Below are 57,671 nucleotides of genomic sequence, written 5' to 3' on the forward strand. Positions count from 1 at the left end.
AGGGTAAGGATGTACTGACACAAAACCCCGGTTACTAAGCTTTTTATATTGATAATGCAAAGAGGCCACTCGTGATCGAGTGGCCTCTTTGCATTATCAATATAAAAAGCCGCACAGGTAATTTCTTTAGAACAAAACATAAAAATGCTAAAGCTAATCATGAAACACATATCTGTCGGGTACTAATGAGATACCATCAACAGACACTCACAATAGTGTCTAACGGCCAACGTAGAGCAACCGAGACAGCAAGCAGTGCCTAGAATCTGGAGATAAACCAATCTGAGCTTAGCAAATAAAAGAAAGAGTAACGGTTAGTCAGGTCACAATGGTAGCTATACGCGCTGCTGAATAATGCTACAACAATCATTCGGCCTTCCCCTTGAACCCACTTATATTCTCTTCTGTTATCTCTATAGTATAGGTTATACACGAAAACTTATAGCACTTTACTACTGAACAAACTGATTAAATGCTTTACCCAAATACCTTAGAGGTTAAACTAGGTTTTGATTCTATCCGTGAACGACTTAAAGAAGCCTGTGTGAGCCCATTAGGGCAGGACTATGTCGAAAAAATCCGATTCACGGATAATGCCCAACTAATTGATAAGCTACTCCGCCAGACGACTGAATTCAAGCAGATTGTTCAGTACGAACCTGATTTCCCGAATAGTAATTACATCGACGTTCGCGCACACCTGAGTCGTGCCCGTGTAGAAGGCCTCGCCCTAACCGAAGGCGAATTCTTCGATCTTAAATTGGCTCTTCGAACGGTTCAGGACTGTTTGCGCTTTTTAACCCGACATGGTGATGCTCATCAAGGCGATACGAAGCGTGACGAAATCGGCAACTTCCCGTTTTTACGAGAATTAGCTGGCCCCGTTAGCCTTGACAAAAAACTGACCGATTCCCTCGAGCGGGTTATCGATGACCGAGGTAATGTTCGGGATTCAGCTTCGCCAGAACTAGCCAGTATCCGTCGACGAATTATTGGCGAGCAAGCCAATCTTCGTAAACGACTCGACAGTATTCTACGGCAAGCCAGACAAAATGGCTGGATACCCGACGACCTTTCCCTAACCGTACGTGGTGGACGACTGGTCATTCCGATTGCTGCTGAACACAAACGTAAGATTAAAGGGTTTGTTCATGATGAATCGCAGACGGGTCAAACGGTCTTTCTGGAGCCTGCCGAAGTTTTCGATGCCAACAACGAAATCCGTGAGCTTGAGTACGAGGAACGGCGTGAGATTTACCGGATATTATTGGCCCTGACTGATCAAATCCGCCCACATCTGGATGACCTACGCAAAGCGGTTAATTTCCTGGCTCAAATTGATTTCATTCGGGCAAAAGCCAAATTAGCCGTTCAGTTGGATGCTTCCATGCCCAAATTACTGGAACGTCCCCTTGTGAACTGGACCAATGCCCGGCACCCCCTACTCTACCTATCGTTCATGAAACAGGGAAAACCAGTGGTTCCCTTGCAGGTTCGACTGGACGAAAAGGCCCGAATCCTCATTATTTCCGGGCCAAATGCCGGGGGTAAGTCGGTCGCTCTCAAAACGATTGGCCTGCTGCAATACATGCTTCAGTGTGGGCTGTTGGTTCCTATGGATGATTACTCAGAAATGGGCGTTTTTCAGAATTTATTCATCGATATTGGCGATGAACAATCACTGGAAAACGACCTGAGTACGTATTCATCACACCTGACCTCCATGAAGCAGTTTCTGATTGGAGCCAATAAACGTACCTTGTTTCTGATCGATGAATTTGGTACGGGTACAGAACCTGGTCTGGGTGGGGCTATTGCCGAATCCATTCTGGAAGATCTGGCCAAATCAGGGGCCTACGGCGTCATCAATACGCACTATACTAATCTGAAAGTCATGGCCGATAAAACGCCGGGGCTGGTCAATGGAGCTATGCGATTTGATGGTGAACACCTCGAACCGCTGTACCAATTAGAAATTGGCCGTCCGGGCTCATCATTCGCGTTTGAGATTGCCCAGAAAATCGGATTACCGAAAGGTGTAATTGACCGGGCGAAGGAGAAACTGGGGACGCAGCAGGTTAACTTTGAGAAACTACTGAAAGAGCTGGATATTGAAAAACGGGTTTTCTCCGAAAAAAATCTGGAAATCAGCATTAACCAGCGCAAACTTGCTCAGCAACTTGCCGAATATACAGCCCTGAAAACTCGTCTGGACAACGAACAGAAGAAGATTGTTAATGAGGCTAAGCAAAAAGCGAAAACCCTCGTCCAGGAAGCGAATCAGCGCATCGAAAACACCATTCGGGAGATCAAAGAGAACAAGGCTGAGCGAACAGCTACCAAACAGGTGCGACAAGAATTAGAGCGCTTTGAGCAAAAAGAACTCAAGCCAGAGCCCATCCTGGTTGAACTCCCAAAACCCCTCGAAGATGAGTTCGAGAAGGATAACGGTGCCATCGCCGTAGGAAGTTACGTTCGGATTAGTGGGCAAAATGCAATCGGGGAAGTCATATCGCTTCGGGGAAAAGATGCTGAAATTCGCATTGGTGACCTGAAATCGACCGTAAAACTCAACCGTCTTGAAAAAGTCAGTCGAAAAACGTTTAAAGACGCGACCGAAGTCCGTGATGACAGGCCTCGAAGCCAGGGCGTCGATATGAACGAAAAAATGCAGAACTTTAGCTTTAACCTCGACATTCGGGGCAAACGTGGCGAAGAAGCGTTGGGAGAGGTCGATCGTTTTTTCGACGACGCGCTCATGCTCGGCTACCCCGAATTACGCATAGTACATGGTAAAGGCGACGGTATCCTGCGAACCCTCGTTCGAAATCATCTGCGTGGCTATAAACAAGTAGCCCGAATGGAAGATGAACACGCCGACAGAGGTGGCGCAGGTGTGACGATTGTAAAAATGAAATAATTAACCCGTTTACGGTCTTTGGAATAGGGTTTACCCTCTACATTCTGTTTTGTCAGCCCACAATAAACCGTATACTAAAGACCGTATAACCTTAAGTCGAAGCGATGAAAGCCGTAATTTTTGACATGGATGGCGTGCTGGTCGATACCAATCCACACCACCGAATTGCCTGGCGCGAATACTATCAGCGAAATGGTAAAAGCCTGAGTGATGACGACTTTGTTCAGTATGTTTCTGGTAAACACAACAAAGATATAGTCGCTCATTTGTTTGCCAATCAACCACTTACTCATGAAGAAATCATTCGGCTGAGTAACGAGAAGGAAGCCCTGTTTCGGGAGCTATATAGCCCAGTGATTACACCCGTCGCCGGTTTAATACCATTCTTACAAGCCCTTCAATCCGCTGGTATTCGAATGGCAGTGGCGACTTCAGCTCCCGTTGAAAACCTTGATTTTGTTGTCGACACATTGAATATTCGGCATTATTTCGATGCTTTACTCAACGAAAGCATGGTCAGCCATCCTAAACCCGATCCGGAGATTTACCAGAAAGCCATGGCAATGCTCGGTGTAGAACCCACCGAAAGTGTCATTTTTGAGGATTCGATGACGGGTATTCAGGCCGCAAAAGCATCGGGAGCAACCGTAGTTGGCATGGCTACCACCCAAACGCCCGACGAGTTACGCTTATTCGTAGACGACACGGCCCATGATTTTACCGAATTAAGTCTTGACCGTATTCAGCGGCTAGTTAAAGTTTTTTAACAGCATTGAACAGGAGGAATCAGTATTTTTGCTGATTCCCACATCAGAAAATGGGTTGTCATTTGGGGTCATACTTAGTCGTAACCCGAAATACAGACCATTAAACCTTACTTGATTAGCCTAGTCAAACCAAACACGTATTATTCGGTTCGCGATGCTCAAACAACTCCTTTTTTGTCTTTGTCTGGTTGTATTGATCAATAAATCAGACACCGTATGGGCTCAGGGGAAATACGTAATTGGAACGGTCATTGATCAAACCACCCAAAAAACAGTCGACAAGGTTTTTGTCGTCAATCAACGTACGCGCCAGCGAGCTCGTACCAACGCATCAGGGCGATTCTTTCTGACGGTCCAACCCGGTGATTCATTGATTCTCACCAGCCAGCTTTACAACAGAGTCGGTATTCGATATGATGGTTCCGATAACCCAACTATCGTTGCCAAAGCCTTACCGCCTATGCCCTACCGAGTAGTCGATCTAGACGAAGTAACGGTGACCGGGAAACGCTACGAAGAAGTAAAGCGGGAAATCAAAGAATTACTTGATGAGCCTGTGGCGACTAAAAAAGTAAGTGGTGAGCAGGCATTCGACCGAATTGCCGATGGTGCCGGGGTGACCTTACTCTACGAAGTGTTCGGAAAACGTCCTAAGTCGGACCGGAAGGCGTATTATATCATGCAGCAGGACCGCCGTCATGAGCTAGCTCTCGAACGGTTCCGGCTGCTGGTCGAACAATCGACCAACCTCAAAGCCGATGAGATCGACCGATTCTTCGATTTCTGCGACCTCGACGAAGACTTCCTTCTTAAATCCGAAGACTACGATTTGATTAATACCATTCAACAACTCCGGAGTCGTTATCGCCAGGGTATGACACGCCCCAGCCGACTGGCTCCCGATCCTAATCAGTCGGCGCCAAAGCCTCGTCCGTAATCAAAACCGTTACAGCATCGCCTATCTGGATGCTTCCGCCTTTCAGCACGCGGGCGGTTAGTCCACCATGACCACGCATGGCATTATAACCGCCGGGGCCCAGAGCCGTTTCCATTTTCGAACACGGATGGCATTGCCCGGTAATCTCCAGAACAACATCACCAATCTGAATCTGATGATCTTTAAGGGCCGACAGATTCAGTCCCGAAACAACCAGATTTCGACGCAGAAGTGCCGGATCAACCTGATCATGCCCCGTTAGTGAGGCTACAACGGGCAAGTACTCTGCCTGAATAAGTGTCACATGCCGATTTCCGCTGCGACCGCTGTAATGATCGCCTAACAGGCCTTTCTTTTCTGACACCTCGACGGAATCAACCACATTCATGAACGCATCCCGTTCAGGTCGTAGGCCAATCCATTCTAACCGACCCGAACGGGGAAAAGTCTTGAGTAAGTCTTTGATAGTCTGCACCGGGATTTAGCTGATTTAAGGATTAAAGGGATTTTGTAAAGAGCTAATCAGAAAACAGCTCAGAAACATAATCTGTTTTATTAATTGCCATTTCTCAAGGCTTAAATTGCTTAGAAGCAAAATCCTGAACATCCAGAAATCAGTTAAATCCTGGTTCGGATTACCCGCCAAACTTCAACGTCGTTCCAATCCGGAAACCCAACCCCTGGTATTTGGCATCCTGCCATTGAGAGATAACCTCTACCCGGAAAAACGGAAACACCTGTGGAATCAGTCCGTCCAGACCATAACCTACTTCAGTATAATTCTTCGATGCGGGGGTATAGAGGTAATGCACAAACAGGTTCTCTTTCAGGCCAATGAGTCGTACCAGCGTCAACTGCGTAATGAAGAATTTACGAAACTCAGCCAGCACATGGGCTTCGGCAAACCGTTTGCCGGTGCTATATTGATAGTAAGGCAGCAGCCGATACGTCGAAACAGCATCGCCCTGCTGAAAGAAAAACTCATTACCGGCAAAGTGCTTGAAGTCCGGGAAATACACCTGCCGATCGTTGACAAAGGCTCCCGCACTTAATTGATAATTCAGTCGGCTCCGAATTCCCGTTTCGAACGAGTGGCTAATGGTGGCCTGTAGGAAGTCATAGTCAGCGTCGGCCATGCCTTTCCGGTAATTCAGCGTTAATACAGGGGCATCGTTGGCGCGACGGGCAATGCGTCGGCCATTCCTGATGATGTATTCCGTTGATCCTAAACGAGCCGAAGCCGACAAATTAAGTACCAATGCGTTGTGTGTTGGGAAAGCGGTGCTGGTCACTTCGGCATTGTCGGGCCGATTCGGTGTAAACGTACGGTTACGCCAGTCGATCCACGGTTTGAGGTCTTCCCGATAGTTGGCCAGTTCGGTACGTTGGGCATATTCCAGACTTCCCGTTACCTTCAGTCGGTCGTGAAAGGGCGAGGCATTGACCGTCAGATTCAGATAATCTTTCTGATACAGCTTGATAAAATTCTGCTCGAACAGCAGCGTTGTCAACGAGTTTAGAAAGGGGCTGATCGGATTATCGGGATTGAACTGATTCAGATACCTACCGCCTGAAATCCCTAGTTTCGTGTTTCTATACTGATACCCCAGTTGGCCGTACCCAACGAACTGTTTTCGGCCAAACTGGTAACGCCCTGTGCCCCCAACCGTCCATTCACCGAGGGGAATCTTCATAAACCGATGTACGGAATCCACTTTAGGGGTATACCGCAGATTCAGCGCTCCTTCGAGTGTATACCCCTCCACCGTATTGTATTCAATCCGTTCAATAGGACTGGTATAGGCCAACGACGTTCGTTTCGCCAAACGCCAGGTATGCCCAAACAGCAGACGATCGACACCAAACGTTTTCTTTTTCTTGTTCTTGTTAAGGCTGTCCTGTCGGGTGCTGTCGGCTTTTAACTCTACTTTGGTTTTTATCTGGCGAATCAGGCCCAGGCTATCCGCTTTGTTGTAGCTTTTAATTTCAGCCGTCGTTAGTGGAACCGATCGAAGCGAATCCCAGAATGTATTGGAACGTTTACGGGCCATTGAATCCACCACCATCGAATCATTCCGCACAACGGCCACATCTTCTTTCCGCTTTTTCCGGGCTTCTTTTTCCTGTTTCTCGTACTCTTTGACCATCTGGCGCAGGTTTTTGGTCGAAAACTCCTTTTGCTTCTTCACCAGTTCGTCCAGTTGTGCGCCTTTGATCTCCCCCTTCGACAACGTTTGCGTAGGTGGTGCTTTCTTTTCGTCGGCCACTTCAATATCCTCTACAAAGGCCGGATTGACCACGAACTCGCTGAAGGTCAGGTTTCGGATGTAGTACCCTTCAGCCTTTACGCCCAGATAGGAACCTTTACCACTATACCGTTGATTAACAGGCATCCAGACTCCCTGAACAGGGCTGCATAGGTGCCGGATTATAAATGAAATCCCAATATTGTTAACGGTTTCCAATTGCAGGCTATGGATGGCCCAGGTGTTTTCCAGAATGTAGATAGTCCCCCGAAATACGCCCTCGCCATACTGACGGGGAATAACCTGAATTTTGCTTACTTCAACCGGCGTGCCGCCGGGGCCCGTCTCCCGAAATGTTCCTTTGTATTCGAACTTGTAATAGGCAAACGCTTTAGGCGATAAAGGGGATACCGTTCCGGCAATGACCGGATCGTAAAAGCTGGCGTTAAAAAACTGGCTTGGGTTCAGGAAATCCCCCTGCGAATTCCGGTTGGCAATTATCCGCTGCCGATAGGTATTGGGCTGGCTGAAGCTTACTTCCGAAATCGTTTCGTTCAGCATCGGGACACCCACTTTAAAATTGGCTTCACGCTCAGCTTCTTTCAATTGCTTTTTGAACGCCATCTCAGCCAGATTCGGTAAATCGGTTACTGTGATTGACGACTTGGTGTACACTCGGGCCTTGAATCGCTGCACCTGAAGCTGGTGAAACCGACTTTTGGCAATAGCCCGACGCATAATGGTATACGCAGGATCTTCGTTGCCCGCTTTGGTCTGTACCTCTGCCAATCGAAGCGCCTGTTCTTCGAGTGTGGCATCCAGTGTAGTAAACCCTGCGGTCACCTCCACCGATTTCTGAATAGTCTGAAAGCCAAGGTACTGAAACACAATCTCATAGTTGCCTGGTGCCAGCCCGATTTCATAGCGCCCTTCGGCATTTGTGATGGTTCCATTTGGCGTTCCTTTCACAATCACGGCGGCAAACGGCAACACTTCACCCTGCTTGTTTTTGACGGTACCCCGCAGTCCGGTACTACCACTTTGTGCCAATACGGCTAGCGAACAGATGAGAAGAAATAAACTTAGTATGATTGATTTCATGCAATAAGGTGTATTCTGTAACGAATATAGGCAAAGGGGCTTCCTTCTTATAGGGAAGATGCGGATATAAATCGATCGGTTGCCTGAGCTGGCTGTTAAAAAACTTTAACGTCTTTGCGTATCTTGGCCGTAAACTACTATCAACCTGAATACTATGCTAAAACTGGTACGCTCACTCGTCAACTTTCTTACACTTTCTCTAACACTCATCACCTCCATTGCTATTGCTCAGCCTTCCGTTGTGCTGCCCGAACGCGAACGGGCGCGGGTTGTCGACGAAATCCTGGAAGATCGCTTCGCCAATCTGCTTCCTCAACTGATGCGTCGTGAAGGGATCGATATGTGGATCATTATCTCCCGCGAATACAACGAAGACCCGGTATTACGCACCATGCTACCCAGCACCTGGCTCTCGGCCCGTCGGCGAACAATTATGGTTTTCTTCGACAATGGGAAGGAACGTCCCGCCGATGCGATTGAAAAACTCGCCATTGCCCGCTACGACGTGGGAAACCTGCTCAAAGGTGCCTGGGACATCGACGTTCGACCCAACCAGTGGGAAGCGCTGGTCAAGGTGATTGAAGAACGGAAGCCCAAAAAGATCGGCCTGAACATGTCGCCCAACTACGCTCATGCCGATGGTCTTTCCTTTACCGAACATGACGAATTTCTGAAAAAGCTTCCTGCCGATTACCAGAAACGAGTTGTATCGGCCGAGAAACTGGCCGTTGGCTGGCTCGAAACCCGTACCGAAAAAGAAATGGCGATCTATCCGCTCATTTGCCGGTTATCGCACCAGATTATTCAGGAAGGATTTTCGGAACAGGTAATTCAGCCGGGAGTGACGACTACCGAAGATGTGGTCTGGTGGTTTCGGCAGCGCATTACCAACCTCGGACTGGATACGTGGTTCCACCCAACGGTCGATATTCAACGCGCCGATGCTGAGGACTTTAACCACCTTCGCACCTTCTCAAAACGCCCTGACAAGCAGGTGATTATGCCCGGAGACCTGCTCCACGTTGATTTTGGCATCACCTATCTGCGTCTGAACACCGACCAGCAACAGCATGCGTACATATTGCGCCCCGGCGAAACCGACGTTCCCGAATCGATCAAAGCCGCTTTCCGGCAGGGCAACCGACTACAGGATATTCTGACCGAGCAGTTCAAACTGGGCAAAACCGGCAACCAGATATTGCTGGCAGCTCTGGACCAGTCGAAGAAAGAAGGCATCAATGGCACCATCTATACGCATCCGATTGGCGTTCATGGGCACGCTGCCGGGCCCACCATTGGCCTGTGGGACCAACAGAAAGGCGTTCCCGGCCCCGGTGATTATCCCTTATTGGCCAATACGGCCTACTCCATCGAACTGAATGCGGCCGTCGAAATTCCCGAGTGGAAAAAAGTAGTACGCATCATGCTCGAAGAAGACGGCTTTTTCGACGGAAAAACCTTCCGCTACATCGACGGCCGCCAAACCGAAATCTATACCATCCCCAGAAAATTAGGCTATGTGAAGTGAAACATCGGCTGTTATCTATAAATATGCAACCAATATATAGGTAAATGCTCGGCTCTATACGATATTAATAATCTTATTAAATATTTACATAGTACAAATAAATCCAAAAAGTACTGCAAAAATTTCGTATATCTAGAAGTTATGCGTCAACTTAAAAGCCGACAACGTGAAAATGAGAAATTACATATTGACAATTTTAACCTTGGCCTTTTTCGCTTGCTCGACAGACAACAAAACGACAACAGAAAATTCAAATATTATGCTTAAACTTTATAAACTAATTGACAACCAACTCTATTATTGGGAGACTTGGGACAAAGACGAAAAAACTGCAATTGTCCATTGGGGAATTGTTGGACAACGTGGACAAGACAAAGAAGTTAAGGGCGGACTTTTTTCAAATTTTCGTAAAACTGTTCAAACAGAAATTGACGAGAAGCTAAAAGAAGGCTACGCAGAATTCAATGAAGACAATATTGCTTTTTTAGAAGTCGAATATAAAATTGACGGCTTTGGAACAGACCAAGACCTTGACAAGCGACATAAACTTGAAGAACACTTAAATGAACTATTGGGTTGGACAGGACTTGGACACGTTGATGGTGGAAGTATTGGAAGTGGTACAATGGAAGCAGGTTGTATGGTTGTGAACTTCGAGATTGCTAAAAAATTAATTGAAGACAACTTGAAAGGAACTGAATTTGGTGGCTATTCAAGAATTTATCAAATGGACAAAGAATAAAAGCCGACCCGCATAACAAGGTATTGCCAAAAGCGGGGCTGAACGACTTCGATTGGACATTTGTGCAAGGTATTCAACAGCAGTACTTCTATTCAACTTTTGTGCTAAAAATCCGCCACATCGCCAAGCCGAAAACCGTTAGGCGAAACGCAGAAAATAGTTACTGCAAAATTTTCGTAAATGCACTTCACCTAACAGGTATTGCCGCAATAAATTGCTAGGCAAACTACTGCGGCAATACTATCATTAGCCGTCATTTTAAAGCGACACCAAAATGAATATAGAAGAATTTAAAAATAGACTTGACACAAACGGACTTGGTAAATATTTTGACAAGTTGCAACCACTTTTGCGTAACACGATTAGACTTTACCAAAAAGCAACAGACGAAAACAATATTTCTATTGGACAGACAAAAATTGGTGGCAGACCAGACTTGCCAAAAGAAATTTCTTGGGTAACTGAAAATAACATTGTAGAAACGACAGAAAAAAAGTTCTTAATTTTCAACAGTAAGAAAGAAGAGGCAAAAACAAAACCACTTTCTTTTATTGCTCAAATTAATTTATCTGAAACTTCACTATTTGACAAAGACAACTTATTACCAAGCACTGGACTTCTATACTTTTTTTATTCAGCAGAACAAGAAGTTTGGGGCTTTGACTATATTGACAAAAACAAGTTCAAAGTAATTTATTGGAACGGAGATATAAAGCAACTTTCAAGAGTTGATTTCCCATCAGACTTGCCTGAATATTCTTGCTATAAACCTTGTTCGGTTGACATTGCATCAGAAATAAGTTTACCTTCATATGGACACGAAGTTTATGAAGATTTTGCAGACGGAGAAGATGATATATTTTGGGAGGACGTTTATAATGACAGAAATCTAAATAAACTTTTAGGCTACTCAGACAACATACAAAATGAAATGGAATTAGAGTGTGAACTTGTAACTAATGGACTTTATCGTGGAGACCCATCAGGCTACAACGACCTAAAAGTAAAAGCACTTGAACCAAATGCAAAAAATTGGCGACTGCTTTTGCAAATAGACAGTAATGAAGAAAATGAAATGATGTGGGGTGACTGTGGGCGACTTTACTTTTGGATAAAGAAAGACGACCTTTTAAACAAACAATTTGACAAATCTTGGTTCAGTTTACAATGCTGTTAGACAAAAAACGAACGGCTAACATCGGTTTGGCAATAGTGGGGCAGACAGTTGTAAATTCAGCATTAGTAACTCTATTTAGCTTTTGTGCAAAAAGTGGGCAGACGTTTTTCAAAAGCCCCGCCATCGCCAAGCCGTAAACCGTTGATGGCAAGTGTAACAGAAGGCAATAACCTATAAAACAATGCAGGACACATTATTTGACTTTATTTCAAAATACATTACTATAACGGAAGAGGAGAAGAATGCAATCCTTTCTTTAGACCTATTTCACTCGGTAAAGAAAGGGACGATTTTACTCAAAGAAGGACAAAAATCGAAAGATAGCTACTTTGTCCTGAAAGGTTGTATTCGAACCTATTATGTACTGGATGGCGACGAAAAAACGACTGCTTTCTACACAGAAATGGAGGCTTTAACACCGCCTTGTGTCATTAGCAAAACTCCGTCCGACTATTATATAAGTTGTGTAGAAGACAGCATACTTCTGATTTCAAATACGGATATGGAAGCAGAGGTGAACAGCAAATTTCCAAAGTTTGATACCATGTGTAGAATCCTATCAGAAGAACTGTTAGCCAAACAACGAATTGACTTTGACGAGTTTAAAACGTCTTCCCCCGAACAACGCTACCTGAACTTACTACAAAACAGACCAGACCTTATCCAGCGTATTCCACAGCATCAATTAGCAAGCTACTTAGGTATTAAACCCCAATCGTTGAGCAGGCTGAGAGCCAGAATTGTAGAGAAAAGTAAGGGATAGGGTTCATTTCTTAACTTAAGTGAACGACTGATGGTACCTCACCAATCTTCCTTTGCATTATCGTTTAACAACAAATTGATATGCAAAAGAAAATTTTATCGTTCACGTTGACCTTATTGATAGCAGGCTGTTTACACGTTAAAGCGCAAAATACCCGACAAGACAGTACGTACAAACGGTGGTTCGTTGGGAGTACGCTCCTGATGTTTGGTAATTTGGATAAAGTAAACAGCCCTGAGTTTATACAAGTAAATGTTGGTTATCGGATAACCCCTCGCGATGTTGTTTCCTTTGAATTTAAACGATCCATTTATGCCTGGCCACTAGGTATCCCCTGGGGCCCTTCATTTGATGCACCAGGGCTAAACTATCCCGGCCATGCCCGCATACTTGCCCCTACAGTAGCCTACCAGCGTTTTTGGTGGAAAGGAGCCTATACATCTCTCCATGCATTGAATGCTTTTGAAAAATATCTGGATGAGACTAATAAAAAGATCGGAAATGGATACACCCTATATCTGACCTTTCGTTTGGGCTACCAGATTAAACTATTTAAAAACCGTTTCTTTTTTGAGCCATCTATTGGATTAAGTTATTGGCCCATAAGAACCAATGTACCCCAATCGTTTAAAGCCGTAGAAAATAAATGGCCTAACTACTTCCCCTGGGAGCCTGGGCTTCATATTGGGTATAATTTTTAGTCATAAAAGCGTCTAACGAAAGCCGTTGATTGCACGAATTACGGGCTTCCTAAACTAGTATACGCTCAGGAATTTTCTAAGATAACCCCGAAAGGCAATCCGATTCCTTTCTTAACTTAAGTGAACGATTTCAGGTCTAGTGCCAATCTACTTTTGCATGAACGTTTAAGATCAATTAAAACAGACATGCAAAAGTATATTTTATGGATTGGCTTAGCCTTAGTGTTGGCAAGTAGTTTACGGGTGAATGCACAATATGCCAGACAAGACAGTACGTACAAACGGTGGTTCGTTGGGAGCACGCTGTTTTTATTGGGCAATCTGGCTACTACAAACACTCCCGACTTCGCGCAACTCAATGTAGGATACCGGATTACAGGAAAGGATGTACTTTCTGTTGAACTAATAACCTGGAAATATGCCTGGCCACTTGGCATTAACCCATTTTTCAACCAATCATATGGAAAGCCAGAAGAGAAATTCCCAGGGTATATAAGAGACTATGGTATTGGCCTTGCTTATCAACGTTTTTTCTGGAAAGGTCTTTACGCAGCAGTCCACATAATGCCTATGTGGCAAACCTTTGTGAATAACAACGGTGCTAAGGTGGATAATGGTTTTCATATTTTCAACTCGTATCGAGTTGGTTATCACATAAAACTCTTTAAGGATCGATTGTTTATACAACCATCACTTGGTATTGCTGGCCGCCCTTATCACACTAAAATGCCTGATGGTTTTACTGTAAAAGATGACAAGTGGCCAAAATACACCCCTGAACCAGGGCTACATTTCGGCTATAACTTTTAGTTGATGGCCTCGATAAGGACCTAACTGTAATGCTCCTCCATCGTCAATACTTAAACCGTTAGCGGCTTCTTACTGGGCAAAGCATTCCAACAGTAATTCTTCTTGTATACTGGCTTTTTTAGTGGCATAATCTCTTTATCGCCCGCCTTTATGCAAACTAAGGAAGCCGCTCAGAATGAGGCCGTCAGCAGCCCGTACCGGAACTATGTTCTGGTAATGCTGACCCTGGTCTATGTCTTTAACTTTGTGGACCGGCAACTCCTTGTGATTCTCCAGGAATCCATCAAACGGGACCTGCACCTGTCCGATACGCAGCTTGGGCTACTCTCCGGGTTTACGTTTGCGCTGTTCTATGTTACGCTGGGTATTCCTATCGCCCGTTTTGCCGATAAAACGAATCGTCGGAACACGGTAGCCGCGTCGCTGGCGATATGGAGCGTCATGACGGCCTGCTCGGGCCTGGTGCGGAACTTCACTCAATTACTGCTGGCCCGTATTGGCGTAGGAATTGGCGAGGCTGGGGGGAGTCCTCCAGCCCATGCCATGATTTCCGATTACTTCCCTCCCGAAAAACGCTCCACAGCGCTCTCGATTTACTCAACTGGCATCTATTTCGGCATACTGGTCGGGTTTTTAATGGGTGGCTATCTCAACCAGCATCTTGGCTGGCGCACCGCATTTTATGCGGTGGGGATACCGGGGGTTATCTTCTCATTGCTGTTTTATGCGACCGTGAAAGAGCCTCGGCGCGGGGCTACGGATTTAGGCACAACTTCACCCCACGAATCGCCCTCGTTACGCGAGGTATTAAAGCGGTTATATGCTACCAAAACCTTCGTTTACCTGGCGTTGGCCACAGGCTTGCACGTCTTTTGCATCTATGGCCTGACGAATTGGGCACCGTCGTTCCTGGCGCGGCTTCACGGCATGAAAAACGCAGAAATAGGTGCCCTACTGGGTCCCATCTTTGGTCTTGGCGGAGCATTTGGTTCGTTCGCGGGAGGGCTTCTAACAGATCGGTTTGGCAAGACCGATAAACGGCGGTACCTGAACATTCCGGCCTATGCCATTATGCTCTCGATTCCCTGTGCGGCTGGTGCTATTTTTTTTCAGAATACAACGTTTTCGATTGTTTGCCTGGGCCTGACCGCATCGCTTCACAGTACCTATCTGGGTCCTTCGGTGGCAATTTCGCATAGCCTTGTTCCGGCGTCGATGCGGTCGCTTACCTCCGCCATTCTGTTTTTTGCCCTCAACTTCATCGGCCTGGGGTTTGGTCCGCTGGTTGTCGGAATGATCAGCGATGGGCTGGCTCCGTCGCTGGGAGCCGAATCGCTGCGCTGGGCGATGTCGATTACGATCCTGATCAGTTTTGGCTCAGTAGCGCTCTTTTTGATTGCAGCCAAAAAGCTGACCACTGATTTATCCTGATACGCTGACTGAACATCCCTCCCTAACCAACTGACTATGAATCGCTACGTTTCCATTGCATGGCTGCTATCCTGCCTTCTTTCGTATACCTACACGGCGAAGGGCCAGCCCAAAGCTACCGTTTTGACCGAAGCTGCTCCTGCGGTAGGTGGCTTTTCTGCCGATCGACTGGCCCGTCTGGATGCGGGCATGGACGATTGGGTAAAACAGAAATGGGTGAACGGTTCGGTGGTGCTGATCGCCCGTCACGGCAAAATCGTGTTCTACAAAGCACACGGATATAATGACCTGACCAAAAAAGTACCGCTCGACAAAAATGGCATTTTCCGAGTTGCCTCTCAGACTAAAGCGCTTACCTGCGTGTCGGTGATGATGCTCTGGGAAGAAGGCAAATTTTCGCTGGCTGATCCGGTTTCCAAATTCATTCCATCCTTCGCCAATGCCAAGGTGCTGGCGACATTCAATCCAAAAGATACTACCTACACCACTGTACCAGCTAAACGGCCTGTTACCATTCGCGATTTGCTAACGCATACATCGGGTTTGGGCTACCCAGCCATCGGTACACCGGCCGAAAATGCTATTTATGCCAAAAGTAACATGACGGGTGGCGTGGGCGTAAAAGGCCAGAAACTTTCCGACGCCATGACTCGCCTGGGGACTTTGCCGCTCTTTTTTCAGCCTGGCGAACAATGGCGATACGGCCTGAACATGGATGTATTAGGCTATCTGGTCGAGTTGTGGTCGGGTATGTCGCTGGAAGCGTTTTTTCAGAAGCGAATCTGCCAGCCACTGGGTATGAAAGATACCTATTTCAATTTACCGTCCGAAAAAGGCCCGCGACTGGTCAACTTTTTCCTCGGCGACTCCACCGGAACGATCCAGAAGCAGGCATCGGTCTTTGGCGGAGCACTCGACATGAATTATCCGTTACAAAAAACGGATTACTTTTCGGGTGGTGGCGGTTTGTCGTCTACCGTTTACGATTATGCCATTTTCCTGCAAATGCTGCTGAATGGTGGCGAGTATAATGGGGTGCGACTGCTGGCCCGAAATACGGTTCGCCTGATGACCATGAATCAAATCGGTGACCTAAACCCCAACATCGGCGATCATGCCCGCGACAATACATTCGGCTTCGGTTTTCTGGTCATTTCCGAAAATGGGAGCAAGTTTACCCCCAGTCAGGTAGGTACGTATTCCTGGGGTGGTGTGTTTTCAACGTCGTACTGGGTCGATCCCAAAGAAGATATGCTGGTGCTGATTTACCGACAAATGTGGGGACCATACGTGTCCAACACCGACAAAGCCTTCAAACCGTTGGTCTATCAGGCAATTAATGATTGATCGAAGCTAAGTAAATCATTGAAAATAGATTAGGTTGATTTTTGTCATCCCGGGGCAGAAGGGATCTCAAGTGTCGGAAAATTCGAGATCCTTCCTACGTCGGTATGACAAAAAATCGAATCCAGATAATCTAAACTACTCTAGATTGAACACTTGTACTACTTCACATTCACTGGTGCGCCATCGCGAATCTCCTCGCTGGCGGTCGAAACGAGTTGATCGCCTTCGTTCAGATCACCGAAGATTTCAATTTTATTGTCGGCCTCAAGTCCTTTCTTAACCGAAACCCACTCCGATTTTCCATCCTTTACCCGAATCACAAAGACACCCGTTGTGGAGTTGACCAGCGCGGCTTTCGGAACGATAAACGTATTGCTCTGCGTAGGCAGGGGGAGCGTCACTTCGGCAACCATACCAGGCAAGAGCTTTTTGTCGCTGTTGATCACATCGACCTCTACCCGCTCCGAGCGCAGCCGCTTGTCCAACGCGCCCGATAGCCGTTTGATTTTCCCCGTAAATGTGCGGTTCGGAAACGTTTTGACCGTAAAGCTCACCTCGCTTCCTTCATGTACATAGCCCGTATAAGCTTCAGGCACAGCCACGACCAGACGAAGGCGTTTCTGCTCGGTCAGCACAAACAGCGGAAACTCCGACCCTTTACCGGCAGGGCCAATGTAAGCCCCTGTACTGGCATTACGTGCGCTGATAATCCCATCGAACGGAGCCCGGATAGCCAGGTAGTTTTTGAGAGTCGCCACTTCCCGATAGGCAGATTTAGCGGCCTCCAGTTGAGCCAGGTCGGCATTCCGTTTGGCCAGTGCCTGATCGACATCATTTTTCGATACGGCTCCAGAAAACTTGCTGGCTTCCAGTACCCGTTCGTAATTGGCTTTGCTGGCAATCGAAAGAGCTTCCTGAGCTTTGAGCTTCGAGTCGGCAGAGGCCAGTTGTGCACTCAGTTCAGGCGCTTCGGCCTGTGCCAGCAACTGCCCTTCGCGCACTTCAGAACCCACATCGGCATTGAGCGTTTTAATAAACCCGCTCACTTTAGCATAAATATCCACATCCCGGTACGCGATCAGTTCACCGGGAATGTTTAGCGACGAAGCCAGTTTACCTTTGGTTAAGGCGAATACTTCGGTGGGCGCTGGTGCCGCAACCGAATCGCTTTCCTCTTCTTCTTTTTCGGCTTTACTTTCAGACGAATGGCATTGGGCAAACAAACTGGCCAGCAACAAGCCCCCAGCTAGGACAAACAAATTACGGACTGAGATTCGACGGTGCATGTCAATTAATTGTTACAAAACGGGAAACCGTTTCGATAGAATGAACGAATGGGTTTAATTCAGCAAATCCACATTCGTATAGTACTTACTCTCTTTATCTTCGGGATCGAGCGATACCGACTCGGTAGATGTTTTCTCCTGTACCCAGGCAAAGGCCAGCGGCAGAATAAACAGGGCGGCAAAGGTCGAGGCAATCAGTCCACCGATCACCGCACGACCCAGCGGAGCGGCTTGTGAACCACCCTCCCCTAAGCCGGACGCCATCGGAATCATACCGACCACCATCGCCACGCTGGTCATCAGAATGGGCCGAATCCGAATCGAAGCCGCTTCCCGCGCCGAGAGCAGGGCATTGCCGTTCCGCATCCGAAGTTCTTCGGCATTGGTTACCATCAGAACGGCGTTGGAGATGGATACCCCTACCGACATGATCATGCCCATATACGACTGTAGGTTGAGCGTTGAGCCGGTCAGCATCAGTAAAATCAGCGACCCGAGCAGTACGGCGGGCACCGTACACAACACCACCAGCGAGACCTTGAACGATTGGAAGTTGGCCGCCAGCATCAGGAAGATAACGACAATCGCCGTCAGCAGGCCCGTTTGCAGACTGTCGAGCGTATCGATCAGCACCTGCGTCAGCCCCTGCATTTTTATGGTTAAGCCACGTGGTAATTCGCCCAGCGAATCGATGGCTTTCTGCACGTCGCGAGCGGCTGTCCCCAGATCGATATCGTTCAGATTGGCTGTGACCGACAGTACCGGAATCGCGCCAATATTGTCGTTTTCGCCGTACGAAGTGCCTTTCTGTAAGGTAGCTACATCGCTCAGTACCGGCCGGTTGGCATTGGGTAATACCGGAATTTCGCCCAGATCATTGACACTCGTCATTCGGTTTTCGGGCACCTGAACCTGTACGGTATACGTCTGGCTGGATTTGGGGTCGATCCAGACACTTTTCTCAGTATACCGCGACGACGATGTAGCGGCAATCAACGAGCGCGAAATGGCCGAAATATCGGTGCCTAGCTGAGCGGCCCGCGTCCGGTCGATATTTACGTTGATGGTTGGGTATTTGGTGGCCTGCCCAATCTGAACATCCCGCAGGTAGCGGATTTTATTCAGCTTCGCAATGACCTTGTTGGCATACTCCTCGTTCTGTTTCTTGTTTTTGCCCGACAGTTTGACCTCAATGGGCGTAGGCGACCCCTGGCTCAGAATCTTATCCGTCAACTCGATTGGCTCGAACGACAGTTTGACATCGGGCAAAGCCTGCTTCATGCTGGCCCGGAACTTATCCTTCAGCTCGTCCAGATCCACATCATAGTCTTCGTTCAGGCTCACCTGTAGCACCCCTTCCTGCGGCCCCGCCATAAACAGGTAAATCGGGCTGGTCGAGAACTGAGCGCCGTGCATACCAACCATCGCCGAGGTGATTTCAATATTGTCTTTGCCAACCATCTTCTTCAACACATCGATGGTTTTCAGCATGGTTGCTTCGGTTTTTTCGAGTCGCGTACCATCTGGATTCCGCAGGCGAACCTGAAACTGATGCCCGGCTACTTTGGGCAATACATCCCGCCCGATATTCGTGATGAGCAGCACCACAATGGCCATCGAACCCAGCACATACGTGGTTACAATCACTTTCCGATAGGGCAGAATCCGGCGGATGAATCGGGTGAATCGGCTGCGTAATCGTTCAAAGTAGCTGATTTTACCATCGTTATTCAAATCGTCCCGCTCGGCCAGTGCCTCTTTCGACCGCAACAGGGCTTCTTTTTCGTAGTGACCATTTCCGTTGGTCGATACAACCCCATGTTTGAATTTGAGTAATTTCCGGCCTTTTCGTTTCGGAGCCTTGCCATTGCTGACATGCGTATGCTCTTTCATCATCCAGTTGGCCAGAACGGGTACCAGCGTTTGCGCCATCAGGTACGATGTGATCATCGAAAAACCGATAGCCAAGGCCAGCGGCAGGAACAACGCACCGGGTATGCCCGTCATGGTAAAGGCCGGAGCAAATACGGCCAGAATACAGAACAGAATCAGGAGTTTCGAGAAGGCAATTTCTTTACAGGCATCCCAGATCGCCAGGGCTTTCGGTTTGCCCATGTCCATATGCTGGTGAATATTCTCGATGGTCACCGTACTCTCATCGACCAGAATCCCGATGGCCAGCGACAGACCGCTTAGGGTCATGATGTTGATCGTTTGCCCAAATAGCGACAGGAACAATACCCCCGAAATGATACAGGTCGGAATGGTGATGATAACGATCAACGCCCCTCGTACATCGCCCAGGAACAGGAGTACCATCAGACCCGTCAGAATAGCCCCAATGGCTCCTTCAGTCATGAGACTCTCGACCGCGTTGATGACGTAAACCGATTGATCGAACGTATAGGTCAGCTTTACGTCTTCAGGTAGCAAGGCCTGGAAACGGGGCAGGGCGGCTTTCAGATTCTGAACGACTTCCCAGGTTGAGGCATCGGCCGATTTAGTGATAGGCAGATAAACCGACCGCTTGCCATTGACCAGCACATAGCCCTGTGTGATATCGGCCCCGTCTTCAATCGTGGCTACGTCTTTCAGGTACAGGTTTTGTACGGTGCCTGTATAGAGCGGAATATTGCCAAAATCCTCGATGTTCCGAACCGTAGTGTTGGCCGGTGTGAAGTAGTTATAATCGCCAATCCGAACGTTTCCGGCCGGAGTAGCTGTGTTGTTGATGCGTAAGGCGGCTACCAACTGATCGGGAGTAAGGTTATGCGCCCGCAGCAGCTCGGGATCGGCTTTAATGACAATCGAGCGGGCATTTCCGCCGAACGGCGCAGGCGATACCAGCCCCGGCACCGACGTAAACCCCGACCGGATGTACACGTTGGCCAAATCCTGGAGTTCGTTGTTGGTTCGTTTGGGACTACTTAACACCAACTGCCCTACAGGTAGCGTAGAAGCATCGAACCGGAGAATAAAAGGCGGCTGTGAACCGGGCGGAAAACTGGACTGAGCCCGGTTCGAATAGGCCGATACCTCGGCTGCCGCCTGGGCCATGTTGGTCCCTTCGTAGAAGGACAGTTTCAGGAGCGTAATCCCCTGAATATTCTTGGTTTCAATACTTTTTACTCCCGATACATAGAGCAACAGGTTGACGTACTGTTTCCCGAAAAACGACTCCATCTGGTCGGGTGTATAGCCGCCAAAGGGTTGGGAAATGTATATAACGGGCAGGTTCAGATTGGGAAAAATATCAATCTTGATCGTACGTACGGCCCCAATACCAAAGTAAAACAGACTGGCAACAATCACCAGAATGGAGATCGGTTTTCGTAACGCAGCGCGAATTAAATCCATAGTCTATTAAAATATTCTTAAATACAGACACTATCGCGTTTCATCCACCATTCTGGACTTTTCCAACGAACCGATTACTGCCTGATTTGACTAAAAGTCAATTTTTTCCACGATCTATCCCATACAAAGAATAGTACTCTTAAAGGTAGTGAATTTGGGGTTGAAATTTAGTCATCAGATAAGGCTCTATTTTCAGCCAATTCCAAAACAACACCAAATACAACAAGCTGGATTACAGCATCTACATAAGTAAAAACACCTACGATTCCTTGCTTATTTTGAGTTCGGCAAAGGGGGTAAAAACCTGTCTAACTGTTTGCAAATTTCTTCTGCAATACGTGTGTTTTACCCTTCCGAAGAATAAGGGATCTCGAATTTCCTGAGACTTGAGATTCCCCCTGCATCGGGAAGGAAAAAACGCCATTGCCATAAAAATCAAAACAGGTTCTTCTAAAAAGCCAGTTGCTTCCCGGTTAATTACCAATCTAGTTTGGACGACAAGATAAACTCTGGCAAATAGACATAAGTCCTGAATTTATATTCTACACAAGAAATCTATAAACAAATAATATTTTTATATTTGAGTAAATCACGTAATATAATTTTAAGCAACAGTGATTTTATTGGACTTCTACAAGACGCTTCTTTTACTCGCATCCTTCTCGACTTATTCTGGTCTGCACCTTCCTATACACTTGCGCTAACCGTTTTTACCAACAACTAACTCGCTCACTGTAATGACGTTTCCTAATGAGAACTTTTTACTAAACCGTATGTCGACAGGTGATGAAAAAGCATTCCGTAAACTGTACGATTTTTACCGGCCCGATCTGTATCGCTTCGTGTTTAAGTTCATCAAATCCAATGAGCTGTCGAACGACATATGCCAGGAAGTATTCATGAAAATCTGGGAAGACCGCTGGGCCATACAGGAAGTCAGTTCATTTAAATCGTACCTATTTACTATTACAAAAAATCACACCTTCAACATGCTGAAACGTGCGGCTGTTGAAGATCGGATCAAGGGGGAAGTTTTACGGAATTACACCGTCTCCAAAAACGATACGGAAGAAAGTCTGCAAGCCAGGGAATATCAGCAGTTTTTGCAGCGGGTGCTGGACACTTTACCCCCGCAGAGTCGGGAAGTTTTCAAACTATGTCGGCAGCAGGAAAAGAGCTATGACGAAGCTGCACAGATTTTAGGCATATCGAGTAGTGCGATCAAAAAGCACATGGTTCGGTCGATGAAAGTGCTCAAGTTTGCGGTCGAAAAAGATATGGGGATCGCCTTCAGTGTTTTTATGCAACTGCTGGCGCAATCGGGCGATTGGCTGCCTGTGTTTGAAGCCTGACCGATTGTCCCATACCGGCGAAACAGGTAACATCCCCATGGCTATAGAGGCATTACTTCCCCAGAACAGCTTCTGGCCAATAGCCTGTTCATAGCGAAGTGTGGTATATCAGGAAACGATTCCTATATCCTTACTTAGCTGTGTCTCCGCATGGGAAACAAATCTATTTCTTTTGCTATGCTCGTGGTGGGTCTGTCGCTCGGAACCGCCTGGGCCATTCGCGGGCAGTTTGGGCACGAATACGGTGCCGCCTGGGCGGGCGCTATTGGTTCTCTGAGTGTTCTGCTGGTGGCGAAACGGACTGATTGGTACGCCCGTTTTTTTGCGGTCACGCTGGCGGGCGCTATTGGCTGGGGGATTGGTGGGCTGGCGAGCTATGGCATTGTGGTAGGTTATGGCCGCGATACCGAATTCATTAATGTGTTCTACGGGCTAACCATGCTGTTTGTGATTGGGGGGTTGTATGGGTTTATAGGCGGTGGACTGTTTGGCCTCGCCCTGACCGACTCGCCCACCAAGCCCGTAAAATGGCACGAGGTGATTGTTGAGATGGTGGTTGGCGGGGCGTTGTTCTACTTCTTCCTGATTGAAGAATTCGACTGGCGAATGACACCCCCTCGTTCCGAAATGTGGGCCGTTTGCTTTGGAGCCGCTGTAGCCTTAACCTGGTACCTGGTCCGTCAACGATACGACTCGGCTTTACGGGTTGCTGTATTCGCGGGTTTAGGCGGGGGATTCGGTTTTGCTTTCGGTAACTTTCTTCAGGTACTCGGCAATCTGACCGACATCAAATTTAATTTCTGGAATGTCATGGAGTATTCGCTGGGCTTCTTCGGTGGCCTGGGAATGGCCTATGGTACCCTGACTTCTGAATGGGAGCCGAACGAACCGACTCAACCTAAACGCCAGATCTGGTTCCCGTTGTTGATGGTCATGCTGGTGATTCCGTACATTGTATGGCAGCAATCGTTTGAACTAGAGCGCCTTCAGGACATTTTCAGCAAGATCGACGTATCGCCCGACAGTCCGGTTATTAACGCAGTTCAACTGGTTTCGCTGGGTATGGTTCTTGGTATGACCGGCTGGTACTGGGCTCGATTTTACCAGAACAAAGCCAACCCGGCCTCGTACTCAGAAAATGAAGTTTTTGCCCTCTTTCTAAGCTTATTGGGCCTGTATATTCTGTTTAGTCTGTTCATTACGGGGGCCTTTATGAGCGGCTATCGCATTGAGCAGTACTTATACATCGTCAATTGGCTGGTCGTCGCCTTCCTGATCAGAAAAGCCCATCCCGTTTTCACGCATAGTCGTTTGGCACCTAAACAATGGGCGATCAATTTTGGAGTTGTCCTTGTATTTTTCGCGTTGCTTACGACTGTGCTTATTCATTCGCACGGCGAATTGAAAGGTTCACACAAGCGCTTTGGTGCCCCTCCACCTGTTGAAGAGTCACAATAGTAAGCGTTTTTTGTCATTGCAACGAAGGAGCAATCTTCGGAGAAGGCGTTTCTGTTGTCCCCAAAGATTGCTCCTTCGTCGCAATGACAAAATTACCGCACGGCTCAACGATACTATTTGCCCGATTTTGGAAAATAGCTCGCTTCGATCAGTTCTTTTACGTCCTTGAATTTTTTGTTAGGCTTCAGATACTGGGCCAGAAAATCATAGATTTTCATTCGGCTTTCCTTCGCCCCATATGAATCGATCCGGTTGAAAGTATGGCCGCCGGGAGCCTCTTTGTAGATTTCGTACTCGAACTTCTTGCCTTCGGCTTTAAGTGATTTAATCAAATGCTCCACCTCCAGCACGTTTACATCCTCGTCGTTGGTGTTGGTATGAATCAGAAGTGGAGTCTGTAGCTTGTGGGCCTGCCAGGCTGGAGAGCGTTTCCGGTATTCTTCAACATTCTGGTCGGCGGTTTTGCCCAGGTGATAATCAGCCGAATAGGCATCCCGGTAGCTCTGGCTTTTGTAGCCCATCCGGGCAATCAGATCGCTTACAGGCACTCCTGCATACCCGACTGCATAATCGGAAGGATGGTTGAACAGGTTGAGCAACGTAATCATGCCGCCATGACTCCAACCCAGAATACCGACCCGTTTTTTGTCGATGAAGTCGTAGTTTTCGAGCATGTAATCCCGGCAGGCTTTGGTGTCTTCTACTTCCAGGCCGCCGTAATCGATGAGCTGGTAAAAGCCCTGGCCATAGCCCGTACTCCCCCGATAATCAGGCGCTATGACAACGTATTCCTGCGCGGTTAGCTCTTTGATAATGTGGGCGTAAGCCGTATTAAAATTGCTATGCACACCCCCATGCGGCAACACCAGTAACGGGTATTTTTTCGACGGATCAATTTTGGTAGGGATAAACACATAGGCCGAAAAACGAACGGGATTTTTTGCACCCTGACCCGTTGGGTTTTTGATAACAGCCGGAGGAGGCCCCGTAATTATGATCTTATCGACCAGTACGGCATCGCCCAGCCGCTGCGACCAGGTCAGGTCGTCGATGGTTTTATCCAGGGCATCAAACTGGTGTTGCATACTGGCTAACTGCCGTTGCAGCGCGGCCACCTGGTTCTGATTACCTTCTGAATTTTGAGCCTTCGTCGGGCCATACAGCAGTGTTCCCACAAAAAGAGAGAGAACGAGTCCGGTAACGTTTTTCATTGGTTGTAAAAAAGAGGAAGATGTAAAAGTGAGTTATACGGCATCCGAAAGGCTGCTGAACGTAAAATCACGAATGCGTAAGGGTGGCACCATGCAGCCCCGCGTGCGTTCAGGAATACCGATGGCTTCGAGGTTGTTGAGCATGATAACCGGACTTTCGTTGAAGCGGAAATTTTTAATCGGGTGCTTGATCTGCCCGTTATCGATGTAGAATGTCCCATCGCGGGTAAGGCCCGTGTAGAGCAGGGTTTGTGGGTCCAGCCAGCGCGTGTACCAGAACCGGGTGACCAGAATCCCTTTCTCAGTGCCTTTGATCATATCGGCCAGCGACTGTGTTCCGCCTTCCATGACAAAGCCAGATGGTTCGGGCAAGGGTTTAACGCCTTTCTGCTTCGCCCAATAGGGTGAGTACGACATATTTTTAACCACCCCTTTGTCGAACCAGACCACCTTTTCGTACGGATAACCATCGCCCGAAAACGGCGAACTCGGCACCTGCGAATCGGTGGGGTCGGAGTAGATCGTCACCCGTTCGTCCAGTAGCTTTTCGCCCAGGCGTGTTCCTCCCCCTTTCTTGCTCAGGAAACTTCGGCCTTCGTCGGCAGTACGGGCATCCATCGCCCGCATCATAAACTGAATCAGTTCGCCAGCCGCCAGCGGCTCCAGAATAACCGTGTATTTACCGGGTTCCAGGGCAACGGCCTTCTGCGAAGCGCGGGCTTTCTGGATGGCAATATCGGTTAAGGCGCCCGTCTTGAGTTTGCTAACGTCGTTGAAATCGCCCGCAGCATAGCCAGAACCCGTCCCATCGGGTGTACGAATCGTCAGCGAGAAATTGGCATTGGTGCTTTTATGGTAGCCGAATAAGCCTTTGCTATTGCCGATGGCGTTGAAGGTCGCTGAATCGTCCAGAAATCCCGCGCCACTCAACTGACTCGCCATAATCGACTTGATACTGGCCCCGGCCAGCCTAGCCCGATCGGGCGCTTTCATCCCAGCCGTTGTTTCGACAAATGCCTGTGGACTGGTGTAGGTTTGCGGTCCCGGCATAGGCATATATTCCGGGTTCTCGGGTGCCAGACGGGCCATCTCTTCTGCCCGACGGACTGCCTTTTCGAGCGAGGCCTCATCAAACTCGTTGATATCAGACGTTCCGATCCGTTTGCCCAATACAGCCGTTACCGATACGGTCAGGTTGTTAGTCGCTCCGGCAGTAGAAACAGAGTTCCGGGCAAACCGGATATTTCCGGTCCGACCTCCGTTCAGTTCTACCTTCATTTCGTCGGCTTTGGAATAGCTCAACACTTTATCAATGAGCCGTTTGGCTTCTTCCTGCGATAAAATAGCCATGTGTTTTTGTGGAGTATTAGGAGCGAGTAGTGAGGAGCGAGAATGCTGGCGCAAGCCAGAGAGTAGGCGTCAGCATTCTCGCTCCTCACTACTCGCTCCTAATACTATTTTTTTAAATCTTCCGTCCGGTGTTGATTACGTTTACGCCATTGAAACGGGTGGTAGGGCAGCCGTGCGAGACGGCACTGGCCTGCCCCGGTTGCCCTTTACCGTCGAAGAAGGTGCCGAACAGTCGGTAGTCGTCTTTATCGCAGATGCGGGCACAGGAATTCCAGAACTCCTGCGTGTTGGACTGATACGCGACATCGTCGAGCATACCCACAATTTTGCCCTCCTTGATTTCGTAGAAAAGCTGTCCGCTGAACTGGAAGTTATACCGCTGCTGATCAATGGACGAAGACCCCCGACCCAGGATATAAATACCCTTTTCGGTATCTCTAATCATATCGTTAATGCTGTATTTACCTTCCGATGGCTGGAGCGATACGTTCGGCATACGCTGAAACTGAACACTATCCCAACTTTCGGCAAAACTGCACCCCTGCGACTCGGTTTCACCCAACAGATGCACCTGATCGCGGGTCGCCTGGAAATTGACCAAAATACCGTTCCGCACTAAATCCCACTTTTTACAGGGAACGCCTTCGTCGTCGTAGCCAACCAGCCCCATGGTGTTAGGCTGAATTTTATCGGCGACCAGATTGACGATCTTGCTGCCATACTGGAAGTTTTTCGATTGCAGCTTTTCCATCGTCGCAAAGCTGGTACCGGCCAGATTGGCTTCGTAGCCCAGCACCCGATCCAGTTCCAGCGGGTGCCCGACGGATTCATGAATAGTCAGGCCCAGATTGGACGGGTCCAGAATCATATCGTACTTACCAGCCGGGACTGATTTGGCCGAGAGTTTTTCCTTAGCCTGCAAAGCCGCTGCCGTGGCATCCTCGATCATGTTGTAGGCATACCGATACACGGTTGGCCCGTTCGGGATCACGATTTTTTCGGCTGGATTATCCGACAAATACTCATAGCCCATCCCGATTGGAGCACTCAGCGCATCCCGCGACTTGAACCGACCTGTCTGTCGATTTACGGCAGAGACCGTAAAGGTTGGCCACATCCGATGCACATCCTGATCGATATACGAGCCATCGGTCGAGGCAAAGTATTTCTGTTCGTTGACAAAAAAGAGGTTCGACGTAACAAACGAAGCCCCATTTTTCAGAGCGGCCCCGTTCACGTCCATCAACAGATCGATCTTTTCCTTAACCGGAATTTCGAAGGCATTCTTCTTTATAGGTGTTTTCCAGGTCTTTTCCCCTACACCTTTTTGTGGGGCCAGCACGACGGGCTCCCGCTGAATTTCGGCGTTGGCTTTCGCCATATCGACCGCCATGACAGCACATTCGGCAATGCTTTCCGGGGTCATGGTATTGGTCGAAGCAAATCCCCAGGTTCCGTTGGCAATGACGCGTATCCCAATCCCGTATGACTCCGAATTGACGATGTTCTGCACTTTGTTTTCGCGCGTGAACAGGTACTGACGCAGGTATCGACCAATACGAACATCGGCGTAGGTAGCTCCTTTGCTCTTCGAAGCGTTGAGTGCGACATCAGCCAGCCGCTTTTTGACCGTTACGTCCAGTCCCGGATTCAGTAGTTCCTCCGCCGAAATCCGGTTCCCGGCTATCAGTCCGGCAGGCAGCATGGTTGCCCCAAGCCCAAGACCCGACAACTTGACAAAATCACGTCTTTTCATACGATTACTTATCGCCTGGATGGTAGATTTTTTCGGCGTGTTTGTACACGTCGTCTTTGTAGAAATAGATCTCTTTGTAAGTGCCGTCAATGTAACCTTTCACCTGATCGAGGTAGTGGGGCGAAGTCGGGTCAGAACTGGCGCCCCCCGTCAGAATGGTTTTGGCCCGAAGTTTATCGCCGAACTCGACGGCGGCCACAAACGTATTGCCCGTAATGCCGTATCGTTTATGCGTTTTGGCCGTTTTCCGGCTCACATAGGCATTCAGCGACCCCATAAACCCTGGCGTAGCCGGAACGCCCCAACTGAGTTTCTCATCGCTGGGTTCCGAATCCGCTATCCGCTGAAACCGATTGTCCATACCCCAGGCAACCTGCCAGGTTCCAAACTCTTTTTCGAGTTCAGCCACCACCTGCGCTAAGGCGGTAACCTGCTCTTTCGGGGACAGAAATTCGGTTGTGACGGCAGCCCCGTTGGTTAGCGAATACTGTTCTTCCGTGGTGGCGGGCTTTGCCAGTCGGGCCATGTCGAGCTGGATAACTTTTTCCAGCCAATGCACCGTAAGTGTAGTAGCTACTGAGTTGGTATCGGTCCGAAAATTCCAGGCTTTCAGCGTTTCGATGGGTTGGGCCAGTTTAGCCTTAAGCGAATCACCCACTGTCGCGTAAGCCGCTATAAGACCGGGGATGAAGCGCTCACCACTGGGCAGATAGGTATCGTACGATGCCTTGATCACATCGTCCATCGTTGCGTTTTTCAGTGGTGTCAACACCTTGACCGCATGAACGGCGCGGGGTGTATGCCCATCCGGCAACATGTAGGACGGGAGCTTGTTTAGCATCTCTGTATTGAGTTCACCAGCACCGTATAAAGGCGTTGAGTTACAGTTCTGTAGCCAGCCATTGGCCGGATTAATGTAGTGCGGAAGCTCCGTCAGTTCATGTGTTCCCTGCCATTCGGTAGCCGAGGTGGTGCCATCGACCGGACGACGCCAGTCGAGTAAGGGGTTTTTCTTCGGCACGAAATTGCCGTGCCAGTACGCGATATTGCCTTCCTTGTCGGCATAGACGATGTTGCTACCAACCATTGCCCGCGCATTGATAGCATTGGTGAATTCCTTCATGTTTCGGGCTTTCATTTTCAGCCAGTGCATCCCCAGCAGTTCGATGTTCGGTTCGTAGGTTTTGAGTGCAATCCAGCGGGTGGCGGTCGCATACACTACCGGGCCGTGATGCGTGCGGTAGGTCACAAATTTTTTGGTTGCCCAGCTATCGCCTTTCTTGTAACGGAGTTCAATGGCGGTACTATCAACGGGTTTCCAGACGCCATCGTAGCGATACATCCATTTTCCTTTTTTCCATTCCACATCCTCAGCGTATAAATCCTTGGCGTCGGATAGCGAAACCGGGTGCATCCAGCCCAGCGACTCGTTGAAACCCTGAAAGATGTTGAATTGCCCCAGAAACGGTGCCCCATACGAATTGAGCCCTTCGTCGCTAACCAGATGAATTTCAATACGCCCGTAGTATTCTGCGTGTGGATTGATGAAGAGCATCGCTTTTTTGCTCTGCGTACGGGAAGGCGCCAGGGCGAATCCATTGGAACCATCATTCTTGGGCGGTTCGGCGGTAAAGCTTCGGCCACCCGTTGCAGGCTGAGTGGCTTCTTTCAGGTAGAACGCTTTAAAATCAGCTTCGGTAACATTACTCCCCCCCATAGCCGGAACGTTGTTCATCAGAATCATCCACGGAGCAACCCGGTTAAGGAGTTTAGGCTTTACAGCCGGATGGGTGATCAGGTAATAGTTGATTCCGCCGGCGTAGGCATCGCACAGTTTTTTGAGCCAGTCGGGGGTTTTCTGATACAACTGAACGGCCTGCGTGGAGTCGATAAACATCCGGGTCCACAGGTCCCGATAGATAGCCCCTTCGCCTTCCAGTTCAGCCGACCGACCCAGCCGCCCAATCAACGACGTTTCGACCTTATCGAAAAACTCTTCGCACTGAATGTACATTTCGCCGAATACCGCATCAGCATCGGTTTTGGCGTATACGTGCGGAACGCCGTACGTATCTTTGACAATCTCAATGCCTTTCGCCTGCTTTTGCAGTGCCTTTACTTCCTGCGCCGAAAAAGGAGTCTGAGCCAAGGCAGAACCGACACCCAGACAAACAGTGGCAAGAACTATGTAGATTTTAGAATGCATTACGGATCAACATTTTTTATTCGCATGATTGATAGAAACTTTCGACAGGATTTACAGAAACCACAAGATTTAAGGATCAGAACCTAATCCTGTGAATCTTGTCAATCCTGTCAAAAAATTACTTAAAAATGGTAACCGATTCAAACAGGCTTGGCGCTGAACGTGGGCTGTTTGGATTTGAGTTAAGTTCATTCTGCGAATAGATGAACCGACCGGGCAGTTGGCTCCCGTTGTTGGGCTTCAGCTTGACGCCCAACCCTTCAGCACGCGTGCGACGCTCGTCGTTCCAGCCCATGTGCTGGCCGTAGAAGGTTACGTACCGCTCTTCCAGAATCTCACGCAGCAACGCCTTATCGGCAGCAATCCCGTCCTTGTTTTCGATGCCCCCAGCCTCAAAATCGGCGGCAACGTAGGGGTCGTATTTGTAAGTACCAGCCACTTTATATGTAGCATGCAGGTAGCCCCCACCATTCAGGAAACTCCGGTAGGTATTCAGATGCGCCAGTGCCGCGTCGAACCCTTTGCCCGAACGCAAAGCCATTTCGGCCAGTGTCAGGATATTTTCCTGGTAGGTCACAAGCGGGAAGCTGGCATCACGGGCAAAGAAGCCCCGGTTTGTTGTGGTTGTCAGGGTATTGGGCTCGATTACCCCCGGTGCGTTCACGCCATTTTCCAGGTAATAGAACTTGAAGCGGGCCGTTTCGTTGGTTTTAGCATTTCCCCGATACGTAGTCGTTTTGGCCGGGTTAAGCAGTTCGGCGTTGTAGGCCCCTTCAGCCGTGATGCTCCCCGCCCGAATGTTGGTCAGGAAGCTGTAATTCTGGTTTTCGTTGGCACTGGCCGTTGTCCCGTGTGGCGAATACATGGAGTTGGCATAGGTGCTTACTCCTAACTGAGCCGCTGTGTAGGCTTCGTTGTATTGCTTAAGATCGGTGTATAGACGGGCTTTCAGGGTATTGGCAACCTGTTTCCATTTCGTGAGATCACCTGCAAAAAACAGGTCCTTTGTACCAACCGTTCCGATACCCGATTCAAGGTCTGCGATACCATCGTTCAACTGAGCAATCAGTTTTGGAATCAGCTCGGCCTGGGTCTCAAACCTGGGATTCGGATATTTCAAGGTATTGGCGGTTTCGGTAAAGGGGACATCACCCCAGAGTTCGGTAGCCGTGCTAATGTTGTGGACCTGAATGATTTTAGTGATACCGGCCATAACCCGGTTGCCCAATTGATTGGCCTTGTCCAGTGCCCGCACCGCATTTTTGTTGGTTCCGGTGAAGAACAGGTTCCAGTCGTCGTCGAAATTGGCAGCGGTAATCTGATACTGCCCCCAGGTACCAAACTGCTGGAACGCGCCAAACCCATAGCCTGTCCAGACAATGGTGAGCCGGCTGGCCATCCCCTCCTGCGAAGCGATGTGGGCAACTTGTGTCCCGGTAAAAATATATTCGGCCGAAGCGTCGGTAGGGTTGTTGGGGTCCTGGTTCATATCCGACACCAGCGACTCACAGGCAGAAGACGTCAGCCCAATCAATACGGCAAAAATGGCTTTATATCGTAGTTTCATGGAAGTAATAGGTAACGCGGGTGGAAACCCGCGATTATAAAGTAAACGATCGCGGGTTTCCACCCGCGTTACCATTAATAGTTGATTTTCAGGCTAAGCACCAGCGATTTGGTGCTGGGATTATTGAAATAGTCGACCCCACGGGCATTGCCTACGCCCGATACGTTGGTTTCGGGGTCGATGCCCACCACCTTCGTCCAGAGCACCGGATTCCGGGCTGTAACGGCGAAACTGACCGATTCAAGTTTGGTTTTCTTGCGGAACCCGGCTGAGTTAAGTTGATAGCCCAGGGTAATCTCCCGAATGCGGGTCCAGCTTCCATCCCGTACAAACTGTTCCGTCAACTGCCCTGAGTGCCCACCAATCGATGTGTAGAATGACTGGTCCAGAAGCACCGGGCCTCCGCCATAATCTTTTACGTTACCACGAAGGGTTGTACCCGCTTTGAACAGCGTCCCGGCGTAGTTGTACATGTCTTTCGATAGCGTCACTTCATTGCCCACATCGGCATAGGTACCAAAATTGACTAGTACGCCACGGGTTCCTTCGTAGAAATCGCCCCCCTGGAAGGTCTCGAACAACACATTCAGCGACAGTTTTTTATAGGAGAGGTTCGTACCAAATCCACCACGCCAGTCGGGGTTAGGATCACCTACAATGCCCAGCGTGGTGCCCAATTTCGGGAATCCATTGGCGGTCAGATTCATAGAGCCATCTTCATTGCGCTGATAGACACCGCCATAGAAAGACGATAATGCGTCGCCTACATGTGCCACCGTACTCAGCGCCCCGCTGGTGAACGTGATGATTTCGGTACCGCCAAGACTGGTTACGCGGTTTTTGTTACGGCTCCAGTTCGCAAATACATTCCACTGGAAATCGTTCTTCTGGAGTACGTTCAGGTTAAAATCGACCTCCATCCCTTTGTTTTCCATACTCCCAGCGTTGGTGTATTTCTGGCTGAAGCCCGTTGAACCGGCCGATGACACTTGTAGCAGCAAATCACGAATCTGGTTCTGGTAATAGGTATAGCCGATGGTCAGTTTGTTTTTGAAGAGCCGCAGATCGCCCCCGATTTCCCATTCCGTTTTGCGTTCCGGCAACAGGTTCGGGTCGCCCTGTGTAGCACTTTCGACGTATGCGCCACCGTAGCCCGAGCTGGTTAGTGACGTACCCCAGTCGGTAAACGAGGCTGCAATATAGGGGGTGGTGTTCCGATAGGGTTCGGGCTGAATACCTACGATCCCATACGATGCCCGTAGCTTACCAAACGACAGTGGGGTGCCCCGGAAAACGGGCAATTGGCTAAACTGCCAGGCCACATCCGCCGATGGGTAGTAAAAGGTCGATTTTGACGCACTTCCGAACGTTGACCCCGATTCGCTGGCCAGCGATCCATTGACATATAACTGGTTAAAGAAGCCCAGATTCAGTGTAGAATACAACCGCGCTGTCCGACGATGCGATTCGGTATTGAACGGATAGTTGTTGGCGGCAATCGAGTTGGCGAAATTGGCAGGGGCTTCTTCCAGAATGAAGTTATTCATGGTACCGCCCAGCAGGTTGGACGTCCGATCGTTGATGTTGAAGCCCAAAATCAGCGTGCTGGTTATGTTCTCGCCAAAATCTTTGCTCGCCCGGCCAATTACGTCCAGGTTCAGTTCTTTTTCGGAAATAATCCGCTGGTCATACGTACCTGCGCCCGAATTTTCGACCGAGTTCACCGGGTTGTTCGTTACCCGGCGGTCGCTGAACATATCGATCCCACCCCGTGCCGTGATGCTAAACCAGTCTTTGGGCGTAATGACCATTTCGGAGTTCATAATCAGGCGGTCCACTTCCGAGAAGTTGGTCAACTCGTTGATGGTCCAGAGCGGATCGTTATAGCTTGGGTTGGCCGAAGCACCCAGGTAATTCCGGTAGGCACGTTGCCGATTCCGAATACCAGCCGCCGTTGGCGACGCATAATAGGTTCCTTTCCAGTAGCGACTGTCGAAATCGGGGGCAGACCGCAACATCCCCAGATATAACGCACTGGTGTTATCGCCCTTCTGAATCCGGTTGGAGGTTGTCCGAATGTAGTTGGCATTGGCCGACGCCCGGACAATGTCGTTGAACTGACGCAGTGCATTGAACCGAACGGAGTTCCGCTTATAGTCGCTCTGCCCGGAAAAAATCCCTTTCTGCGCCAGGTTACCCAGACTCAGGTAGAAATTCCCTTTGTCGTTGCCTCCGCTTAAGCTAATGTTGTTGTCAAGGTAGGTTCCTGTCCGAAAAACCGCATCCCGACGCGCTTCGTTGAAGGTTTCTTTTGAGTTCTTTGTGATGATGGGATAAAACGTTTTGCCCTGATACGATTCAAAGCGAGCCCCGTTCATGTTTACAACATCCTCGCCCCCTGCCCGATTGGCGATTTTGTCGCCCCAGGAATACTGTGTGGTGGGGTTGTAAACGCCAGCCGTTCCCTGCCCATAGGCTTCCTGAAGGGGATGCAGTACATTGACTTTATCGAAAGAAACCGTTGAACTGAAACTGACATTCAGCTTGTTGTCGGTAGCGCCCCGCTTGGTCGTGATCACAATAACCCCGTTGGCTGCCCGCGACCCCCACAAACCAGCCGCCGAAGCGCCCTTCAGAATCTGCATACTGGCAATGTCTTCCGGGTTGATGTCGTTTAGCCGCGACTGTTGGGCAACGCCACCCCGTGAATCGCCCGTCGTGCTATTGCTCATCGGTACACCGTCGATAATAATCAGCGGCTGGTTCGACCCCGTAATGGTATTCTGGCCCCGAATCTGGATATACGAACCTGCCCCAGGATCGCCGGTTGAGCGCGAAATCAGTACGCCAGCCGCCTTACCCGCCAGACCGTTGATGACTCCTGTTTCGCCAGATCGCTTGATATCTTCCGGTTTAACGGCCGACAGAGTAGAACCCAGCCGATCTTTTTCCTCCTTAAAGCCCAGAGCCGTAACGACCACTTCATTCAGGATTTTGGAATCAGGGGCCAGTGCTATGTTGATCGATGTCTGACTACCTACCTTAACCTCCTGCGATACATACCCTAGAAAGGAGAAAATCAGCACGCTCTCCGGCGATGGTACACTGATGGAATAATTGCCATCGGCATCGGTTGTTGTACCAACTGTAGAACCTTTAATGGCGATGTTGACACCCGGCAGAGCAATCCGGTCTTCCTGCGCTGTCACCTTCCCTTTGACTACGATAGCCACCTGGTCGGCTGCGTTAGCCTGACGAGTTGCTTTTGACGCATCAATTCGTTTTGCCTGCCTGATCTGGTCTGCATGATCTCCTTTTTCCGCTGATCGGGTATGGGCACCCGCTGTGGTAATCAGCGAAGCGGAGACCATCAAACACCCTAAGGTTCGGATTCTCCTTTGTAGTGATAATCCCATTGCTTTTTTTCTAGTTTATTGGTTGTATGAATTGACAAAAGCTTGGTTCACCACGCCCTTGACGCAGGCATGGAAATAGCGAGAAATGACAGATCGTTATCGTACAATCTACCAGACTATCAGGGCGATGGAAGCGGCTATTTTCAGCCACTGGCCCCAGGACCGAAACCCAGTACCCGACGTTGATTCAGGGGTTGTCTTCTGGATAAGGTCGGCTTCCCGGTCCATATAGGTTCTGGCCAGTTCGTCCAGCTTCCCTTCCCTGAGCAGTTCCAGAAATACCTCCAGTTCCTCGTCCGTTGCCTCATTGGCGAGGTACCGTTCCAGTAGCGTTGCCATCATCGTTTGCTCATCCATAAGGTTTTTGTTAAGTACGCATAAGACAATCGACACCCCGGATACGGGTACCCCTCACATTAAAAATTTTTAATCTTCGGGCAAAAAAAAATGCCGAACTCATGAGAGTCCGGCATTTTTTGACATTGAAGCTGTTTTTAAACGTTTGTTTTCTGACTTGAATCCCCCTCACTGTGGTGTCAGATGCTCACATCTGACACAGAGGTTTCTCAAAACCTATGGACATACTGCCACGAGGTTTTGAGAAACCTTGCTGTGTCGGTTTTAAGAAACCGACATCACTGGGCATCAACTAACTATCTTTTCCTCCCTGTGCTGTCAGATACTCTCATACCCTCACCGTGGTGTCAGATGCTCACATCTGACACAGAGGTTTCTCAAAACCTCGTGGCAGCAAATCGATTACCCTCTGTCAGTGTCTGTTCTGCTACTGTAACACGTCCATTACGCACGGCTTTATCTCAGGCAATACATATAAAAAATGCCGAACTCCTCAGAGTCCGGCATTTGCCTCAATTGTATGGTTTTAACCGACGACTACGCCAGTCGGTTAATGCAGTTCAGATCTTCGAATGCTACTTTCAGGCGTTGTACCATGCTTTCTTCGCCTTTACGCAGCCATACACGAGGATCGTAGTACTTCTTGTTTGGCGAATCGGGGCCTTCGGGGTTGCCCAGTTGCGATTGCAGATACCCTTCTTTCGCTTTGTAATAGTTCAGCACACCTTCCCACATCGACCATTGCATGTCGGTATCGATGTTCATTTTCACCGCACCATAGCGGATGGCTTCGCGGATTTCTTCGCGGCTGGAACCCGAACCACCGTGGAATACGAAGTTCACCGGCAGCGGACCCGTACCAAATTTCTCCTGAATGTATTGCTGTGAGTTGTGCAGGATGATTGGCGATAGCTTCACATTACCGGGCTTATACACACCGTGTACGTTACCAAACGCAGCCGCAATGGTGAAGTTTGGCGATATTTTGCTCAGTTCTTCGTAGGCATAGGCTACTTCCGAAGGCTGGGTGTATAGTTTTGAATCGTCGACATCGGAGTTATCGACACCGTCTTCTTCACCACCCGTTACGCCGAGTTCGATCTCCAGCGTCATGCCGATTTTGGCCATCCGCTCGAAGTATTTGGCGCAGATTTCGATATTTTCTTCAATGGGTTCTTCCGACAGGTCAAGCATGTGCGACGAATACAGGGGCTTGCCGGTTTGGTCAAAGTGTTTTTCACCAGCCGCCAGCAACCCGTCGATCCAGGGCAGGAGTTTCTTGGCGCAGTGGTCGGTATGCAGGATCACCGGAACGCCATACAGTTCGGCGACATGGTGAATGTGCAGGGCACCCGAAATGGAGCCTGCAATGGCTGCCTGTTGCTTATCGTTGGGCAGGCTTTTGCCACCATAAAAAATTCCACCACCGTTCGAAAACTGGACGATAACCGGCGAGTTAACAGCTTTAGCTGTTTCCAGAACAGCATTCACAGAGTTAGTACCAACGACATTGACGGCCGGAAGGGCATAGTCGTTTTCATTCGCATGACGAAAAATTTCGGTGACACCTTCGCCGGTCACAACGCCGGGGGCAAAACGGGCGGCTACTTCGCTCATAATTAGGTCTAAATTTGGATTCGTTCAAGAAATAGTTTACCGAAAGTGCGACCGGTTAACCTATTTGGTTTTCAAGGGTAAAGTTGGGGATATTAGCCGAATTTTGCTACTATTCATTCATTTTGAGGATAGCCAAATGGTTGTCAGCGAATTACTTCGATAACGCCTTTCCGGGTAAATCCAGCCGGGTAGAACGAATTTTTCATGGCAAGCCGATACACATATAAGCCCGTTCCAACGGGTTGCCCTTTAAAGTTCCCATCCCAGGTCGACCAGCCTGCCGAAACGGCTGTTTCGCTAACGCCTTCGTACACAGGTTCTCCCCAGCGATTGAAAATAGTCAACGTCATGCTTTCTGCCCCGGTACTATACACTATCAGGGTTTCGTTCATCCCATCCCGATTGGGGGTAAAAATATCCGGCACATACGCTATGGGCGGAGTTGGCGGGCAGTTGGAACTCACACGAACCGAATCGCTTGCCTGACACCCAGCCGACGAGCGCACGTTGATCGTATACCAGCCGTAGTCGTTTACGCGCAGTACCTGTTCGGTACCGATGATTCTACCCGCTTTCAACCAGCTATACACAACATCAGGGAGTACGCCAGCCTCCAGACCAATCGGGTCGGCAGTGGCAAAACAGGTGTCGATCTGGTGGATAGCCAGTTGTAGTTTCGGATATGGGTTTAGCGTCACCATCTGCGAGTCGCGGCTCACACAACCCGTTTTCGTGCTACGGGCTGTTACGGTGTATTGCCCATTTTGCCGAGCCAGAAGCGTAGCGCCCGCTAGTGAACGGCCATCCGGCAATTGCCAGCTAAAAGCATCCCAATCCGAATTGGGAGTGGCCCGGAGGGTAAGGGTATCTCCACAGACGGTTTGGGTCGAGGTAACAAACCGAAATGGGGAGGGCCGGGTAAAACTTGCCGTAACGTCTTTTTCGGCAAAGCAGGAGGCATCTTCGGCACTGGTAACCCGCACCCGATACGTTTGGGCACCGTTCACGTTCGATACGATCAGTGAATCCTGCCGTTCGTTGGATGCATTGATCCCAGGGCCAGTCCATTGCGGTATTCCACCTGTTGCATGTGCATTGAGCCGAACTTGCCCACAGAAATCCGGGATAATCGTTGCGGTTGGATTGACTTCAACCAACACAACCGCCAGTTCTTCAGTGGATGTCATGTGAATGTCAGCACATTTACCTTCCCGAACTTTTAAGAGATAGGTACCTGATTTTTCGGGCTTCAGGGTTGATGAAGTTGCTCCGGTCACCGCTGTTCCATTCAAATACCATTGATAACTCAGGTAATTTACATCCAGATTCTGGGTTTTGGATGAGAGCAGAATGTTGTTGCAACCACCCAGCTTAGCCAGTTCGATATTTACCTTTGGCAAAAGTCGGGGAATGGTATCGACATTGAAAGGCAGTCCGGCCATAGTCGTTCTACCGCCCAGAGGCACGGCTTGTGAAACAAGGTCGCAACCAGCGCCTACCTGATTGGGCTGGTTAATTACCATCAGATAATCTTCGCCCGGCTGCGACCCATAAATTTTCCCATCGGGACCAATTTGCAACGCCCCTACACCGGGCGACGCGTTTCGCTGCGCCTGCACATTCAGGGTTGCTGTGATAGCAAGATCACTAACTCGTATCTGATAGACTTTTTTACTCGACAGGGTCGACAAATAAATCAGAGAATTGTCGGGCGAGAACTCAAGTCCATAGGCGCCAACTGTTGCAGGAACTTCCAGCTTTCGGGCATTTGAGATAGCCCCAGCCTGATTATCGAAATCGAATAGTTCCAGAAAACCGCCCTCTACACTATCGGAAACGGCAACAGCCAACAGTTTCCCATTGTGCGACGGTTTCATATACCCCTTGCTCTCCCGGTGCGGACTACCTGCCCGATACAGCGACTGATGTACCGAACCTACGTTATACACTTTAGGTGTAAGAATAAGCCCATTATCGTTGAGCAAATACACCCGAAAAGCGTTTGTGGTCAATTCATGCGTGATAATCCAGTGATTCAGGTTGTTGCAATGATAAATGGTCGTGATTTTTTCGGACGATGGCGATAGTAGCGGTTTATTCTTGGCGGTCAGCCCACCTAAGCCGCTATTCAAATTCATGCTGACTATCGAATATTGGATACCCGTAGGTTGATCGGAACTGGCAACGGAAAAAACATAAAACTGGTCGCTACTATTCTGATAGGGAACAATCAGGGCCGACTGGGTGCTCCGGCTACCCCCTCCCAGATTGACGGCTCCGGGCATAACCTCATGGTTTCGGCTCCAGATGGTGCTGCCGTCGGTGTAAAACAGCAGTTGCCCATTGGCATCGGACTGGGTAGCGCACCCTTCCATCGAACGGAGTTGCCCATTCGTTACAGCCTGAGGAGCCCCTCCATTAAACGTAACCCCTGCCCCATTTCCAAAATACCAGTTGCGGGCATTGGCGGGGACCTGCCCTCTTACCGAACCGACCCAAAGGCCATTTGCCAATAGGATACCAATCAGGAAGCCGTTAAAAAGAAAAGCCCGAACACGTAGACAGGAGTTATTCCATAGTTTCATAGGTGTGCACAACGGATGAGTCAAACAGATCCGCAGCCCTCTTAGGTGTACAGCGTCAGCGGATCAGGCCAAGGTTGAAATACACACATGACCTGGTTATTACTCAAATCGTTGCAAATTTTAATCTCAACGTTATGAAACCCTGGAGATTACTACAGGGAGTAAACCATCAGGGAGTCAGATAGCCTTTACACTATCCCTCTAATCGCTGCTGTGCTGCGGATGTAACGGGGGCAAAAAAGTTGATCAGATTTCCATCAGGGTCGCGGAACAACAGCGAACGGTTGCCCCAGGGCATGGTCGTTGGCTTCTGCACGATGGTATCCCCTAGAAAATCCGCCAGTTTTTCGTATTCATTATCTACATCCTCAACACGAAATTCAATAATAACTGACCGATTGGTAGCCGATATAGCCACATCGTCTCCACCAAATAGCGGGATTGTGCGTATGCTTCCGATAGCCAGCGTAGCCAATGGTGTTCGTAACTCAGCAAAATCATCGGTGTACCGTGTCACAGGCATACCCGTAACCTGCTCATAAAATGAAACAAGGCGGTTGAGATCGGCGGTGATGATCCGGGCAGAAGAAAAATTCATTAGTGATAGGTTTTTAATTGTATGGTGCAAAGAACTCTTCGCTCACTGACAGCGGTGTGTCAGTAGCAACGGTCGATTTGTGGACATGTGCCGCTTGAATTGCAAACAATTGACTAGCATCAGGTAGCATAGAGCAATCTGAACCGTACCAAAAAAAGAGCTGGTAAACCTCATTTTTTCCACCAACTTTGGGCAGAGAAACCAAGACCTTACCTCTTTGAAAACACTCTTCTTCTGCCCGATGTGGGGCATGGAAAATCTATCGTATTCAGAAGCTGCCAAACGGGTGAAAGCCGCAGGATACGACGGCATGGAAATTGCGGCTGGCCCCGGCAAACGAAAAGAAGCCACACAGGTCATGCGCGATCACGGTCTCGAACCGATTTTGATGGGCTTCGGTGGAGGGAGTAATTTTGCCGAGCACAAGAAAAAATACCACGATGATCTGCTCGACATTGCTTCGTACAAACCGCTGTTCATCAACGTCCATACGGGCCACGATTATTTCACCTTCGAGCAAAACGTTGAACTGATTCAGGCAGCCGCCGATGTACAGAAACAAACCGGCGTTCGGATTCTGCACGAAACGCATCGGGGCCGTTTTTCGTACAGCGCACCCGCCATTCAGTACTACTTACTCAAACTACCCGATCTGCGACTCACCGCCGATTATTCGCACTGGGTCAACGTGGCGGAGTCGTATCTGGCCGATCAGGCGGATAATGTGGCACGCGCCATTGCCGTCAGCGACCACATTCACTGCCGGGTAGGCCAGCCCGAAGCCCCACAGGTTACTGACCCCAGGGCACCTGAATGGAACGATGCGCTCGAAACACACGCCAAATGGTGGGATGCCATTCGTGACCGACTCCAGCGGGCCAATGCCTCACAACTCACCGTTACCTGCGAATTTGGCCCAGCCCCGGGTTATCTGCCTACGCTACCCTATAGCAACTTGCCCGTTGCGAGTCAGTGGGACATCAATGTCTTCATGAAAGACTTCCTGAAAAAGCGTTGGCAGGTATAACGAGTCAGGGATTTCGATAGAACAGTATGATTATTGCTAGATAGATTTCGGTATTCGATTCTGGGCAAGCAGTTGCATCAATAAAAAATCTGTACCGCAAGGGCGCAATAGGCGCAAAGACCCGATTAGTTTGACCCGCTTTACGCCTATTGCGTCCTTGCGGTTAAAACCAGAAGGCTTCGCTACAGTTTGTCCTATATGTCACCAGAAACTATACGTCATAATTTGTACATTTGATTCTATGCTTCGAACGCTCTACCTAGTCTGCCTGGTTTTGGCCGTTGCCGGTACACCTGTGCGTGCACAGCTGGCCCAATCGCTACGGCTTGAAATCCCCTCAGACCCTAACGAAGCCGAAGCATTCGACGTAACCCCCCTAAACGACAAGGGACTTCTGGTAACCATCCGAACGGGTGCCTTCTATGACAATACACCTGCCAACCTGAACTTCCAGAAATACGACGTTAACCTGAAGCTTCTCTGGAAAGCTCAATTCAAACAGAGCGGCGACTTTTCCCCTGTATTAGACTGCAACACAGACCAGTACGTGTATCACCTGTTCCGCGACTACGACCGGGGCAAGTTCCAGTTTCTCCGGCTCCACCTCGAAGACGGCGTTATTGAAACCTTCGAAGGCAACCTGATCGATCAGTTCGATGTCCAGTATTTTAAGGTGTTGGGCAGTCAGGCCTATGTAGGTGGATACCGACACGGCCGCCCGGTAGTGATGGCGTTCTCGTTCTTCGACCAGTCGGCCAAAGTGCTTCCGGGTATGTATGTGAACCGGATGGAGCTGAGTGGGCTGGAAATTGACGAATCCCGCCGGGAGGTCAACGTACTGGTTCATTCGCTGAAACGGCACTGCCAGTTCTCGATCCGAACCTATAACTACGATTGCAAACTAGTCCGTACCCTCGATTTCGACGGTGCCGAAAAGAGCCTCATTTCGGGTAAGCTGCTGCCCGTCAACGAACATGAGTCGTTGTTGGTAGGCAATTATTCGACGGATTGTACCCCCTACTCCCAGGGCATCTACGTGACCCATATCCACCATGGTGAACACGCCGACGAGGCCAGCAAATCGATTCAGTACATTGAATTTTCGCAATTGCAGCATTTTTTCGACTACCTGAAACCGCAGCGTCAGCAGAAGTTGCTGGCCAGAGCCAATAAAAAGAAGGAGGAAGGCAAGGATTACAAGTTCCATTACCGACTGCTGGTACACGATCTGCAACCCACTCCAACGGGGTTGACCCTGGTGGCTGAAGTGTATTATCCGCAGTACCGGGGGAGCACACTGGCCTATGGCGGCATTGTCCGGGGCACCGATCGATACGAAGGCTATCGGTACACCCATGCGTTTATCTGCGGCTTCAACAAACAAGGTAACCTTCTGTGGGACAATTGTTTTCCTATTAAAGAACTCCTGAGTAAAGAGCTTATCGAAATGGTTCAGGTGTCGCACCAGGGCGACCGGATGGTATTGGCGTACCCGAACGATGGCGAAATCACAACGGAAGTGATTCAGGAGAGCAAGGTGCTGAAAGAAACCGAAAAGTTTAAACTGAAAACGGCTACCGAAAATGAGAAGGTTACTTTTTCGGCCCAGGATAACCTCATGGCCTGGTACGATCGGCATTTTCTGGCTTGTGGTTTCCAGAAAATAGCGCCATCCAAAACATCAGGCAGTCAGCGCGAAGTGTTCTACCTGAACAAACTGACCTACACGGAAGAGAATGCGGCCCAGCCTGCCAAATCGACCAGCGCTAAGACCCGAAAAAACGACGGATCAGAACGATAATCAGGTTCAGGACTACGCTCACCACAATACAGGTCACAATGGGAAAATAAAATCCACCCCCATTTTTCCCTTCCATCCGAATATCGCCTGGTAAACGGCCCAACCAGTGGAGTTTATCCCCAAACAGGTAAACGATAACGCCCACCAGCACAATAGCTGCTCCGATCAGCATGATGTATTTTCCTACAGTAGGGCTCATATGTAAGATTTCTGTTCAAGACAAAAGCGAAACGACCAACTGCTATTTCAAAGGTAAAATCCATAAAATAGTTCTGTCGAATCATCTTTCTTTGTCTGGAATTCATTCCGTTATAAGCTCCCGACAGTATAATCTACACAGATAAACCTGAAGCTCAATAAACGATTCTTTTCCCAAATGCCTCCCTTGCTGACAGCAAGAAGCCCAACCACCCCCCTATAAAACCGCCTACTATCGATTCGATTGAAAATGTGCTCAACAACCCATCCATCTCTTGCACGAATACCTGGCAAGCTTCCGGCCAACAGGCCAGCATTCTGAAAGCATCTCCTGGTATTGCCCTAACATCTATTTAGGGAAAGCGGGTTTGCCTATCACTTACCTCTGACTCCAATCACTGAAGGAGTACGGACACCCGGAAATGTTTCGCCACTGACATACACCCACAACCCCTGCCAATAAACGACAGGTAAGGTTACTCGGGAAGCATGGGTACGCTCTTCGCCCAGATACGTCCATTCATCGGATTCGGGCTTATAGATTAGCATACTACGAATAATACCGGGGTGTTTGGCGGGATTTTTCCAGCCAGCCGTTACGGCATCGACACCACCCCAGAAAAAGAACTGATTATCATTCAGCAACGGAACAGTACCACCACCCGCCGACATGCCTCTGGGCATTGGGGCCAGTTTCTGCCAGGTCAGCAAAGGAGTATTATTGTTCCGCTTTAGCTGAATCTGGTAGGCATCCAACAGAATGTCTCTGAATTTATTTCCTTTTGCGTTAATACCCTGCGTTTCGCCACTGAATAGGTAGCCCTCCCCATGGTAAACACCACAGATAGGAAAAATTCTGGCCACCCCTGAAAACGTGTTGTTTGGTTGCCAACCTGCTTTCAGATTTTTCAAATCCAGGATAAGACAGGTAGACATTGGTGGTGACGTAGCGGATTGATTACCACCGATCAGGACAATCATATCGTCGACCAGGAAACCGCCCATTTGAGCCAGCGGATAGGGTAGCGATGGGTAGTTGGTCAGCACTAAGTCTGTTCCATTCCAGGCTACGCCCACTACCTGATTCAGATGCTCGTTCGGATTACTGCCGCCAATGACAATCAACTGATTATTGTAGGTAATGGATACACCATAGCCACACGCTCTGGGAAAATTGCGGGTAGATTTTATCCAGCTCTTTTTTCCCGTTTCCAGTACAAAAATATCGTCGTACCATTTTTTCTTACCGCCCTCCCAGGGTGGAGCATCGGGGAAATTGGCACCCCCGATAGCAATAATAGCCCCATTACTTACCCCGGCAAACATACCCGCACGCCCTTTGGAGTCAGGTAATAGCGGCAATGACTCCCAGCGAATTACCGACTGAGCCAGCCCATTTTTTGTTACAAGCATAAGAAAAATCCAGTATATCAGATGGGTTGTTCGCATCACTAATGTTCCTTTTGTGTTACAGTAATACGCATAACGGCCCCCGGACCCGGCTCGTCATAGCCACCAGTTACCAACAAAATCTGCTTATGCCTGCTCCATTCTATAAAGCAAAGATTACTGGTTAGCGGCAGTTGCGTATCGATATGGAAGTCTAAACGCCCGGTTGCATCCATTACCTGAATAGCCTGCATCCCATAATGGGCTACCCATACGCGGCCATCGGGGGCTACGGCTATACCATCGGGGAGGTTACGGGTTACTTCGCCAGACCGATGCTGCGGCAACTGAACAAAAACCGCTGACGTATTTCGGGCCACGCCCGGTTCGCTCAATTCGACGGCCAGAATCCGATTTTGATAGCTTTCGGCTATGTACAGCACACGCTCATCGGGCGAAAGCCCCAAGCCATTGGCGTAGTCGACTCCCCTGACTACCAGCCTTTCCACCCCATCTATTCCTCTGAAAAATACGTTCCCGTCACCCCGGATCGAATCGGTAAAATAGAGGTTTTGCTGGCTATCCAGAATCAGGTCGTTGGGCATATGAACCGTTGTCCGGGCGATCTGGCCCTTCACCAGATAATCGATAAAATTGCCCATAGGATCGAATCGGGCAATACCCGCCTGTTGACTATCGCAGATCAAATGGAATCCCTCCGCCGACACCACCTGACCGTTCGGACATACAGTATTGCCCCATGGCTCAACCGTTCCATTCTCGCCAACCGTACCGATCATTCCACCCGATAAAGTCGTAAAAAAACATCGACCATCCCGGTTTACGACCGGACCTTCAGTATAAAAAGGAAGGTCAGCTAATTTCTGAACGGTTACCTGCATCGTCGGAATGGTTAACGTCTTCGAAAGGATACATGGGTTTTCGGCGGTGATGGTACGCGAAAAGCGTCATATCGGCCTGCGTCACACCGGGCGTGTCGACCTGCACGATGGTCGGGCAAACCGATGCGTAAGCGGCTATGGGTGCGTTGACGCCTTTAGCAATAATGCCATTGAAGGAGGCAGGGGCTAACCCAAAGGTGGTCAGCTGGCCTAAGCTGTATGGCGGAGTCCGGCGACTTGTGAGCATGAGGGTATTGCCGATCAGGGTTTCAACAATGGCCGTCTTGCCCATGTTGTAATTCACAAACCCACCGTGTTTAGGTTTATCTTCCTTAAACAGGCCATCGCTTAGTTGGCGCAGAATCACCTCGGTCGACCAATTTCCCTGCGCCGTGTTGAGCGTGATCGGGAAACGGTCGCCCGGTGAGTAGCTAAACGCTACGTTTACAGCATTGGGATCGGCCAGGCAGGTGAATACGTTCGTAAAGGACTTATTCTCCAGATATTCGATCAGTATCGTACTGTTGCCGGGTCCGCCACCGCCTACGTTATCACCCATATCCAGCAGCAATACGGGCTTTGCCAGACCAGGTAAGGTCTCATATACCTGCTTGATACTCGTTTTTTCGCCATTGAACGATGCCCGTCGATCCAGTACATAGTCGCTTAACCGATGGGCTACCTCTTGCAGATCGTCAGTTGCCTTGTCAAGATTTTGTGCGTCAGCCACCAATATAAAGCCAGATCCCATCTCGGCTACATCAGCATACGGAAATCCGAGCAATAAGCTGGCCGACACAAAGCCTTTTTCACCTGCCCATTGATTCATACTGGCGATCAGACTTCTGCAAGGCTCCTGCGATGTATACTGCTGCTCAATGCTGATCGCCAGCGGCAGTTGCACCAGCTTTTGCAGCGGATTGATTTCTCCCCGCAATATCCTGACCATCAACTGGGCCGCCTTGAGTCCGGCTATTCGCTGATCGATATGTGGATTGCTTGCATACGCCACTAATGCGTCGGTTGCTTCGGCCATAGCCGGGCTTACATTCGCATGGGGGTCCAGCGTTCCTGTTATGGGTATATGCGGCCCTACTTTTCGCCGAAGTTCCGTCAGCCAATGGCCGTCCATGTCGGGGTATCCCTCGGCAACGCCAGCGCCGTGCGGTACTACCACACAACCATCAATCGGACCACACTGATCAAGGTGGCGCCATAGTTCAGTCAGTATGGCCTCATAGGCCCGTTTATCGATCATGCCGCCTGGTGTGGCCATTGTATAAAACACGGGAACCAGTTCCATATCGTCGGCTGCTGTGATCACCTCAATTACGCCACTGATCTCGTGATGCGCTCCGGCGTATTCAGCCTGTATCTGATCGCCAACCAGCCAGAAATTGTCCTGAAAATCATCCAGCGTCGTGGGCATATCGATAAACGTATTCGTTTCATGATAAATACCCATCAGGGCTATGCGCTTTTTCATAGGGCAATCACAGCATCGACTTCAAATTTCAGTACATCGCCCAGGCAGCCAATGAGTGTGGTACGGGCCGGAAATGGTTCACGGAAGTATTCTCGGTAGATGGTGTTGAACTCCGCCAGGTCTTCCTGTCTGCCCACATAATTACGGACCTGAACGGCATCATCCAACGTGGCTCCGGCTGCTTCGACAATCCGTTTCAGGTTGTCGAATGAACGACGGCATTCGCCCGAAAACGTATCGGTCACAATGGCGCCTGTATCATCAACGGATGCTTGGCCAGAAACGAACAGGTAGTTGCCCGAAATGACACCGGGCGAAAAAGGCAAGTGACTTTGGGGAACCTTACTACCGGTAACCACCGTCTTTTCTGTGCTCATAATACACCAAATTTTAGATACGCTTCGGTCGCTTTCATCCCGTTTTTAATGGCATCACGCGTTACGTTCTCGGCCGATACTTTGTTCAGAGCTGCCTGAATCACTTCCTGCTCAATCGCCTTCGGAACGACCACAATACCATCTTCATCGGCCATGACAATATCACCGGGCGAAAAGCGGACGCCGTCGATCTCGACTGTTACATCCATATCGATTACCCGCTGCCGATTCTGACTATCGTAAGGATTTTTGGACGTGGCAAAAACAGGAAACTGCATTTCCCGCATTTTGTCGATGTCGCGCACCCCACCATGAACAATTACCCCGACACAACCGCTGTTGCGAGCCGCCGTCGATAGTAATTCGCCCCAGATACCGGAGCGGTTCGACCCACCCGCAGCCGCAATCAATACATCGCCAGGCTGGCAGCTATCCACGGCCTTCAGTTCAAGCTCATAAGGATTAGGGTCTACGTCGTACATATCGGCCCAAAGGGTGGTTTTGCACCGACCTATCAGTTTAGAAATACCCGTGTAAGCCGTAAACGGGATACGCGTGGCCTGGTGGGTATAGCCCATCTGATCCAGTACATCACTCAGAACAGCCACATACAACTGATCGCTTAACTCATTTAGACTCATCATACGAATCACTTAGTTGATTTTTCCTTTCCATGTCTACCGACGGTTTGACCTTATATAATAAAGCGGCCGATATAAGCAGAGCAACAGAGCCTATCCGAAACAGGGTACTCAGATCCAGGTGGGCATCCCGAATGGCCCCACCAGCATAGATACCCATACCGCCAATGCTGACCGACACCATATTGATAATGCCGTATCCCGTGGCCCGGTAGCGCTGGTCGACGATGAGGCATAGAATGGGCATCATGTTGGCATCGAGAAACGTACGGGTAAATGCGTAGGTCGTAAACCCGATAATCGCCAGCGGAAGTACCTGCGTACTACTAGCTAAAAACACAGCCGGAGCGGCTACGACAAGGCCGATGATCGGTACTAGTAATCGGCCTTTCGGATGACTACGGCTCCAGCGGTCGGCCAGGAAACCGCCCAGAATCACGCCCACCAGCGACGCCGGATAAAAGTAGCCCGTAGCATAAACCCCGGCCATACGTTGGGTTAGCCGGAAATGCTCCTGAAAATAGGTGGGTAACCAGCCCGCAATCATCCAGGTAACCACGCCCGCAATTCCCCAGAACCCAATGGCCAGCCAATAGGATCGGTTGCTGAACAGAATCCGAACAGCCTCGCGCATGCCGATATTTTTTTCCGGCAGGCGATCATCCTGAACAACATCGGGTTTGCGATCCCGCAACGTAACCAACAGAATAAACGCGTAAATGACCCCCACGATGCCGAACACGAAAAAGACGTAGTTCCAGGTTCGGTCTTCGGCCAGCCAGCCGCCAATAAAGCCAAGGCTTTGCCCAATCATAATGCCACCCATGTGGATACCCGTCGCCAGCGAACGACTGTTTCCCCGATGATAGTCGGCAATCAGGGCCAGGGCCGCCGGAATATAACAGGCTTCACTAATACCCATTAGTGCCCGCGTTAGCAAAAGACCTTCGAAGGTAGTCACGTAGGATGTCATCAGGGTGACCAGTGACCAGACGAATAGACTGATAATGATGACCTTGCTGCGGCTAAACCGATCGGCCAGAAACCCTGAGAGCGGACTTAACAGGCCGTATATCCAGAGAAATAAAGAGGTCAGTAACCCAAACTGGGCCTCGCTCATCGGTATCGACTCGACAATGGATAGCCGCATGGTCGTAATCATCATCCTATCCAGGTAATTCAGGCAGCCGACAACACACAACAGGGCTACGACTACCCAGGGATAGATTGATGACGGAAAGAGTCGTTGTTCGTTCATAGCCAGAAAATCACTTACGATATAAACTGCTCGATACGACCGAGCCCTTCGGCTATACTGATCGCCGATACGTCTGGTAATCCAAAATTTCGTTCCACGGCATTCATGTCTTTAAAGCCGCTACCTGTTATCGGACAAACCACCACATCCGACGGACTGAGTTCCCCCAGTCTAAGCGCCTGAACAACCCCCGTCAATGCTACGGCTCCAGCCGGTTCACCAAAAATACCTTCCCGACGGGCCAGCTCCTGATGCCAGTTGAACACCTCGGTATCCGTCACCACATAGCCCCTCCCCCCCAACTGTCGGCAGGTATTCACCACCTCGTTACCATCGATCACATTGGCTACCTGCAATCCACTGATTCGGGTGGTGGAGTAGTCGACCGGAATGGCTTTCTCCTGCCCCCACCGTAGGGCCGAGGCAATGGTATCGTTGCCTTCGGGCTGCACACAATGTACTTTGGTGGCTGCCTTCGCCGATACGACACCCCGACCCATCGCCAGGGTAAGCCCACCACCACCAGCGGGCGAAAATATATGGTTGGGTGCCTGGGGCAACTGTTCCATGATTTCGTACACCATGGTCTGTACCCCCTGCATGGCAGAGGGGCAGTAGTGAAAGGCACTAATCGGCAACGGAAGCTGGTGCATCTGACAGAGTTCAGTCAGTTTGGCAAATACATGCCCCGTGACCTGGGCACTTTTCCCGAAGTCGCTCACCATCAGAATTTCGGCTCCGTAGAGCTGCATCTGGCGAATTTTCGGCAGGGGAGCGCCATCGACCACCACCAAAACGCACTGAATGCCAGCCGCTGCACAGTATGCCGACAAGGCTGCACCGGTGTTTCCGCTGGAGGTAGCCAGGCAAACAGTCTGCCCAGCCGCTCGCATCTGGCTCACCAGTACCGACGCAAACCGATCTTTGTACGAGCCTGTGGGATTCAGGTTTTCCAGCTTGAAATAGAGATGGTCAAGACCAATAGCCTTACCAATGTAGCGTGACTTGACCAATGGCGTTCCGCCTTCGCCCAGATACAGGCGGCTGGCATCAGGTACCGGCGGTAAGTGCTCCGCGTATGTCCAGATTGTTTTCAAAATTCGTTGGGCAATTGCCGTTTTTTTAGCGAGTATCGGTTGAAGTTGGGACTGAATCCACCATCGACCAGCAGCGTCGTGCCGGTTATGTACGAGGCCGAATCAGAGGCCAGCCAGCAGATGGCGTCGGCTATTTCTGCTGGGGTAGCTCCCCGGCCCAGCGGTACAAAATCGACCAGTTCATCGATCAGTTGCTGGCTGATATTCTCGCCATCTTCGCTTCGGTAATCCCGGCTTAAGGGGGTTTCGACATAACCGGGTGCTACGCCCACCACCCGAATGCCACTTCGTCCGTAGGTCGCTGCCGTTTCCCGAATCACGCTCTCCAATCCGCCTTTGGCAGCAATATAGCCCGTCCCCATCCCCGACGGTCGTTGGGCCATCATGCTGGTGACGTTGATGATTACCCCCGGATTACCGTTCGTCTCCATGACTTCAGCGACCCATTTGGTCAGAAAAGCCGGGGCCGTCAGGCATACCTTCAAGGTTCGTTCCCAATCGGCCAGTGACAGCGTTCGCAGGCTTTCCAGCGTTCGCCAGGCAGCGTTATTCACCAGCACATCGATACGCCCCCACTGCGCTACGGTTTTCGAAACAATAGCTTGTAGATACGTACTATCGGCCAGATCACCGACCAGCGGCAGGCACTCGACTGCATACTGATTAGTTAGCTCGCTGGCCAGTTGGGTGAGGGCATTTTCATTCAGATCACTTAGGGCCAGACCATACCCTTCGGCGGCAAACGCATGTGCTGTAGCCTGGCCAATGCCACCAGCCGCCCCCGTGATTATGACTACGTTTGACTTACGCATAGAGTACGATTTTACCGGGTTTCGAAATAGGCAAAATTCCGCCCAGTGCGTCGCCCTGCTTTACGTTTACCAATTCCCGGCGCAAAAACGCCATCCCATCTTTATCGCAAAAAACCTCGACCTCGGCGCCGTTGATAACATCAATGACTCTCCCCCAACGATCTCCCTGCTTAACGTACTGGCCTAGAATAACCTCACCAACAAAGATTCCATCAATGGGCGAAGGCATCATGGCCTGCAAATACCCGCTATTATCGCGGTAATCTTCTACCCAGCACACTTCCAACTCCGGTTGGGGGACATATGTAGCGGCTACCAGACCGATCAAACCCAGTACGTTGATACAAGCCTGCTGATAAGCCTCAATTACCGGTGTTCGAATACCCGTTCCTCCGCCATATTCAAGGTAAATGGCGGGAATACCCGCGTCGCGAGCTACCGACAAGGTTCGCCCTTGTGGAGTAGGCTCGGTTCCCCACACAATGGGCAGGCCACAGGCCCAAGCCATGTTACGCTGCCTATTGAGAATCACTTCGTCAGGATGTAGCATATATCCGGCCAGGGGCGAAATGTCGAACATAACCCCGCCCGTGTGTAGATCGATCAGATAGTCAGCCGTTTCGATCAGCCTGCTCAGATCAGAGGCTACTCGTTCCGTTATGCTCCCAATAGGGTTTCCTGGACAGGTCCGTGCCAGATCCAGTTGATCATCACCACAGCGAGCACTTCGACGAAAAGCAGTCTGGTTGGCGACACTGACCAGTGTAACCGTGCCCTTTTGCAATTCATGAGACAAGCGATGCCAGAGCTTTTCAACCACCAGCATGGGTTCGTACTCATCGCCATGCACGCCCGCAATGAACAATACATGCGGCCCCGGCTCTAACCCGCTGATTACACGCGTCGTAAATAGCTCCATCTACTTATTACATTACGTGATTGAGCGAATTGGTGACTGCGTGAAAACGGAGCCATGCTTGCGTTCGATCACTTGTGCACACATGGTTCACTTATACAGCGATTTCTGGCTCATTTTGCGGATCTGAAGCACTGAGAGATGCGTTTTGGCAGACTGGCTTCCGGCGCAATAGCCCAGCAGTACATCCTTAGCCGTGAAATGAATAGCCGTGTAGCAATACCAGCCGTCAGGATCGGTTTCAATATCCCGGATGTGTTTCCAGGATTTCCCCTCATCAGATGAAACCGCGATGGTCAATGGGGTACGGGCCCCTTTGTGCCAGGATTTGTCGGTGGTTTTGTTGTTATTCCAGACCATCAGCAGATCACCCGTCGATGGGATGCGAGCAATAGATGCGGGCGACAACGGCGAATAAATAGTCGTATTCTGAACAGCACTCCAGGTTTTACCCTGGTCAGCCGAAAAGCTCATGGCCTGAAAACCCTGATCGGCCCGAATAAACATCATGATCCGGCCATCCTTCAGCTCAATCAAACCGGGTTCCTGCGTCACAATCGATGCGGGGTTCGGCACCGGTTCGCTGGTAGTCCAGGTTTTACCTTCATCGTCTGAAATGTAACTAAACAACGTAGCCTTGTTTTCCCAGGCTGTTTCGGGCGTCCGATGCAACGCCACGGCCATCATCAATCGACCGTTTTTCAACTGAATCACCCGGTTGTTGTTCAGTACGAAATAGCCTTTTTTATCCGTGATACAAGCTACGGGCTGGCTCCAGGTCTGGCCCTCATCCGACGAGGTCCGCATCATCGGAATGCAGTCCATTGTTGAATTCTTCTTCAGGTAAAACAGGCCAATCTTACCACTGCGTAAGCGTAGCAGCGACACCGACATAACATTCATATCACCCTCGCGGTCCACAATGAGTCGATCCTGGGCCGACCAGGTTTTACCCCCATCGCGGGAATAACGACCAGCCAGATAGGCCGGGGCATGATCGTCGGTCGATTTGCCAGTATAATGCGAATAGATGAAGAGAAGTCGGCCATCGTTGAGGGTAACAAAATCACCCTCGCTGTTGCGCGGATTGTTATCGCCGGGGTCCAGCCGAAGTACGCGTTCGGACGTATCATCTGTTTTAACTCCCTGAGCCATAGCAGACGATACCAACAGAAAGCTAAGCGGGAAGAGCAAACCCCATATTGCCGGCATAAATAATTTTCCGATGTGTTTCATCATGTTGTGTAAATCAATAAAAATCGGCTTCGTTGAACGCAATGCGCAGATCGCCCTGCATGGTTGTGACCCATAATCGACCCGGACTTACTTCAAAAATGTAGGGGTAGGCAATCCAGGCTTTGCCCGTGTCGCGGTTCTGAATTGTATACGACTTGGCAATCACCTTGGGCTTACTCCAGGTTTTGCCGTCATCGTCCGAAAACGCAATCGACAGTTCTTCGCGGTGGTTGCTGGCGGCTACTTCCGAAAACTGCCGGTCGCCACCCCGAAACGGATAGGTAGTTTTGCCTTCGGGGAAACGTCGATTCCAGAGCAGGACAAGTTTGCCATTAGCCAACCGCTTGAGCTGCCCCGGTGCCGAACTGGCATCAATAGAGGTTGGGCGAATGGTGGTCCAGGTAATACCTTCATTATCGGAAAAAGCCTCCCAGAAGGTCCCCCAGTTGGTGCGCATCAGTTGCCAGATACGCCCATCCTTCAACTGCTCGATGGTCGATTCGGTCACTCCGCTATGATCGCCAATACCGCCCAGATCAATAATATTGGATCGCTCCCAGGTCTGACCCTCGTCGCGGGTCGTGTAGGTCAGTACGGTATGGTGTCCCGGATTGTGGCGCATCATCATGGACGTAAAAATCACATTCCCGTCGCGGGTTTCGATCATGCTTCGGATAGCACCCGTGTGCTCAGTATGCAACCGTTTTGGCTCCTGCCAGGTACGCCCACCGTCCAGGCTGCGCATAGCATAGGTCGGCAGAATGGCCCCGGGCGTATCGGAAATCGTACGATCCCATTTCCAGCCACTCCGTTCGGCCAGATTCAGAAACGCGAAGATGAGTATACCACTTCGGGTTTTAAGCAGAGCCCGTTCGCCTGAGATGTTGAATTTGTCGGGTTTGGCGAATAGCGGATACGATTGCCAGGTTTTACCTTCATCCTTACTAATCATGCAGTTCTGCCCGTCGATAGCAACCACATGCCCATCGGCATTTCGGGTAAACGGCCCCATCAGAAGCCCTTTCATCTCATCGACGTTTTTGGGAATCCAGGCACCTGTGGCTGTTATCTTACCATTCTGTTCATTGAACACTACGGGCTCCTGCGCCAGGCAGCCGCTAATGGTCAGCCAGAAACAGATATAGAATTGCGCTACTTTAGTCATCTTCATGAAAATAATTCGTCGAAAATTATTCACTGGTGATACCACTCACTACCGCCATTTTATCCAGAATGAGCTGTACGTCTTCCGCTTTCCAGGGTTGATTCCCCAAACCTAATGGGGGATTAGGCAGCCCCACATCGATGCCATGTTTCATGAGCATGGCCTGCTGGAAAAACGTCCAGGCATTCGGCAGAACGGTATGAATAATTTCCTGCAAGGTCAGCATAAACCGCTTGCCCAATTCAACATTCCCAGCCTTAAACGCCTGATATACATAGGCACACTCTTCGCCCCAAAGGTTATAAAAGCTACCGATAGCACCAACAGTCCCGCACAGGGCCGACTGACAAAGTAGCTCATCGGCCCCACTGAACAAAATCAGGTCGTCGCCCGCCAGAATGTGCATCAGACTGATTTCGTATAGATTCTGGGTGGTCAGTTTCATTCCCTGGATATTGGGCAAAGCCAGAAGCTGCTCCAGATACGTCCGGGTATCACCCCCGAAAATACTCTGGTTCCCAACGTGGTATGGAAAGAACGGAATCTCGACCGACGAACTAATGGCTCTGTAGTGAGCTAATGCCTGCGCCGTTCCCCCCTGATAATAGATCGGCGCTACCGAAGAGATACCATAGACACCAGCCTTGGCAGCCGCCTGGGCCAGCCGAATCGATTCGCGGGTATTAATGGCACCCACCTGCGTCATCACCGGCATCTGGTTACCGACCAGTTCCATTACCTTTTGGGTAACTTCGAGTCGCTGCTTCTCGGTGAACAGGACCCCCTGTCCGGTCGATCCCAGTACATAAATCCCGCCTAATTGCTGGTCGATAAATAACTGGACAATTTTTTCCAATTCCGCAAAATTAGGCGCGCCATCAGGATGCACGGGTGTAAGCAAGGCAGGCCACACCCCTCCTAGTACTGATTTGTTAAACATGTACGTGTATTTAAACTTGTCGAAATAGGCTACTATGTTGATGGTCAAGGGTATTTTTCGACAGGATTGACAGGATTTCTTAAGAAAAGTATTAGCAAAAAAAATCTTGTAAATCTTGTAAATCCTGTTAATCCTGTCAAAAAAAGAGATTAGTACCCAGGGTTTTGCCTGATCTTATTTTCAAGACTGAGCGTGTTAGCTGAAATCGGAAAGAGCAATAAATAATCTTTTCCGGTACGGTCTTTTAAGGAAGCTACTTTGTCGAATGCTTTATTGAAGCGGACCAGATCCCACCAGCGTTTGCCTTCCAGCCCCAGTTCAAGCAACCGTTCCTGCAAAATCACCTCATCGTTTTGCGCCTGCGAACCGTTGGTAAACGGATGAGCGCTGACTTTACTCCCATAAGCCCGGGTTCGTACCTGCATGATTTCGGTAGATGGGTCCTGACCAAGCGCATTCTTGACTTCGGCAATCATCAACAGAATATCGGCATACCGATACACGACATAGTCGTCCAGAAAATAGCGGGTTCCTAACTCGACCATCCCGTTGAATTTGACGGCAAACGCCCCGTAGAATTTCGAAACGCCACTAGTAGCCGTATAAATCTCCCGGAAGGTTCCGTTTTTACGCTGATCGTCGTCGGTAAATTGCGAACGGAATGTGGCAGTGGGTGCCCAGAAATTCTGACCAGCGGCTACACCCAGAGCATCTGCTACATCACTATTAATGTCTTTTGGTACGTAGGCCGGTGAAAAATACATGTTCGCATAATCGTTGTCGGTAACCTCATTCCGTTTGAAGTTAATGGCGAAGATGATTTCCTTATTGCCCTTGGTGGTGTAGTCGAACACATCGTTGTAATTACTCAGCAGGGACACATCCGACGACTTCACCTGGTTGAGTGCTTCCAGCGCTGTAGTGAAATCGGCCGTTCCACCAGCCAGTTTTTTTGCCGTCCACAGATACACATCTCCTTTCAGCGCATTCAGGGCAGGTTTACTCCATACATTTCGCCCAGTCGGGAAGGTGTTATTGGGGAACAAGGCCAGGCTTTTATCGATATCACTTTTGATCAGGGAAAACACATTCGCCACCGACGACCGCTCCCGTTGAACCGAAGCGGGATCGAAATTCTCAGTAGGCTCGGTCACCAGGGGGAGTTCACCCCAGGTTCTGACCATACAGAAGTAGACGTAGGCACGCATGGCATAGGCCTGCGCCAGTGTGTTGTTTTTGGTAGCTTCCGACGTAAATGAAATGGTTGGTACGTACTTGATAATGAGGTTAGCGTGGTGTATAACGGTGTACATACCCTGCCAATCGGGCCCGGAATTGGTCGCGTCAAGTTGGTTCAGGTAGAAAAGATCCCGGCCATCCAGCCCCTGTACACCCGCGCCAACCGTTTCACTGCGGGCTTCGCCCCACAAAAACAGGTTCCTACTCGCCTGCGTCCGAAGATTAGCATACATGCCATAAACACCCCCAGTCGCATCATCCTGCGTTTTCCAGAAAGATGCGTTACTGATGACACTGGTTGGTTCCAGTTCCAGATTATTGGTACAGGAGGTTATGATAGCTCCCAGCAGCGTTATATAGAGAAGTCGTAATTGATTTTTCATGAGTGTGCCGTTCGTTTAAAGCGTGACATTCAAACCCAACATAAAGGTCCGGGGCAGTGGGTAGCGCCCTCGGTCGGTACCACCTTCCTCTGGATTCAGCCCTTTGTAGCCCGTGATATAGCCTAGATTCTGCGCGGTCAGGTTCAGGCGAACCCCCTGAAGTTTAGCTACACTGGCCAGTTTTTTAGGGAGACTGTACGATAGGGAGACTTCCCGAA

Annotated in this window: 44 protein-coding genes (1 of these 44 running past the window's edge); 15 read left to right on the top strand and 29 right to left on the bottom strand. The window is 49.6% G+C overall.

Annotation, left to right across the window (positions count from 1 at the left end):
* Positions 1-472 precede the first annotated feature (472 nt).
* The 3 genes from BGO59_RS27130 to BGO59_RS27140 all read left to right on the top strand — a co-directional run bounded on the left by BGO59_RS27130 (position 473) and on the right by BGO59_RS27140 (position 4,624).
* Positions 473-2,920 carry an endonuclease MutS2 gene (locus BGO59_RS27130; protein ID WP_293688956.1) on the top strand — a complete coding sequence of 816 codons (2,448 nt, stop codon included), beginning with the start codon at positions 473-475 and terminating at the stop codon, positions 2,918-2,920.
* Positions 2,921-3,024: 104 nt separating this feature from the next.
* Positions 3,025-3,687: an HAD family phosphatase gene (locus tag BGO59_RS27135; RefSeq protein ID WP_293688958.1), complete on the top strand. Its 663-nt coding sequence runs from the start codon at positions 3,025-3,027 to the stop codon at positions 3,685-3,687.
* Between the two features lie 154 nt (positions 3,688-3,841).
* Positions 3,842-4,624 (top strand): hypothetical protein, encoded by a 783-nt coding sequence (locus BGO59_RS27140; RefSeq protein ID WP_293688960.1) that lies wholly within the window; start codon positions 3,842-3,844, stop codon positions 4,622-4,624.
* Here the strand turns inward: BGO59_RS27140 and BGO59_RS27145 are convergent.
* Both BGO59_RS27145 and BGO59_RS27150 read right to left on the bottom strand, forming a co-directional pair.
* Positions 4,593-5,099 (bottom strand): MOSC domain-containing protein, encoded by a 507-nt coding sequence (locus BGO59_RS27145; protein WP_293688962.1) that lies wholly within the window; start codon positions 5,097-5,099, stop codon positions 4,593-4,595. The genes BGO59_RS27140 and BGO59_RS27145 overlap by 32 nt on opposite strands.
* A gap of 160 nt (positions 5,100-5,259) precedes the next feature.
* Entirely contained in the window at positions 5,260-7,971 is a 2,712-nt protein-coding gene (locus BGO59_RS27150) for a DUF5686 and carboxypeptidase regulatory-like domain-containing protein (protein WP_293688964.1), read from the bottom strand.
* A 154-nt stretch (positions 7,972-8,125) separates the two neighbouring features.
* Between BGO59_RS27150 and BGO59_RS27155 the strand changes: the two genes are divergently transcribed.
* From BGO59_RS27155 to BGO59_RS27190, 8 genes are all read left to right on the top strand, one after another.
* Complete coding sequence (locus BGO59_RS27155) at positions 8,126-9,499, top strand: M24 family metallopeptidase (RefSeq protein ID WP_293688966.1); 1,374 nt, start codon at positions 8,126-8,128, stop codon at positions 9,497-9,499.
* A 172-nt stretch (positions 9,500-9,671) separates the two neighbouring features.
* Entirely contained in the window at positions 9,672-10,241 is a 570-nt protein-coding gene (locus tag BGO59_RS27160) for a hypothetical protein (RefSeq protein WP_293688968.1), read from the top strand.
* 274 nt (positions 10,242-10,515) lie between these two features.
* Positions 10,516-11,418 (top strand): YwqG family protein, encoded by a 903-nt coding sequence (locus BGO59_RS27165; protein ID WP_293688970.1) that lies wholly within the window; start codon positions 10,516-10,518, stop codon positions 11,416-11,418.
* A 181-nt stretch (positions 11,419-11,599) separates the two neighbouring features.
* On the top strand, positions 11,600-12,181 hold the full coding sequence (locus BGO59_RS27170) for a Crp/Fnr family transcriptional regulator (protein WP_293688972.1): 582 nt from the start codon (positions 11,600-11,602) through the stop codon (positions 12,179-12,181).
* 80 nt (positions 12,182-12,261) lie between these two features.
* A complete protein-coding gene (locus BGO59_RS27175) occupies positions 12,262-12,882 on the top strand; it encodes a hypothetical protein (RefSeq protein ID WP_293688974.1) in 621 nt (206 codons plus the stop codon).
* A 186-nt stretch (positions 12,883-13,068) separates the two neighbouring features.
* Positions 13,069-13,692, top strand: a complete 624-nt coding sequence (locus tag BGO59_RS27180) for a hypothetical protein (RefSeq protein ID WP_293688976.1) — start codon at positions 13,069-13,071, stop codon at positions 13,690-13,692.
* Between the two features lie 150 nt (positions 13,693-13,842).
* Positions 13,843-15,123 (top strand): MFS transporter, encoded by a 1,281-nt coding sequence (locus tag BGO59_RS27185; RefSeq protein WP_293688978.1) that lies wholly within the window; start codon positions 13,843-13,845, stop codon positions 15,121-15,123.
* Between the two features lie 36 nt (positions 15,124-15,159).
* On the top strand, positions 15,160-16,470 hold the full coding sequence (locus BGO59_RS27190) for a serine hydrolase (RefSeq protein WP_293688980.1): 1,311 nt from the start codon (positions 15,160-15,162) through the stop codon (positions 16,468-16,470).
* A gap of 158 nt (positions 16,471-16,628) precedes the next feature.
* Here BGO59_RS27190 and BGO59_RS27195 read toward each other — a convergent pair whose 3' ends face one another.
* Entirely contained in the window at positions 16,629-17,756 is a 1,128-nt protein-coding gene (locus BGO59_RS27195) for an efflux RND transporter periplasmic adaptor subunit (protein ID WP_293688982.1), read from the bottom strand.
* 54 nt (positions 17,757-17,810) lie between these two features.
* Entirely contained in the window at positions 17,811-21,113 is a 3,303-nt protein-coding gene (locus BGO59_RS27200; protein ID WP_293688984.1) for an efflux RND transporter permease subunit, read from the bottom strand.
* Between the two features lie 773 nt (positions 21,114-21,886).
* Here BGO59_RS27200 and BGO59_RS27205 point away from each other — a divergent pair.
* Both BGO59_RS27205 and BGO59_RS27210 read left to right on the top strand, forming a co-directional pair.
* On the top strand, positions 21,887-22,465 hold the full coding sequence (locus tag BGO59_RS27205; protein WP_293688986.1) for an RNA polymerase sigma factor: 579 nt from the start codon (positions 21,887-21,889) through the stop codon (positions 22,463-22,465).
* 150 nt (positions 22,466-22,615) lie between these two features.
* On the top strand, positions 22,616-23,923 hold the full coding sequence (locus tag BGO59_RS27210) for a photosystem II biosynthesis protein (protein WP_293688988.1): 1,308 nt from the start codon (positions 22,616-22,618) through the stop codon (positions 23,921-23,923).
* 113 nt (positions 23,924-24,036) lie between these two features.
* Here the strand turns inward: BGO59_RS27210 and BGO59_RS27215 are convergent, their stop codons facing one another.
* The 10 genes from BGO59_RS27215 to BGO59_RS27260 all read right to left on the bottom strand — a co-directional run bounded on the left by BGO59_RS27215 (position 24,037) and on the right by BGO59_RS27260 (position 40,586).
* Positions 24,037-25,134 carry an alpha/beta fold hydrolase gene (locus BGO59_RS27215; protein WP_293688990.1) on the bottom strand — a complete coding sequence of 366 codons (1,098 nt, stop codon included), beginning with the start codon at positions 25,132-25,134 and terminating at the stop codon, positions 24,037-24,039.
* 33 nt (positions 25,135-25,167) lie between these two features.
* A complete protein-coding gene (locus BGO59_RS27220; protein ID WP_293688992.1) occupies positions 25,168-26,484 on the bottom strand; it encodes a TldD/PmbA family protein in 1,317 nt (438 codons plus the stop codon).
* A gap of 112 nt (positions 26,485-26,596) precedes the next feature.
* Positions 26,597-28,240, bottom strand: coding sequence for a TldD/PmbA family protein (locus BGO59_RS27225; RefSeq protein WP_293688994.1), 1,644 nt, complete (start codon positions 28,238-28,240; stop codon positions 26,597-26,599).
* Positions 28,241-28,244: 4 nt separating this feature from the next.
* Positions 28,245-30,446 carry a penicillin acylase family protein gene (locus BGO59_RS27230; RefSeq protein WP_293688996.1) on the bottom strand — a complete coding sequence of 734 codons (2,202 nt, stop codon included), beginning with the start codon at positions 30,444-30,446 and terminating at the stop codon, positions 28,245-28,247.
* Between the two features lie 118 nt (positions 30,447-30,564).
* Positions 30,565-32,013 (bottom strand): SusD/RagB family nutrient-binding outer membrane lipoprotein, encoded by a 1,449-nt coding sequence (locus BGO59_RS27235; protein ID WP_293688998.1) that lies wholly within the window; start codon positions 32,011-32,013, stop codon positions 30,565-30,567.
* A gap of 74 nt (positions 32,014-32,087) precedes the next feature.
* Entirely contained in the window at positions 32,088-35,384 is a 3,297-nt protein-coding gene (locus BGO59_RS27240) for a SusC/RagA family TonB-linked outer membrane protein (RefSeq protein WP_293689000.1), read from the bottom strand.
* A 153-nt stretch (positions 35,385-35,537) separates the two neighbouring features.
* Positions 35,538-35,786 (bottom strand): hypothetical protein, encoded by a 249-nt coding sequence (locus tag BGO59_RS27245; protein ID WP_293689002.1) that lies wholly within the window; start codon positions 35,784-35,786, stop codon positions 35,538-35,540.
* A 537-nt stretch (positions 35,787-36,323) separates the two neighbouring features.
* The gene (gene fbaA / locus BGO59_RS27250) at positions 36,324-37,403 is read right to left on the bottom strand and encodes a class II fructose-bisphosphate aldolase (protein WP_293689004.1); all 1,080 of its coding nucleotides are present in this window, start codon (positions 37,401-37,403) and stop codon (positions 36,324-36,326) included.
* 143 nt (positions 37,404-37,546) lie between these two features.
* Positions 37,547-39,988, bottom strand: a complete 2,442-nt coding sequence (locus BGO59_RS27255; RefSeq protein WP_293689006.1) for a gliding motility-associated C-terminal domain-containing protein — start codon at positions 39,986-39,988, stop codon at positions 37,547-37,549.
* 193 nt (positions 39,989-40,181) lie between these two features.
* The gene (locus BGO59_RS27260) at positions 40,182-40,586 is read right to left on the bottom strand and encodes a VOC family protein (RefSeq protein WP_293689008.1); all 405 of its coding nucleotides are present in this window, start codon (positions 40,584-40,586) and stop codon (positions 40,182-40,184) included.
* A gap of 217 nt (positions 40,587-40,803) precedes the next feature.
* Between BGO59_RS27260 and BGO59_RS27265 the strand changes: the two genes are divergently transcribed.
* Both BGO59_RS27265 and BGO59_RS27270 read left to right on the top strand, forming a co-directional pair.
* Positions 40,804-41,613, top strand: coding sequence for a TIM barrel protein (locus tag BGO59_RS27265; RefSeq protein WP_293689010.1), 810 nt, complete (start codon positions 40,804-40,806; stop codon positions 41,611-41,613).
* A 241-nt stretch (positions 41,614-41,854) separates the two neighbouring features.
* Complete coding sequence (locus BGO59_RS27270; protein WP_293689012.1) at positions 41,855-43,414, top strand: hypothetical protein; 1,560 nt, start codon at positions 41,855-41,857, stop codon at positions 43,412-43,414.
* Here the strand turns inward: BGO59_RS27270 and BGO59_RS27275 are convergent.
* From BGO59_RS27275 to BGO59_RS27345, 15 genes are all read right to left on the bottom strand, one after another.
* Entirely contained in the window at positions 43,380-43,613 is a 234-nt protein-coding gene (locus BGO59_RS27275; protein ID WP_293689014.1) for a DUF2905 domain-containing protein, read from the bottom strand. The two genes, BGO59_RS27270 and BGO59_RS27275, sit on opposite strands and share 35 nt — an antisense overlap.
* Before the next feature lie 374 nt (positions 43,614-43,987).
* Positions 43,988-45,025 carry a hypothetical protein gene (locus BGO59_RS27280; RefSeq protein WP_293689016.1) on the bottom strand — a complete coding sequence of 346 codons (1,038 nt, stop codon included), beginning with the start codon at positions 45,023-45,025 and terminating at the stop codon, positions 43,988-43,990.
* A gap of 38 nt (positions 45,026-45,063) precedes the next feature.
* Positions 45,064-45,903: an SMP-30/gluconolactonase/LRE family protein gene (locus BGO59_RS27285; protein WP_293689018.1), complete on the bottom strand. Its 840-nt coding sequence runs from the start codon at positions 45,901-45,903 to the stop codon at positions 45,064-45,066.
* Complete coding sequence (locus BGO59_RS27290) at positions 45,875-47,389, bottom strand: M81 family metallopeptidase (RefSeq protein ID WP_293689020.1); 1,515 nt, start codon at positions 47,387-47,389, stop codon at positions 45,875-45,877. The genes BGO59_RS27285 and BGO59_RS27290 overlap by 29 nt, the downstream gene beginning before the upstream one ends.
* Positions 47,386-47,766 (bottom strand): RidA family protein, encoded by a 381-nt coding sequence (locus BGO59_RS27295; RefSeq protein WP_293689022.1) that lies wholly within the window; start codon positions 47,764-47,766, stop codon positions 47,386-47,388. The genes BGO59_RS27290 and BGO59_RS27295 overlap by 4 nt, the downstream gene beginning before the upstream one ends.
* On the bottom strand, positions 47,763-48,410 hold the full coding sequence (locus BGO59_RS27300) for an RraA family protein (RefSeq protein WP_293689024.1): 648 nt from the start codon (positions 48,408-48,410) through the stop codon (positions 47,763-47,765). The genes BGO59_RS27295 and BGO59_RS27300 overlap by 4 nt, the downstream gene beginning before the upstream one ends.
* On the bottom strand, positions 48,394-49,665 hold the full coding sequence (locus tag BGO59_RS27305) for an MFS transporter (RefSeq protein ID WP_293689026.1): 1,272 nt from the start codon (positions 49,663-49,665) through the stop codon (positions 48,394-48,396). Before BGO59_RS27305 ends, BGO59_RS27300 begins: the two co-directional genes overlap by 17 nt.
* A gap of 14 nt (positions 49,666-49,679) precedes the next feature.
* Positions 49,680-50,762 carry a pyridoxal-phosphate dependent enzyme gene (locus BGO59_RS27310; RefSeq protein WP_293689028.1) on the bottom strand — a complete coding sequence of 361 codons (1,083 nt, stop codon included), beginning with the start codon at positions 50,760-50,762 and terminating at the stop codon, positions 49,680-49,682.
* Positions 50,759-51,574: an SDR family NAD(P)-dependent oxidoreductase gene (locus BGO59_RS27315; RefSeq protein ID WP_293689030.1), complete on the bottom strand. Its 816-nt coding sequence runs from the start codon at positions 51,572-51,574 to the stop codon at positions 50,759-50,761. Before BGO59_RS27315 ends, BGO59_RS27310 begins: the two co-directional genes overlap by 4 nt.
* Positions 51,567-52,493: a succinylglutamate desuccinylase/aspartoacylase family protein gene (locus BGO59_RS27320; protein ID WP_293689032.1), complete on the bottom strand. Its 927-nt coding sequence runs from the start codon at positions 52,491-52,493 to the stop codon at positions 51,567-51,569. The genes BGO59_RS27315 and BGO59_RS27320 overlap by 8 nt, the downstream gene beginning before the upstream one ends.
* Before the next feature lie 87 nt (positions 52,494-52,580).
* Positions 52,581-53,702 carry a sialidase family protein gene (locus tag BGO59_RS27325; protein WP_293689034.1) on the bottom strand — a complete coding sequence of 374 codons (1,122 nt, stop codon included), beginning with the start codon at positions 53,700-53,702 and terminating at the stop codon, positions 52,581-52,583.
* Positions 53,703-53,739: 37 nt separating this feature from the next.
* Positions 53,740-54,897 (bottom strand): sialidase family protein, encoded by a 1,158-nt coding sequence (locus BGO59_RS27330; protein ID WP_293689036.1) that lies wholly within the window; start codon positions 54,895-54,897, stop codon positions 53,740-53,742.
* 19 nt (positions 54,898-54,916) lie between these two features.
* Positions 54,917-55,879 (bottom strand): dihydrodipicolinate synthase family protein, encoded by a 963-nt coding sequence (locus BGO59_RS27335; RefSeq protein ID WP_293689038.1) that lies wholly within the window; start codon positions 55,877-55,879, stop codon positions 54,917-54,919.
* A gap of 101 nt (positions 55,880-55,980) precedes the next feature.
* Positions 55,981-57,453 carry a RagB/SusD family nutrient uptake outer membrane protein gene (locus BGO59_RS27340; RefSeq protein WP_293689040.1) on the bottom strand — a complete coding sequence of 491 codons (1,473 nt, stop codon included), beginning with the start codon at positions 57,451-57,453 and terminating at the stop codon, positions 55,981-55,983.
* A 15-nt stretch (positions 57,454-57,468) separates the two neighbouring features.
* On the bottom strand, positions 57,469-57,671 hold the final stretch of the coding sequence (locus BGO59_RS27345) for a TonB-dependent receptor (protein WP_293689042.1). The gene runs 3,010 nt beyond the window's last position; the window shows 203 of its 3,213 coding nt (coding positions 3,011-3,213); the start codon falls outside the window, past its right edge; it ends in the stop codon at positions 57,469-57,471.

Origin of the sequence: Spirosoma sp. 48-14 (assembly GCF_001898575.1) — a bacterium.
In the GTDB taxonomy this organism is placed as follows: domain Bacteria; phylum Bacteroidota; class Bacteroidia; order Cytophagales; family Spirosomataceae; genus Spirosoma.

What these genes read in the sequence shown, in the direction of transcription:
- BGO59_RS27295 (WP_293689022.1), bottom strand. Translation starts at nt 47,766, where the DNA reads ATGAGCACAGAAAAGACGGTGGTTACCGGTAGTAAGGTTCCCCAAAGT.
- BGO59_RS27305 (WP_293689026.1), bottom strand. Translation starts at nt 49,665, where the DNA reads ATGAACGAACAACGACTCTTTCCGTCATCAATCTATCCCTGGGTAGTC.
- BGO59_RS27325 (WP_293689034.1), bottom strand. Translation starts at nt 53,702, where the DNA reads ATGCCGGCAATATGGGGTTTGCTCTTCCCGCTTAGCTTTCTGTTGGTA.
- BGO59_RS27320 (WP_293689032.1), bottom strand. Translation starts at nt 52,493, where the DNA reads ATGGAGCTATTTACGACGCGTGTAATCAGCGGGTTAGAGCCGGGGCCG.
- BGO59_RS27290 (WP_293689020.1), bottom strand. Translation starts at nt 47,389, where the DNA reads ATGAAAAAGCGCATAGCCCTGATGGGTATTTATCATGAAACGAATACG.
- BGO59_RS27255 (WP_293689006.1), bottom strand. Translation starts at nt 39,988, where the DNA reads ATGAAACTATGGAATAACTCCTGTCTACGTGTTCGGGCTTTTCTTTTT.
- BGO59_RS27200 (WP_293688984.1), bottom strand. Translation starts at nt 21,113, where the DNA reads ATGGATTTAATTCGCGCTGCGTTACGAAAACCGATCTCCATTCTGGTG.
- BGO59_RS27130 (WP_293688956.1), top strand. Translation starts at nt 473, where the DNA reads ATGCTTTACCCAAATACCTTAGAGGTTAAACTAGGTTTTGATTCTATC.
- BGO59_RS27140 (WP_293688960.1), top strand. Translation starts at nt 3,842, where the DNA reads ATGCTCAAACAACTCCTTTTTTGTCTTTGTCTGGTTGTATTGATCAAT.
- BGO59_RS27280 (WP_293689016.1), bottom strand. Translation starts at nt 45,025, where the DNA reads ATGCTTGTAACAAAAAATGGGCTGGCTCAGTCGGTAATTCGCTGGGAG.
- BGO59_RS27330 (WP_293689036.1), bottom strand. Translation starts at nt 54,897, where the DNA reads ATGAAGATGACTAAAGTAGCGCAATTCTATATCTGTTTCTGGCTGACC.
- BGO59_RS27230 (WP_293688996.1), bottom strand. Translation starts at nt 30,446, where the DNA reads ATGCATTCTAAAATCTACATAGTTCTTGCCACTGTTTGTCTGGGTGTC.
- BGO59_RS27300 (WP_293689024.1), bottom strand. Translation starts at nt 48,410, where the DNA reads ATGATGAGTCTAAATGAGTTAAGCGATCAGTTGTATGTGGCTGTTCTG.
- BGO59_RS27315 (WP_293689030.1), bottom strand. Translation starts at nt 51,574, where the DNA reads ATGCGTAAGTCAAACGTAGTCATAATCACGGGGGCGGCTGGTGGCATT.
- BGO59_RS27150 (WP_293688964.1), bottom strand. Translation starts at nt 7,971, where the DNA reads ATGAAATCAATCATACTAAGTTTATTTCTTCTCATCTGTTCGCTAGCC.
- BGO59_RS27235 (WP_293688998.1), bottom strand. Translation starts at nt 32,013, where the DNA reads ATGAAACTACGATATAAAGCCATTTTTGCCGTATTGATTGGGCTGACG.
- BGO59_RS27135 (WP_293688958.1), top strand. Translation starts at nt 3,025, where the DNA reads ATGAAAGCCGTAATTTTTGACATGGATGGCGTGCTGGTCGATACCAAT.
- BGO59_RS27210 (WP_293688988.1), top strand. Translation starts at nt 22,616, where the DNA reads ATGGGAAACAAATCTATTTCTTTTGCTATGCTCGTGGTGGGTCTGTCG.
- BGO59_RS27160 (WP_293688968.1), top strand. Translation starts at nt 9,672, where the DNA reads ATGAGAAATTACATATTGACAATTTTAACCTTGGCCTTTTTCGCTTGC.
- BGO59_RS27340 (WP_293689040.1), bottom strand. Translation starts at nt 57,453, where the DNA reads ATGAAAAATCAATTACGACTTCTCTATATAACGCTGCTGGGAGCTATC.
- BGO59_RS27270 (WP_293689012.1), top strand. Translation starts at nt 41,855, where the DNA reads ATGCTTCGAACGCTCTACCTAGTCTGCCTGGTTTTGGCCGTTGCCGGT.
- BGO59_RS27240 (WP_293689000.1), bottom strand. Translation starts at nt 35,384, where the DNA reads ATGGTCTCCGCTTCGCTGATTACCACAGCGGGTGCCCATACCCGATCA.
- BGO59_RS27285 (WP_293689018.1), bottom strand. Translation starts at nt 45,903, where the DNA reads ATGCAGGTAACCGTTCAGAAATTAGCTGACCTTCCTTTTTATACTGAA.
- BGO59_RS27245 (WP_293689002.1), bottom strand. Translation starts at nt 35,786, where the DNA reads ATGGATGAGCAAACGATGATGGCAACGCTACTGGAACGGTACCTCGCC.
- BGO59_RS27205 (WP_293688986.1), top strand. Translation starts at nt 21,887, where the DNA reads ATGTCGACAGGTGATGAAAAAGCATTCCGTAAACTGTACGATTTTTAC.
- BGO59_RS27215 (WP_293688990.1), bottom strand. Translation starts at nt 25,134, where the DNA reads ATGAAAAACGTTACCGGACTCGTTCTCTCTCTTTTTGTGGGAACACTG.
- BGO59_RS27220 (WP_293688992.1), bottom strand. Translation starts at nt 26,484, where the DNA reads ATGGCTATTTTATCGCAGGAAGAAGCCAAACGGCTCATTGATAAAGTG.
- BGO59_RS27165 (WP_293688970.1), top strand. Translation starts at nt 10,516, where the DNA reads ATGAATATAGAAGAATTTAAAAATAGACTTGACACAAACGGACTTGGT.
- BGO59_RS27155 (WP_293688966.1), top strand. Translation starts at nt 8,126, where the DNA reads ATGCTAAAACTGGTACGCTCACTCGTCAACTTTCTTACACTTTCTCTA.
- BGO59_RS27180 (WP_293688976.1), top strand. Translation starts at nt 13,069, where the DNA reads ATGCAAAAGTATATTTTATGGATTGGCTTAGCCTTAGTGTTGGCAAGT.
- BGO59_RS27190 (WP_293688980.1), top strand. Translation starts at nt 15,160, where the DNA reads ATGAATCGCTACGTTTCCATTGCATGGCTGCTATCCTGCCTTCTTTCG.
- BGO59_RS27175 (WP_293688974.1), top strand. Translation starts at nt 12,262, where the DNA reads ATGCAAAAGAAAATTTTATCGTTCACGTTGACCTTATTGATAGCAGGC.
- BGO59_RS27260 (WP_293689008.1), bottom strand. Translation starts at nt 40,586, where the DNA reads ATGAATTTTTCTTCTGCCCGGATCATCACCGCCGATCTCAACCGCCTT.
- BGO59_RS27170 (WP_293688972.1), top strand. Translation starts at nt 11,600, where the DNA reads ATGCAGGACACATTATTTGACTTTATTTCAAAATACATTACTATAACG.
- fbaA (WP_293689004.1), bottom strand. Translation starts at nt 37,403, where the DNA reads ATGAGCGAAGTAGCCGCCCGTTTTGCCCCCGGCGTTGTGACCGGCGAA.
- BGO59_RS27225 (WP_293688994.1), bottom strand. Translation starts at nt 28,240, where the DNA reads ATGAAAAGACGTGATTTTGTCAAGTTGTCGGGTCTTGGGCTTGGGGCA.
- BGO59_RS27195 (WP_293688982.1), bottom strand. Translation starts at nt 17,756, where the DNA reads ATGCACCGTCGAATCTCAGTCCGTAATTTGTTTGTCCTAGCTGGGGGC.
- BGO59_RS27185 (WP_293688978.1), top strand. Translation starts at nt 13,843, where the DNA reads ATGCAAACTAAGGAAGCCGCTCAGAATGAGGCCGTCAGCAGCCCGTAC.
- BGO59_RS27275 (WP_293689014.1), bottom strand. Translation starts at nt 43,613, where the DNA reads ATGAGCCCTACTGTAGGAAAATACATCATGCTGATCGGAGCAGCTATT.